Raw genomic sequence first — 51,825 nt, 5'->3', positions numbered from 1 at the left:
CGCTCCGCTTCGATGCGCGCCAGCTCCGCGAGCCGAGCCTCCTCCGCCAGCCGCTCCGCCTCCCGCCGCGCTTCCTCCTCCGCCCGAAGCCTCGCCTCCTCCGCCAGCCGTGCCTCTTCCAGCGCCCGGAGCCGAGCCTCTTCCGCCAGCCGCTCCGCCTCGATACGCGCCAGCTCCGCCAGCCGAGCCTCTTCCGCGAGCCGAGCCTCCTCCGCCAGCCGCTCCGCCTCCAGCCGCGCCAGCTCCGCGAGCCTCGCCTCCTCCGCGCGCCGCTCCGCCTCCTCGCGCCGGCGCGCCTCCTCGATGGCCCAGGCCTCCTCCTCCGCCTGCCGCAGCTCCTCCTCACGCCGCAGCCGCTCGCGCTCCTCCCACTCCTCCACCGACAGGGCCTCGATGCGGCCCTCGCGCTCCAGCACCCGCAGCAGCGCCTGCTGTGCCCCCGTCAGCGACTCCGGCCTCCGGAACGCCCCCAGCGTCTCCAGCAGGCCCCGCTCCGACGCATCCGCCAGCCACGGCTCGCACGCCGCCACCTCCGGGCAGCGGTAGACCCTCGCGGGCACGGGCTCACTGGGCGCCGGCTCCAGCGCCGCCCGCACCACCCGCACGCCCGCGATGGGCGCGAAATCCCCCGCCGCCTCCACCGACTCCGCCTCGAAGTCCGCGCTCTCCGCGAGCTCGCTCAGCCGCCGCACCTGCGCCAGCACCTGCTGCTCGTGCACCACCGCGGGCCGCAGCCCGCTGTCCTCCAGCAGCTCCTCGTCCGGCGCCGCCGCCCCACCCCGCGCCCACAGCGCGTCCAGGGCGTCCACGCCCAAGAGCCCGTTCTGGAAGAGCGCCTGCGCCGGCGTCTGGTAGCCGAAGCCCAGCTTCGCGCCCACCAGGTCGCCCTCGCGCAGCCACAGCGCGGACTCGCGTCCACCGGCGTGCAGCGTCAGCCGGCCGGTGGCTCGGGACTTGTGGGCGGCATACAGCGCTTCGGCGACCTGCGAGGCGGACATTCGGCCACGGAGTGTAGCCCGTCCCGCTCGCCCCTCAATTCGACGGCGGTGCCTGCCTGGCCGCTGTCCCCAGCTGCACCTGACGCAGCGCCTCGTAGGCGCCAATCCCCACCGACGTCGAAAGATTCAAGCTCCGGCGCTCCGGCAGCATCGGGATGGTCACCGGCGTCCCCGTCCCCCCCTCCATCACCTCCGGCAACAGCCCCGTCACCTCCGAGCCGAACACCAGGTGGTCCCCCGGCTCGAATCGCGCCGCGTACAGCGATGTCTCCGCCCGGGCGGAGAACAGCCACCGCCGGGCCTGGGGGTACTCCGCTACATAGGCGTCGTAGGTCGGGTACAGCTTCAGGAACACCTTGTCCCAGTAGTCCAGCCCCGCCCGCTTCAGGTTCCGGTCGTCGATGGAGAACCCCAGGGGCTCCACCAGGATGAGCCGGCACCCGGTCACCGCGCACAGCCGGGCCACGTTGCCGGTGTTGGGAGGAATCTGCGGGGAGACGAGGACCAGGTGCAGGGGGGACGCCAGGGGCTCAAGCATGGGATAGAACACCGGACATGCACTGGAGGGTGACCAACGAAACGCGGCAGCGGCTGCTCGCGGACCGCGCCGAACGCGCCGAGTCCTTCGTCCAGCGCTTCCAGGGGCTCATGGGCCGCGCCTCGCTGCCCATGGGGGGCGGGATGCACATCGCCCCCTGCAACTCCATCCACACCTTCTTCATGCGCATCCCCATCGACGTCGCCTTCCTGGACGCGGAAGGGCGTATCGTCAAGCAACTGTCCGCCATGCCTCCCTGGCGCACCTCGTCCATCTACTTCAAGGCCCGCTCCGTCCTGGAGCTGCCCGCCGGGGTCCTCCTGGCCAGCGGCACCCAGGAGGGCGACCGCCTGGTCTTCGCCCCGGGAGAAGCCCCGGGCGCCTAGGGGTTCGGGCGCCCGTGCCTTCCCCCCCACCCGCACCTGGAGGGGGGAATGCTGGGACAGACGAGAGGTTTTTGACCCCTTTTGGAGCGCTTTGTTAACGTCGCGCCCCGATTTTCACGCCTCTCCCCGGAAGAGTCCCTTCGCATGCGCATCGAGGTCGCCGGCAGCACCCACGTCGGGATGAAGCGGAACCACAACGAGGACAACTACCTCGTGCTCCCCGAGGAGAACCTCATGGTCGTGGCGGACGGCATGGGAGGCCATTCGTCCGGGGAGATCGCCAGCCGCATCGCGGTAGACGAGCTGGGTGAGTTCTTCCGCCTCACGTCCAAGGACCAGGACGCCACCTGGCCCTTCAAGATGGACAAGCAGCGCAACTACGACGAGAACCGCCTGGCCACCGGCATCAAGCTGGCGAACGCGCGCATCTTCGAGCGCGCCACGGTGGACACCAAGTACAAGGGCATGGGCACCACCATCGTGTCCGTGCACTTCGCGGAGAACGGCGTCTACGTGGGCCACGTGGGCGACAGCCGCGTGTACTTCTTCCGCGGCGGCATCCTCCAGCAGGTGACGGAGGACCACTCGCTGCTCAACGACTACCTCAAGGCGAAGAAGCTCACGCCGGAGGAGATTGAGAACTTCCCCCACAAGAACGTCATCGTCCGGGCGCTGGGGATGAAGGAGCAGGTGCAGGTGGACGTCACCCGCGTGGATCCGCTGGAGAACGACGTCTTCCTGCTGTGCTCGGACGGACTGAGCGGCATGATCACCGACGCGCAGATGCAGGACATCCTGTCGCGCACGCCGGAGCTGGAAAAGGCGTGCGGCCAGCTCATCGACCTGGCCAACGCGGCGGGCGGCAACGACAACGTCACCTGCGTGCTCGCGCGCTACCACGCCGCCTGAGGAACCCGTCCCCTCCGGACGCGTGAAGGCCCGTGCTCCCAAAAGGAGCGCGGGCCTTCGTCTTGAGGAGTCCCCATGTCCTGGCACCTACGAAGCCCGCAAGACAGCCACGGGCCATCACGTGCGCGCGGTGCTCCAGCCCGGAGCGCTGCTCTTCGTTCCGAAGGACGGCGTGCGCACGTTGCGCGTCCGGGTGGATGCCATCGACGCGGGCACGAAGGAGACGCTGCGCTCCACGCATCCGGCCCCCAAGTGGGGCGACGCGGAGACGCGGCGGACCGTCACGCTCGCGAAGCCGCTCACCACGAAGCTGGTGGAGGGCGTCCAGGAGCTGGGCCAGCCCGCGCCCGTGGGTCCGTCCTGCTGTCCTGGAACGACCGCGACAGCGGCATCACGGATGCCAAGGAGCAAGTCGTGGCGGAGCGCCAGGAGGATGGCACGGACGACGCCCCGAAGATCTCATGGGCCACGCCGGGCCAGAAGCTGCGCGTGACGTTCGGTCCCCGCCTCACGCTGGAAGCCACCTGGAGTCCAGATGGCTCCGGAGTGAAGGTCGCCGCCAGGCCGTGAGCCACGGACGCGGCGCCGATGCACCGCGAGAACAGCCAACCCCCACCGCGAAGCGCCGCCTCCAGCCACCGGACTTCGCCAGCAGCCCGACGCGGTCCAAACCCGTCCGACGGTCCAACAGGCTCCGGTGGCCGGAGCAGCGCCCCTCCTGGCCACGGTCTTCAAAAACCTGTCCGACTGTCCGACAGGTTTGTGCGGTGCACCGCCGCCGGGGGGAGGCCATGGGGCTCTCAGCTTCTCATCCATCGCGAGAGAGCCCCCGCCCGCGGGCTCAGCGCCCCGCGAGCGGCGCGGGCACCCGATGCGATCCCCACGCGAGCACTTCAGTGAGCGCCTCACCGGGGGACACCTGCGTCTCCTCGAATACGGCGCAGCGCTCCAGCTTCGCGCCCTGCCCCACCCGCGCCCCCGGGCCCACCGACACGCCCGGGCCCACGGTGGCTCCCGCGTCCACCACGCTGCCCGCGCCCACGTACGCGGGCCCACGCACCGTCCCCGCGACGCGGGCCTCCGGGTGCACCCAGGCTCCGTCCGCCCCGGCCTTCAGCCCGTGAAGCGGTGAGTCCTTCCCCAGCGCCTGCAACGGCACGCGCCCTTCGAGCACGTCCCGCACCGTGGCCAGGTAGCGCGACGGCATGCCCAGGTCGGACCAGTACGCATCCACCGCGTGCCCACGCACCTGGAGCCCCGCCTGCATCACCCGCACGTAGACCTCGCGGTTGATGTCCTCGGGACCTTCGGCCGTCATGAAGTCGAACACGCTGGGGGACATCACGTGCACGCCCGTGAAGTGCCACGGACGCAGGCCCTCTCCGCCCGGCCCGTAACCCGCGATACGGCGCACCTGCCCGCCCGCGTCCGCCTCCACCGCCGCGTACTTCTCCCCCTCCGGCATGGGCAAGAGCACCATCGTCGCCACCGCGCCGGACTCACGGTGCGCCGCGACCACGGGCTTCAGGTCCACCGGGAAGAGGATGTCCCCGTTGAACACGAGGAAGTCATCTCCGGAGAGGAAGTCCCGCAGGCCGCGGATGCCTCCGCCCGTGCCCTGGATGACGGGCTCGTGCACCACGTGCAGCGGCAGCCCCGCGCGCTCGCACTCCGCGCGGGCCACCGCCGCCATCGTGTCCGGCAGGTGGTGCGTGTTGATGCCCACCTCCGTCACGCCCGCCGCCTTCAACACCGCCAGGTGGTAGCGCAACAGCGGCTGCCCGAGGAACGGCATGGCCGGCTTCGGCCAGCGTTCCGTGAGCGGGCGCAGGCGCGTGCCCAGGCCCGCACAGAGGACCATCGCTTTCATGTCTTCAGGCCGCCAGCTCGGGCACGTACTTCGCAATCAGCTTCTGCAGCCCCGCCAGCTCCGGCCGGCGCGCGAACGCGGCCTTCACGTAGCGCAGCGACGCGGGGATGGAGACGAGGAAGCCCGGGTTGCCCTTCACGCGGTTGATGAACTCGAAGCGCCCCGCGTCCTTCAGCTTGCGCTGGATGGTCAGCAGGTCGAAGAACGCCTTGAACTCCTTCGCGTCGATCTTCTCCCCGCTCTCCTGCTCGAACGTGGCGATGTAGCGGTCCAGCATCGTCTCCACGAAGTCGCGGTCCAGCTCCACGTAGCTGTCGCGCAGCAGCGCCACCAGGTCGTACTGGCGCGGGCCCTGGAGCGCGTCCTGGAAGTCGATGACCACCAGCTCGCCCTCCTTCACCATGATGTTGCGGCTCTGGTAGTCGCGATGCGTGAAGCCTCGCGGCGCGGCGGCCAGCTGCTTCGCGATGTCCCGGAACGTGGCGTCCAGCTCCGCGCGCTCCGCGTCCGTGGGCAGCTTGCCGCTCCAGGCCTCCAGGCCCCACTCGCGGAAGTGATGCAGCTCCCAGTCGTACAGGTCCTCGTCGAAGGCGCGCGTGAAGGCCAGGCACTCCGGGTCGCGCTGCTTCTCCGCCTGCACGCGCAGCTTCGCCAGCAGGTCCACCGCGCGCGTGTAGAGCGCCTGGTTGTGGCGGCCGCCTTCCAGCGCGGACTCGAAGGTGATGTCGCTCAGGTCCTCCAGCACCATGATGCCCGCGGGCTCGTCGTAGCGGAGGATGCGCGGCACGCGCACGCCCAGGCGGTCCAGGTAGCGGTGCACGTTGACGAAGGGCAGCTCCTTCGGGGGCTCGCCCTTGGTGGCCTCCTCGCTCTTCTTCGTCGCGTCCGGCGGCATCACCATCAGCACCCAGCTCTCCGGGGGCGTGCCGACGCGGTAGTAGGAGCGGTTGCTCGCGTCGCCCTTCAACTTCTTGATGGGGGCATCGGGGACGGGACGGCCAATGGCCTGTCCCACCTGGTCGCGAAGGGCGGCCTCAAGTTCCATGGGGGGCGGGTGCTCCAGAGGGGGAAGGAAAAGACGCCCGCGAGTATCGGAGGCACGGCGCGGCGGGTCAAAGCCCTCGTGGGCCACGCGTCCGGCGGACGCCTGCCCTGTCGCCTACGCGACGAGGAACCTCAAGCCCTCCCTCCAGGAAGGCCTGCCCCCCGAGGGCCAGGGCAACGCATCCCCGTTCGCGGCATCCTGCGTCAGGAAGGGGCCCGCCTTCGGGCATGTTCCCCCTGACAGGGCGGAGCACATATAAGGCCCCGACCCTCACTTTTTTCGGGAAGCCACGCACGATGGACATCCAACAGAACATCCTCACCGCCATTGGCCACACGCCGCTGGTGAAGCTCAACAAGCTCGTCGGTCCGAACGACGCCACCGTGCTCGTGAAGTGCGAGTTCATGAACCCCGGCGCGTCCATCAAGGACCGCATGGCGCTCTACATCATCGAAAAGGCCGAGCGGGAGGGGCGGCTCAAGCCCGGCGGCACCATCGTGGAGAACACGTCCGGCAACACCGGCATGGGCGTGGCGCTGGCCGCGGCGGTGAAGGGCTACAAGTGCATCTTCACCATGCCGGACAAGATGTCCCTGGAGAAGATCAACCGCCTGAAGGCCATGGGCGCCCAGGTCGTCGTCACGCCGACGAACGTTCCGGCGGAGGACCCGCGCAGCTACTACGAGACGTCCAAGCGACTGGCCAAGGAGACGCCGGGCGCGTTCATGCTGAACCAGTACCACAACCCGGACAACATCGAGGCGCACTACCACACGACGGGTCCGGAGATCTTCCAGCAGACCGACGGGAAGATTGACTACTTCGTCTCCGGCCTGGGCACCGGCGGCACCATGAGCGGCGCCGGCAAGTTCCTCAAGGAGAAGATCCCCGGCCTGAAGAACGTCGGCGTGGATCCGGAAGGCTCCGTCTACGAGGGCTACTTCAAGACGGGCAAGCTCACCGAGCCGCACGTCTACAAGGTCGAGGGCATTGGCGAGGACATGCTCTGCGGCGCCATGGACTTCAAGGTCGTGGACGACGTGCGCCAGGTGGATGACCGCATGTGCTTCAACGCCGCGCGCCGCCTCGCGCGTGAAGAGGGCATCTTCGCGGGCGGCTCGTCCGGTGCGGCGGTGCACGTGGCGGTGCAGCTGGCGAAGGAGGTCGGCAAGGGGAAGACCATCGTGGTCGTCCTGCCAGACTCCGGCAGCAGCTACATCAGCAAGTTCCACTCCGACGAGTGGATGCGCGACAACGGCTTCATGCAGGAGAAGGGCGCCGGCACGGTGCGCGACATCATCGGCGCGAAGCCCCGCGACCTGAAGACGGCCAAGCGCGGTGACCGCGTGGACCACGTGGTGGAGACCATGCGCAGCAACGGCATCAGCCAGATGCCCGTGGTGTCCGACGACGGGCGCGCCGTGGGCATGGTGCACGAGTACGACCTGCTCAACGCCCTGGTCGCCAACAAGGTGAAGTTCCAGGACGCCATCGACCCCATCGTCGCCCCGCTCCAGGGCGCCGTGTCCGCCGACGCCAGCATCGACCGGCTGCGCGAAATCTTCGCGCGCGACAACGTGGCCGTGGTGAAGGACGGAGAGACCGTCGTCGCCATCGTCACGAAGATCGACCTCATCGATTACCTGCACCGCACCGCCGCTTAAGGCCGCGGGCGCAAGAGCCTGAAACACCGCGGGCCCGGAAGGAGGAGGACATCCTCCCTTCGGGCCCGTCGTGTATCGCGGCGGTGATGCGGGGTCCGTCAGAGTCCCGGCGGGTCCGGCTTCGTCAGGTCCAGGGCCACCATGTGGTAGCCGGGCCCCACGTGCATGAAGCCGAAGCGCTCCGCGCGGTTCTTGATGGCGTCCAGCTGCGAGTAGCCCAGGAGCAGCTTGAAGCCCTGGCGCCGGGCCTCGTCGCGGACGGCGGCGACGATGGCGTTGACCGCTTCGTTGCGGTCCTCCTTGGTCAGCCCGGGCGCGGCGATGATGCCTTCAATCAACGCCACCGAGCTGTCCGTGCGGTACAGGAAGCCCGCCGCCTTGTCCGGCACCACGAAGCCGTATTCCGGCAGGGCCTCCGGCGTCATCGTCTCATCCCACGGCTTGCGCCACAGGTTGAGCAGCTCGTGGTGGACCTTGGAGTCGAAGCGGACGGGCTTCATGGACTAGGAGACGAACGTCGACATGCGCTGCGCGGCGAGCTCGGCCGCGTTGTTCATGCCCAGGTTGGTGAGCGGGTTGCTCTTGTTGGACTTGAACAGGTCGCCGATGATGTCGGTGACCTTGTTCTTGCCCGTCGCCAGGTTCAGCGCGCCGGACAGCAGGCTGTTGCCGCCCGCGCCGTCCATCAGGCCGGAGTTGGCGAAGGTCCCCAGCGCGTTCTTGAGCACGCCGCCGCCCGGGATGAGGTCGGTGGCCGCACCCAGCAGCGACTGGAGGGGGTTCTTGCCCTGCATCAGGCCGCTGGCGAAGCCCATCGCCGCGCCCAGGAGCGGGTTCACCATCGTCACGAACGGCTTGACGATGTCCATCACCTTGCCGAGAGCCTTGCCGATGCCACCCATGGTCTGATCCTTTTCGTGGAGGGCCGCGCGGGCCCTCGAAGTGAGACTGACAGTGGGATTCTCGGAGGGACGCCGGAGAAGTTTCCGGTTCCGGGATTATCCGAGCCTCGCACTGAAAAGCCCCGGGATTCCGGGGCTTTGGCGGGGCGGCTCAGCCCCGGATGGGGCCCTTCTTGGCTTCCGCCGGATCCACGGCGGTACCGGGCTTGGGCGCCACGGTCTGGCCGGGCTTGCTGGCGGAGCCCAGCGCGGCGCTGTAGCGCTGCTCGTGGCTCTTGTCGCTGCTGAAGCCGTCGCGCTGCTGGGCGGGGCTGATGACGACCTCCCCGTCGATGATCTTCTGCAGGTGGGTGCCGATCTCCTCCACCGTGGCGATCTTCGGGTCGCGCGCCTTGAGCTCCTCGTCGGGGATGATCTCCAGCTGGGGCGGCTTGTCCGGGTGGATGGCGTAGTCGAGGATCTTCTCCACGTACTGCGCGACGGGGATCTTCAGCATCTCCGCCTGCTGCTGCACGTCGGCATCCGCCAGCAGCTCCGCGCGCACCACTTCCACGGGGCGCTTCAGCCGGCTGGGCGCCGGAGGAGGAACGACCTCATTGGGGTTGGACATGGGCTTCTCCTTTGGGCGTATTGGTAACCCAGGTCAGCCCTGGAACTCAAAGTGTGGGTTCCCCGGAACGGAAAAAGGCACGCACTCCATGGCCGCCACGATTCTCGAAGCCCGCGGTGTCGCGCCCTTCACCGTCCGGGTCCGCTTCAGTGACGGGATGGAGGGCGAGGCCAGCCTGGAGCCCTGCCTCTTCGACTGGGACCTGTCGCGCGTCCCGGACCTCACCCCGGAGCTGCTGCTCGGCGGCCGGCGCGAGGTCTGGAGGCCGGGGCTCACCGTGGGGAGCGCCCCCACCAACACCGTCGTGGTGGACCGGCCCGGCGTGGCGCCCCACCACGTGAAGGTGACCGTGGGCGGCGGCCACCACCCCTGCTACGTCGTGACGGTGGTGGAGGGCACCACGACCGCCGGGGGCACCACGTCTTCAACACCTGGCGAGACGTGGCGGGTCCCCATGCGGCAGCCCCTGCTGCTGGAGCTGGAGGACTGCACCGTGCAGGTGGACTGAACCGTCAGGGGGTCGGGGGGCGGCGGGCGAAGAGGGCGTTGGCCACCTCCGTCATCACCACCTCGCCATTCTGGTTCACGACCTCCAGGCGCAGCTTGAGCGCGCCGCGGTCCGGCTTGCTCGCGGAGGGCCTCGCCTCCAGCGTCTCGATGCGGATCCGCAGCGAGTCACCGGGGCGCACCGGCTTCTTCCAGCGCAGCTCGTCCAGGCCGGGCGAACCCATGCCGGCGGACTGGCCCAGCAGGCCCTCCACCATGAGCTTGTGGCAGATGGCGGCGGTGTGCCATCCGCTGGCGATGATGCCGCCGTAGATGCTCTTGCCGGCGGCGTCTTCGTCGATGTGGAAGGGCTGGGGGTCGAACTGGCGCGCGAACGCGATGATCTCCTCGCGCGTCACCACGTACGGCCCCCGCTCCATGATTTCGCCGACGGGGAAGTCCTCGAAGTAGCGCATGGTGTCCCTTCTGTGGGTGCCGGGCCCGCCGGCGGTTCATTCCGCCCTTCCCTACCCTCCGGCGGGCCTCGCGGCTACTGCGGAAGCGGCTCTTCCGGGTCGGCCACGGACTCCAGCGTGTCCGCGGGCGGCACGGGGCCGCGCTGCAACGGTTCGGCGCGGTCGTCCGTGGGGCCCGGGGGCGTGTCGTGCGCCTCCTCCGCCGCGGCTTCATCCGCCTCCAGCGCGCTGGCCTGGACACCTCGGGCCGAAGCCTTGGCCAGCGTCTTCCTGAGCGTCAGCGTGTCGCGCACGGTGTTGCCGGAGGTGATCAGCCGCGCGGTGAGCGTTCCACCGTCCACCGTCACGTCCAGGAAGCCGTAGGCCTGGTTGTCGCGCAGCGCGGTCCACGCGGGCTGGCTGGAGGGGAAGGCACGCAGCGTGGCGCCGCCGCTGCCCACCACCAGGTACGGGATGCCGCGCTGGGTGCTGGAGGCCACGTTGTCTCCGTACATGGGCTTGCTGCGCTCGTAGTCGTGGTCATGGCCGGTGAGCACCAGGTCCACGCCGTACTTCTCGAACAGCGGGCCGAACTGGCGGCGCATGGTGAGCTGCGAGCCGTGCTCACCGCTGGACCACGACGGGTGGTGGAAGAAGGCCACCGTCCACGGGCGCGTGTTCGCGGCCAGGTCCGACTCCGCCCACGCCTTCTGCGCCGCGAGCGTGCACCGGTCCGCGGACGCCAGGCCCACCGCGCAGTTGGAGTCCAGGGAGATGAAGTGCACCGGGCCCCAGTCGAACGAGTAGTAGCGCTCGGTGCCCTGCGGGTTGTTGGCCGGCAGGTACATGTTGTCCAGGTAGGGCTGCGCCTGGTTCGTCACGTACTCGTGGTTGCCGGGCGTGGCGAACATGGGCACTTCGCGCAGCAGCCCGGCCATGGGCTTGAAGAGGTGCTCCTGGAACTCCGCGTCCGTGCCGTCCGGGTACGCGTTGTCGCCCAGGGCCAGCAGCAACTCCGAGCGCCACTGCGGCGTGTTCATCACCGCCATCACCTTCGCCTGCATGCTGCCGCCGGTGCCGAAGTCGCCCATCGCGGTGAAGTGTGCCTTCGTGGCCGAGGACGTCGTGGACGTCTGGAACCCGCGCAGGCCCGTCTTGCTGCCGCAGGCCTCCACCACGTAGCTGTAGGTGCGGCCCGCGGACAGGCCATCCAGCTTCACCGCGTGGCGCGTGCCGGACACGCCCGCGCTGACGGAGGACGTGAGACTTGTGCCCTCGCCGTAGCGCACCGTGGGGTTGCAGCTGCTGGCGGTGCGGAAGGCCACGATGGCGGAGGTCTGCTTCACGCTCTGCAGGTACGGCAGGCGCGGCAGCACGGGGCCTGAATCAGAGGAAGACGGCGGCGCGGCGGCCGCGCACGCACGGGCCTCCGCGATGGAGTTCCAGTCGTTCACCGTGTTGCCATTGACGGTGATGCGCACGTAACGCGCGCTGCGCGAGGAGAACGCCACCGTCTGCGCGGACGTGTTGAGCGCGCTGTCACCCGAGTACGCCTGGGTGAAGGTGCCGCCGTCGGTGGACGTGGAGACGACGAAGTGGTTCTGGCGCTCGTTGCCCCGGTGCCACGCGATGGTGGTGCCCGTGAGCGTCTGCGCCGAGCCCAGGTCCATCTGGAGCCAGACGCCCGTCCCCTGCGCGCTCCAGCGCGTGGCGAGGTTGTCGTCCTGCGTGTTGCCGGGAACGTTGCCGTCGTCACCGCTGGCCGTCACCGCCTTGGTGACGAGCTGATTGCAGTTGGACGCGGAGAGCGACTCCGGCAGCGCGGCCGGAGGAACGTCGGAGTCAGTGGGAGAAGGCGGTGACTCGCAGCCAGTCGCGAGCCACGCGCCCAGGAGGCAGGTGGGACCAAGCAGTCGGTTACGCATCGCGCCGGAAACGTTGTGTCCCAACCAACATTCCCCCTGCCCCGGAGGGCAGGGCCGGCCGCCTGGAGCGCGAGCGAGCGCCGGGGACTACTTCACGCGGTCGAGCGCGTGCGCGAGGTCGTCGATGAGGTCCTGCGCGTCCTCGATGCCGACGGACAGGCGGATGAAGCCGTCCGCGATGCCCAGCTTCTCCCGCGTCTCCTTGGGGATGGAGGCGTGGGTCATGATGGCCGGGTGCTCGATGAGGGACTCGACGCCGCCCAGGGACTCGGCGCAGGCGAAGACCTTCACCGTCTTGAGGAAGGTGCGCGCCGCCTCCAGGCCGCCGTGGATGTCGAACGTCAGCATGCCGCCGAAGCCGGTCATCTGCTGCTTGGCGAGCGCGTGCTGCGGGTGCGTCTCCAGGCCCGGGTAGGTGACCTTCTTCACCTGCTTGTGCGTGGACAGGTACTGGGCCACCTTCATCGCGTTCTGCGCGTGGCGGTCCATGCGCACGTGCAGCGTCTTCACGCCGCGCAGCACGAGGAAGCTGTCGAAGGCGCCGGACACGCCGCCCACGGCGTTCTGCAGGAAGTACATCCGCTCCGCGATGTCGTCGCGGCTGGTGCAGACGAAGCCGCCCACCACGTCGCTGTGGCCGTTCAGGTACTTCGTCGTGGAGTGCGCCACGACGTCGAAGCCCAGGTCGAGGGGCTTCTGGAAGTACGGCGTCATGAACGTGTTGTCCGCGACGGAGATGATGCCGCGCTTCTTCGCGACCTCGGCGATGCGCGCCAGGTCGATGAGCTTGAGCATCGGGTTCGTCGGCGTCTCCACCCAGACCATCTTCGTCTTCGGGGTGATGGCCGCTTCGAAGTTCTCCGGCTTGGAGAGGTCCACGAAGGAGAAGTTCAGGCCGGAGCGCTTGAACACCTTGTCGAAGATGCGGAAGGTGCCGCCGTACACGTCGTCGGAGACGATGACGTGGTCACCGGCCTCCAGCATGTGCATCAGCATGTCCGTGCCGGCGAGGCCGGACGCGAACGCGGCGCCGTACTTCGCGCCTTCCAGCGCGGCCAGGCAGTCCTGCAGCGCCTTGCGCGTGGGGTTCTGCGTGCGGCTGTACTCGTAGCCCTTGTGCTCCCCCGGCCCGTCCTGGACGTAGGTGGAGGTCAGGTACACGGGCGTCATGATGGCGCCGGTGGTGGGATCCGGCTCCTGGCCGGCGTGGATGGCGAGCGTGTCGAAGCGCATGGCTTCGCGAACTAACACAGTCCCACCGGCCGTGCAGCGTCCCCCGAGGTCCTACTCGAACTGGCCGTGCCGGCCCGCGCCCTGGGCGAAGCGCGTGGCCCCGGGGATGGACTCCGACTGGAGCACCTTCACCCCGCCCTCGAATTCCTGGCGCATCGCGTCTTCGAAGGCCAGGTCGCCCTGGGCATAGGCGGAAGCCCGGTCCACGTTCATGCAGGCCTGCGGGAAGGCGGCGATTTGGGCGGCCAGGGCTTCCGCGGCGGCCCGGGCCTCACCCTTCGGCACCACGCGGTTGACCAGGCCCATGCCCAGCGCCTCGGAGGCGGGCACGGGGCGGCCGGTGAGGATGAGGTCCAACGCGCGCGACAGGCCAATCAGCCGGGGCAGTCGCACGGTGCCTCCGTCGATGAGGGGCACGCCCCAACGGCGGCAGAAGACGCCCAGCACCGCGTCATCCTCCGCCACGCGCAAATCGCACCACAGCGCCAGCTCCAGGCCGCCCGCCACCGCGTGCCCGCTGATGGCCGCCACCACGGGCTTGGACAGGCGCATGCGCGAAGGCCCCATGGGTCCGTCGCCGTCCGGCTCCAGACGCAGGAGGCGCCCCTCGGACACGGCCTTCAGGTCCGCGCCCGCGCAGAAGGTGCCCGCGTCGCCGTACAGCACACCCACGCGCGCGTCGGGGTCCGCGTCGAAGGCCCGGAAGGCGTCCGCCAGCTGCCGGGCCGTGCCAGCGTCCACCGCGTTGCGGACGTCCGGCCGGTGGAGGATGACGGTGGTGACGGGGCCGTTCTTCTCGACGCGCACGCTCATGGGCCGTGGTTTTCCCCCGCCCCCGGGGCGGCCTGCAATATGAGGGGAGCCATGGCGGACGAAGGCAACCAGGAGACGCAGGGCGCGGGCATGTTCGAGAACCGCCTGCGCAAGAACGCGAAGCGCCTGCGCAAGTGGGCTCGCGCGCAGGGGCTCACCGCCTTCCGCGTCTACGACCGGGACATCCCTGAGTACTCCTACGCCGTGGACCTCTACGGCGACCACGCCCACGTCGTGGAGTTCCCGCGCCGCAAGGCCCACGCGAAGGGCGCGAACGCGGATGCGGACCGCGCGGAAGTACTCGCCGCCGTCACCGCCGTGCTGGGCGTGCCGCCCGAGCGCACGTCCGTGAAGACACACACGCCCCAGCCCTGGGGCCGCTCGCAGTACGGCCGCGTGGGAGAGGGCAGCGAGCGGCTGGTGGTGGAGGAGCAGGGCCTCAAGTTCTGGGTGAACCTGGGCGACTACCTGGACACCGGCCTCTTCATGGACCACCGCAACACCCGCGCCCGCGTGCGCAGCGAGGCCAAGGGGAAGCACGTCCTCAACCTCTTCGCCTACACCGGCGCGTTCACCGTGTACGCGGCGGCGGGCGGCGCGGCGAGCAGCGTGAGCGTGGACCTGTCCAACACGTACCTGGACTGGGCGGAGGACAACCTGGTCCTCAACGGCCTCGCGGACCCGCGCCACGTGCTCATCCGCGCGGACGCGAAGGCGTGGCTGGAGGACCAGGCGAAGCACGGGGACGACAAGTACGACCTCATCGTCTGCGACCCGCCGTCGTTCTCCACGTCGAAGAAGATGTCGGGCACCTTCGACGTGCAGCGCGACCACGTGCGGATGCTGGAACACCTCCGGGCGCTCATGGCCCCCGGAGGCGTCCTCTACTTCTCCACCAACTTCCTGGGCTTCGAACTGAAGGACTCCGCGACCCGGGGCATGGCGCAGGTGGAGGAGATCACCCCCCGCTCCATCCCCGAGGACTTCCACCGCAAGGAGATCCACCGATGCTGGCGCATGGTGGCCCCCTCGCGGTGAGCTTCAGCCGCTGACGGCTACAGCCAGCAGACGTTGTCCTGGCAGCGCTCGCCGGACGGGCACTCGCAGTTGGCCTGGCAGACCTTGCCGGAGCCGTGGTTCACCGGCTTGCACTGGCCGCTGGTGCAGGCCTGTCCAGCCGGGCACTCGCAGTTGGCGCGGCACACGGTGCCGGACGTCCCCGCGTCGTTCGACGGCTGCGCCGGGGGCAGCTTGCACTTGCCGCTGGTGCAGACCTCACCGGATGGGCACTCGCAGTTCACCGTGCAGGAGATGTTGCTGCCCGAGCCCGCGTCCGGCACGGGCTGCTTGCAGTAGCCGCCGTTGCACACCTGGCCGGAGGGGCAGTCGCAGTTGGCGAGGCACGACTGGCCCGGGTCCGGCTGCGGCGACTTGCACTGGCCGCTGTTGCAGACCTGGCCGGCCGGGCACTCGCAGTTGGCCTTGCACTGGCCACCGGACGGAATGGGCAGGCAGTAGCCCACCTCGCACTTGGTGTCCGCCGAGCACTCCGTCGTGGAGGAGCACGACGCGCGGCACTGGCCGTTCACGCAGTCGCGGCCCGTGGGGCACTGGGCCTCCGTGGTGCACGCGTTCGGGTCCGTCGGCGGCTTCTGGCACAGGCCCTGGACGCACAAGCCGCCCGGGCCGCACTTGTCGTCCCGGTCGCACTGCTGACGGCACGCGCCGTTGATGCAGTAGTGGTCCGCGCCGCAGTCAGAGTTGACCCGGCAGACCGCGGTGCCGCCGTCGGAGCCCGCGTCCGGCTTGGTGCCGCCGTCCGTGCCCGCGTCCGGCTTCGTGCCGCCGTCCGTGCCCGCGTCCGGCTTCGTGCCGGCATCCGGCTTGGTGCCACCGTCCGTGGTGCCCGCGTCCGGCTTGGTGCCGGAAGAGGTACAGAAGTTGTCCTTGCAGCGGGCGCCCGCGCCACATTCCGAGTCGCGGTAGCACGACTGGGCGCACCAGCCGTTGATGCACATCTGCGTGCCGGGACACTCGCTGGAAAAGACGCAGTTCTGGGAGTTGGAGTCCAGGTCCCAGCAGCTACCCGAGTGACAGTATTGGTTCGAGCCGCAGTCGGACGTGGTGGAACAGCCGTAGCTGTAGTCGTAGTCGTCGTCGGGCCAGTAACCGCCGCCATTCGTCTCGAGGATACAACCCGACAACAGGCCTAACAGCGTAAGGAACGGCACGACCAATGTGCCGCGAAGCGTGATGTTCCTCATGAGTGGGGGCTCCAAAGGAATGGGATGGGTCCGGACCGGCCACCGGGGGGGTCATCCGATTTCGAGAGCCTTCGACGCAAGAGGGGGCCAGATTGATCAAATAATTTTGATCTTTTTTCGTCTCTCCGGAGACCCAGGGGCACGGAGGCAGTGTGCTCGTCTGGACCACCGATACAGACTGGAGGGCGTTCCTGGAGAAAGGGGACGTCCGGCGTCGCCCTGAAGGAGAAGCCCTGGTGTTCAGCCGAGGAGCGCGCACGTGGGCGTCCGCGGTCCCGCCGGAGTCCGGCGTGGGCGCGGTGGACGCGCGTGGGGCGGCTTCCGCTGACGAGGCCCGCCTGCGGCTCCTGGTCCAGCGGGTCCAGGAGGGGGACCTGGCCGCCTTCGAGCAGCTCTACGAGGCCACGAAGCTGGACGCGGCGCGCACCCTGCGCCACCTGGTGGGAAACCGCGTGGAGGTGGACGACCTCCTTCAGGAGACGTACCTGCGGCTGCTCACGGCGGTGAAGGGCTTCCGGGGGGAGTCCCGCTTCAAGACGTTCCTCTATCGGGTGTGCGCCAACGTGGCGCTCAGCCACCTGAGGTGGAAGCGGCGCCGGCCGGAGGACCCCTTCGCGGACCCGCCGGAGATGGTGGCGACGGGGGAGGACCCGGAGCGCGCCGCGGAGCGTCGTCAGGCCGCCCGGCTGGTGGAGGCGGCGCTCGAGAAGCTCAAGCCCAAGAAGCGCATCGTCTTCGTCTACGCCGAGCTGTGCGGCATGAGCCCGGACGAGATTGCCGTCGCCGTGGGAAGCTCTCCCAACACCGTGCGCAGCCGCCTGCACCACGCGAGATTGGAGTTCACCGAAGCCATGCAGCGTCTGGTCGTCGCCCGGCCGGTGGGAGGTTCCCATGGCCGGCCATGAGACACAGGCCCTGTGGGCGCTGGCCGCGGGGGAGCTGGATGCCGCCGGCAAGGCCCGGGTGGAGGCGCACGTGGCGGAGTGCGCCGCGTGCGCGGCGGAGTGGAAGCGCGTGGTGGAGGCCCGGGCGCTGCTGCACACGGCGCGCTCGGTGGAGCCCTCCGTGCGGTGGGAGGAGACGGGGGCGAAGCTGAAGGCCGCCGCGGCGAAGCGGATGGCGGTGCCCGAGCGGCGGTTCCTGTCGCCGTGGGCGATGACGCTCGCGGGGGCCTGCGCCGTCGCGCTGGTGGTGTGGCTGGGTGGGGCGCGCTGGAAGAATGCGGCGCAAGGGCCGGAGTCCCCGGTCGCGACCCGCCCGGGCGTTGGGGCTTCCGGCGAGCGGACCGTACCCGAGGACTTGAAGGCCACCGGGCAGCGTGGCGCCACGGAGGGAGCGGTCGCGTCGGGTGAGGGCTCCCCTTCGACGCCTGGGAAGCTGGAAGCGGTCGCGGCTCACTCGGAAGCTGAGTCCACCACGGAGGCGGAGCGTGTCACCGGCGCGGTGGTGCGGGAGGCCACGGGTGTGGAACATGCGCTGGCGGCCGGGATGCGGCTGCGCTCGGGCATGGCGGTGCGGACGCCTCCGAAGGCGTCGGCCGTGCTGCGGCTTCCGGATGAAAGCCGCGTGCGTCTGTCGGCGGGCTCGGACGTGGTGTTCGCCCGCGCCGAGTCGAAGGCGGTGCACCTGACCGTCCAGCAGGGACGGCTGTCCGTGAATGCCTCGCATGCGCAGCGCGATGCGTTCCTCGTGGAGTCCGCGGGCCTGCGGGTGTCCGTCGTGGGGACGGTCTTCTCCGTGGAGCGCACGGCGGCCGGGGCCGCGGTGGCGGTGCTCGAAGGACGCGTGCGAGTGGACGCGGAGGGTCAGCCTCCGCGCTTCGTGGACGCGGGCGAGCGCGTGGAGCTCGCGGGCACGGGTGAAACCTTGAAGCCTCGCGCGCTCTCCGCTGGAGACCGGCAGGCGTTCCGGGACCTGCGGGCCGCGGAGCCCGGCGTCGCGGTCGCGAGCGTCGTGCCCTCGAAGAAGGGCCCGTCACGCGTCGAGGTGAGTCCGTCCGTTGCCACCCGCGACACGCCCTCGGAGGCGCTCACGCAGGCTCCCGGCACTCCGCCCGTGGAGAACAACGCCGCGCCGTCGCAGGCCGTCGCCCTGAAAGCGCCCGGCGCCTCGGCGCCCGTGGAGAACAACACCGCGCCGTCGCAGGCCGTCGCCCTGAAAGCGCCCGGCGCCTCGGCGCCCGTGGAGAACAACACCGCGCCGTCGCAGGCCGTCGCCCAGAAGACGCCCGATGCTCCGGATCCCGAGGCGCCTCGCACCGCCGTCGCGCAGGCCCCTGCCGTGCCCTCGCCGGGGGAGGCCCTGGCCCAGACGCACGCTCCCAATACGGAGATTCCGCGGGCCGTGCCTCCGCGCGAGCCCACCCCGTCCGACGACTTCGCGCCCTACCCCGGCGCTTCGGCGGGCTCGCTCGCGTCCTCCGCGCCCACGCCGGGCGCCGTGCAGGCTCCCTCCATGGCTCAGGCCACGCCCGCGGAGCCGCGCAAGCGCAAGACGCTGGGGGGGCTCGTTCCGGGCGGACTGCTGTCGGATGACTCCGATGAGCGCTTCCTCGGCTACGCCAAGGTCCAGACGGCCAACACCACGTGCGGCCAGTTCCTCGTGGGCCTGGGGGAGATCGCCGCCGCCAGCCCTCGCACGAGCCACCGGGAACAGGCCCGCATCCTGCGCGGCCGCTGCTTCAACAGGCAGCACCTGCCCGCGGACGCGGAGGACGAGTTCCGCCAGTACCTCCGCGAGTTCCCCAACGGCCGCTACGCCACCGAGGCCCGCATCGCCCTGGGCATGTCCGCCGAACCCGAGCCCGGTGCCCCCGCGAAGGCCCCCGCGCCCATGCCGGCTCCCGCGCCCGTAACGCCGCGCTGGAACGGGTCGCCCCAGCGCGGGCCCGTCAGCCCCGGGGTTCCTCGTCGCTGGTGAACTCCGCGTCCACCTCGCCCCCTTCGCTCCGGGGGCGGCGGAAGGCCGTGGGGCCTTCTTCCGAGGGCGAGGACTCCACCTTCGCGGCCGTCTCCTGCGCGTCGAAGCGCCGGGCGTCCTGGAACGGGTCCACGCCCGGAACAGGCCCGACCTGCGTGAAGCGCACGGTGCCCGACCGCAGCGTCTGCTCCAGCGAGCGCCTCACCCGCGCCGTCACCACTCGGCGCACCGGCGGCACCATCAGCGAAAGCCCTATCACGTCGGAGATGAACCCCGGCGCGATGAGCAGCGCGCCGCCCACCATCACCAGCACGCCGTTGAGCAGGCCCTCCTCGGGCACGCCGCCACCGGCCATGGCCTCGCGCCAGTTGCGGAACACCTTCTCGCCCTGCCTCCGGGCGATGAGGCTTCCCAGCACGGCGGAGGCCGCCAGCAGCGCGAGCGTGGCCCCCAACCCGATGTGATGCCCCAGGGTGATCAGCAGGTACAGCTCCGCCAGGGGCAACAGGATGCAGACGATGACGAGGGCCTTGAGCACACTGGCACGTTAACGCCAGATTCACTCCGGCGCCCATTGCCCGCCGTACGCGCTGTGCGTTCCGCCCGCCAGGGTCCCCGGCGCCCCCCGGCTCACTCCCCGTTGAGCTTCGCCATCAGGAAGCTCATCACGAAGTAGAGGAGGGCGAAGCCGCCCACCGCGAAGAGCACCAGCCGCGACGGCAGCGACATGCGCTCGGATGGCAGGCCCAGGCTGTTCACGCGCTCGGCCCGGTCCATCGCCTCCGCCAGGCCGGGGGTGATCTCCATGGGCTTCGCGGTGCGCCGGTAGTGCTCCGTGCGCAGGTACTGCTCGACCACCCGCTCCGTGGAGGAGCCCGTGAGGACCTCTCCCAGCTGCGGGTCGAACAGCCGGAGCTGGGCCTTGTGGGCCAGCCCGGCGGCCTCCGTCAGGACCTCGCGGATGAGCTCCTCACCATCCACCAGCGGCACGCGCAGCTCCGCGCCCACCACCCGCTTGCCGTCGCGCAGGGGCAGCACCTCCACGGTGCCCACCCCCAGGTCCCACTCGCGCACGCCGTCCGGGCGGGCGGTCCCCGGGCGCGCCGCCAGCAGGGCGTCCACCCGTGCCATGTCGAAGGAGGCGCCTGGGGTCCGCGCCTGAAGGACCAACTCGTAACTCACGCGGGTTGCGAGTATACGCCGCCCGGTCGCCCCCGCCTCTTTCCCTCCGAGACGCCTCGATGAAGCCCACCTCTCCCCCCCGCTCCGGCCGGCCCGGCTCCCCTCCCCCCGGACGCGGCGGCAAGCCCGGCCCGCGTCCGGAGAAGCCCGGCCATCGCCCGGAGAAGCACGGACATCGCCCCGAGAAGCTCCGGCCGGACCGCACGTCGCCAGAGCTGGGCCCGGACGGCATCCCCCAGGTGATGCTCCTGCGCCGCGGCTCCGACCGCTGGCTCGCGGGCCCGCCGTGGATCTACCGCGCGGACCTCAACGGCGACCCCGGCCTCCAGGGCGGTGAGGTCGTGCGCGTGGTGGACGGCCGCGGCTGGTTCATGGGCAAGGCCTTCTATTCGAAGCAGTCCAAGATTTCGCTGCGCTGGCTCACCAACGACGACGTCGCGGTGGACGTGGACTTCTTCCGCCAGCGCCTCCAGTCCGCGGAAAGCCTGCGCAAGCTGGCGCTGCCCGGCGAGACGACGTACCGCCTGGTGCACGGCGAGGCGGACGGCCTGCCCGGGCTCGTGGTGGACCGCTACGGCGACTACCTGAGCGTGCAGTTCCTGGTCCCCGCCATGGAGCAGCGCAAGGCGCTCATCGCGGACCTGCTGGAGGAGCAGTTCCACCCGAAGGGCATCGTCAACCGCTCCGACGTGAGCGTGCGCCACCTGGAGGGCCTCCTCCCGGAGAAGGGCCTGCTGCGCGGCGCGCTGCCGCCGGGCCCCGTCTCCTTCGACGAGGGGCTGGTGCGCATGCGCGCGGACCTGCTGGAGGGCCAGAAGACGGGCGCGTTCCTGGACCAGCGCGAGAACCACGTGATGGCGGCGCAGTACGCCTTCGGCGATGCGCTGGACTGCTTCAGCTACGTGGGCGGGTTCGCGCTCCAGCTGGCCACGCGCGCGAAGCACGTCACGGCGGTGGAGATTTCGGAGTCCGCCTCCGCGCAGCTGCGCGACAACGCCCAGTCCAACAAGCTCTCCAACCTGGAGGTCGTGACGGCCAACGCGTTCGACTTCCTGCGCGACGCGGTGGACGAGGGCAAGCGCTACGACACCATCGTGATTGATCCGCCCTCCTTCGCGAAGAACAAGGACGCGATCCCGGCGGCGGTGCGCGGCTACAAGGAGCTCAACCTGCGCGCCTTCCAGCTCCTGCGCCCCGGCGGCATCCTGGTGACCGCGAGCTGCACGTACCACGTGGATGAGCAGGCCTTCGAGGAGATGCTCGCCTCCGCGGCGGCGGACGCGAAGCGCCGGGTGCAGATCATCGAGCGCCGCGGCGCCGGCCGCGACCACCCCGTCCTCCTCAACCTGCGCGAGACGCGCTACCTCAAATGTTTCGTCCTGCGCATGCTGTGAGATAGGGTAGGACCCATCCAAGGGGTCCATCGAGCGGACCCCGACGTGCGGGAACGGTTCAGTCATGGCACGCCGGGATTGGGACGACGCAGACGATGAGACCCCCGCGTCCGGGACGCGGGCGTTGGAGCGCGCCCTCCAGGAGACGCGCACCGTCTACCGCCAGGCGGACGAGGCGTACGCCCCGTATTCGTGTCCCGCGAGCGGCGAGTGCTGCCAGCTGGCCGTCACCAAGCGCCAGCCCTGGCTATGGCTCCCGGAGTGGGAGCTGCTCAAGCGCAGCAAGCCCCTTCCGCCCCCCCGCGCCGACGGCGCCTGCCCCTACCTGGACGCCGCGGGCCTGCGCTGCACCGTGTACGCGGACCGGCCGTTCGGGTGCCGCACGTTCTTCTGTCAGCGCATCCAGGGCCCCGCCCGGCAGCCGTCGGACGAGGTGTCCAAGCTCCTCCTGCGGTTGGAGCGGATTTCACAGCGCGTGATGCCGTCGCTGCGGGGACCACGTCCCCTCCTGGAATGGTATGCCGGGGTCAGTACCGCCCCGGCCCGGGAGGAACGATGACGTCCATGCTGCAGACGCGGTGGCGGAGCGCCCACCGGAGTCCCCCCGTGTCCGCGCGGTCCAAGCCCGTAGGTGCCCGAGCATGATTCCCCCACGCTGGCTGCTTGCGCCCCAGGAGTTCAAGGGCACCTTGAGCGCGTCCGAGGCCGCGGACGCCATGGCGGAGGGGCTGCGGCAGGCCTCGCTGGACGTGGTGCTGGACGTGGCGCCGCTCGCGGACGGAGGTCCGGGCACGCTGGACGCGCTGCTCGTGGGCATGCCGAAGGGCGAGCGCCGCAGGCTCACCGTGCGCGGCCCCATGGGCACGCCGGTGGACGCCTGCTGGGCGCGGCTGGATGACGGGCGCACCGCGGTGGTGGAGATGGCGCAGGCCTCGGGGCTCGCGCGGGTGCCGCCGGAGCAGCGGGATGCGCGGGCCGCGTGCACGTACGGCACGGGGCAGCTCCTGCGCGCGGCGCTGGACTCGGGGTGCGAGCGGCTCATCGTCGGCCTGGGCGGCAGCGCCACCACGGACGGCGGCAAGGGCGCGCTGGAGGCGCTGGGCTTCCGCTTCCTGGACACGGACGGGGCGCCGCTGCCGCCGGGGGGCGCGAGCCTCGCCAGGCTTTCGCGCGTGGACACGAGCGGCAAGCACCCACGCCTGGAGCAGGTGGAGCTGCTCATCGCCACGGACGTGACGACGCCGCTGTTGGGCGCGGACGGCTCCGCGCGCCTCTTCGGTCCGCAGAAGGGCGCGGACGCGGCGGCGGTGGAGGAGCTGGAGGCGGCGCTGGCCACGTTCTGCCGAATCGTGGACGAGGACGCCGCGAACCTCCCCGGCGCGGGCGCGGCCGGAGGCCTGGGCTACGGGCTCGCGGCGCTCGGAGGCGGGAAGCTCACGTCCGGGTATGACCTGGTGGCGCGGGCGCTGGGGATGGAGCGGCGCGTGCTGCTCGCGGACCTGGTGCTCACGGGCGAGGGGCGCTTCGACCGGCAGACGTCCATGGGCAAGGGCCCCGTGGCGCTCGCGAGGCTGGCGCGCGCGCAGGGCACGCACGTGGTGCTCTTCGCGGGCGTCGTGCAGCGGGATAACGGACCGGAGCTGTCCCTCTTCCGCGAGGTGGTGGAGCTGAACGGACAGGCCCGCCCCGGCGCCACCGCCAGGGAGACGCTGCGCGACGCCACCGCGAAGTGGGCGCTCGCGCACCTGGGCCGGTAGCGGCAGCGCGGCGCGTCCCTACGGAATCGGATCCGTCGTCCGCACCACCTGCATCCCGGCGGCCTTGAAGCCCGCCAGCGCTTCCTTCGCCACGCGCGGGAAGTCCAGCGCCGCGGGCAGCGGCTCCAGCGGAGGCGCGGGCACGGGGCTCATCGCGTCCTCCAGGATGTAGATGTTCCCCAGCTTCGAGCGGTCCGTGCGTTCCAGGAACTGCTGCAGGTCGCGCAGCGTGGACAGCACGCAGTGCGAGCTGGCCTGACCGAAGACGTACACGCGGTCGAACGACAGCAGGTGCTCCATCAGCCGCGCGTTGAACTCGCCCACGCGCTGGCCCTTCACCTCCGTCACCTCCGGCGCCATCACGGAGTAGTTCTCCGTCAGCGGGTGCTCGCCCTTCAATTCGAAGTGCGTGGGCGTGTCCCGCACCAGCGCATGGAAGAGGCTCGCCTCGTACATCGCGGGCACCAGCGCGTGGCTCTGCCCACCCAACAGCGCGTGGTACGGCCAGATGGTCAGCACGTACCGGCCGCTCGCCTCCAGCCCCTCGCAGTACGCCAGGCTCTCCTCCGGGTAGCGCGTCGCCCGCCAGCGGCCCTCCCGCACGTCCTTCGCGGTGATGACCGTCATGGGCGCGGGCGGACGCCCTTCCGCGTCCCTCCACCACCCTGGATGGAAGATTTGGAAGGCCCGGTGCGTGTCCAGCGAGAAGACGAGCCCCGTCAGCCGGTCCAGGTGCGTGTACAGCCAGCGCAGCGTGCGCTGCGTGTCCTCCACCGCGCCCGGGACGAAGAGGCTCGCGCCCGGCGTGCAGAAGGCCACCTGCGCGTCGATGCCGAACGCCGCGATGCGGAAGCGGTCCTCGCGGGCCGGACGCACGCGGTGCTCGGCGGCGTAGCGGTGGGCCTCCTGGGATACCTCCGCCACGCGCTCCAGGTAGAGCTGGCCGACACGTGCGTCGTCGTGGAACCGGGGAAGCGGCAGCGGCATGACGTGCTCTCCAGGCCCATCAGCGCCGCCGCGCCCATGGCGTCAGCGGCCCTGCGGGAAGTGGCGCCGGGTGAGGGACTCCACCAGCGCCTGCGTGGTGGCAGTGTACCCGATGCGCTGCTCCTCCTGCGTCAGGCCTTCGGTCCCCACCAGCGACGGCGTGGACGGGGCCGACTCCATCAGCGGGAAGTAGCCCTGGGGCGTCGCCTCCCCCGCCTGCCCCACCAGCCCCAGCGGCCCCGTGCCCGTGCGGCGGCGGAAGACGATGGGCGTCCCGGGCACGCTCTGCTTGCCCTCCGCCAGCTCGTTGCCGAACTTCATCACCGGCGTCGCGCCCGAGCACGACAGCTTGTAGATGGCCGCCACCCGGTCGCGCGTCAGCGCATGGGACATGGTGCGCGCCACGATGTGGCCGCCGTAGCCGTAGAACTGCGTCGTCGGCTCCCAGCCCACCTGCTTGCGCAGCTCCTCGAACTCGCGCGTCATCTGCGCGTCCAGGCCGTCCTCCAGGATGATGACCGGCTTGATGCCCAGGTCGCGCGCGCGTGTCACCGCGTACAGGTACTGGAGCTTCTTGTTCCCGGAGTCGAACCGGATGGAGTCCCCGCCCTGCGGCTCCTCCGAGATGAGCTTGAACGCCGCGGGGATGCCCGACGTCAGCGTGTCGAAGGTGTCCAAGAGGTAGCTGGAGCGCTGCGGCCGGCGCTCGTGCATCGCGCGGTAGGCCGCGTCGTCGGAGCCGTAGCGCTGCACGTGCTCGTGGCCCATGGTGCCCACGGGAATCATGCCCAGCACCCGCGCGCCCTCCACGTTGCTCGTGCGCTGCACGCCCGCGTCCTGGCACGCGCGCAGGGCCAGCTCGTGCTGCTCCAGACAGGTCGCCGCGCGCAGGCCCACCTCGAAGATGCGCGAGGGGTCCTCGACGACGTCCACCAGCTCCTGCACCTGCGCCCGCACCCGCCGCACGTAGCCTTCCGGGTCCACCTGGATGGACATGGCCCGCACGCCCACCTGGTCCAGCGTCTCCAGGGCGATGCGCTTCTCCTCCTCGCACGTCACCGTGGCCAGCGTCCGGGCCAGGGCCTCGCGGTCCTGCAGCGCCTGAGTGGCCACCTGGACGCGGTAGTTGAGCTGCAACAGCATCGGCTCCAGCCAGGACACCAGCGCGGAGGGGCCCGTGATGGTGAGGATGGGCTCGCGCGGCAGGAACAGCGCGCCCCGCGGAATGGCTCGCACGGACAGCTGCGCCTTGCGCAGGATGGCCGCCTTGAAGCCCACGCCCATCTCGTAGTCGTGGCGGGCGAGGAACGCGTAGTCGTCCGGCTGCGGCTCCGGCAGCAGGTTCTTCACCCAGGCCGCCAGGTCCAGCGGCATCACCTGGGGCCCGCCCTTGCGGTGCGAGTAGTAGAACGTTTCCTTCCGCAGGGGCCAGCCGGCCTCCGCCATGCTGAACTTGTAGCCATCCGTGGCGAGCAGTGACTGGGGCATCGGGAAACGACTCCTTATCGTTGACCCCGAGACTATGCGTGCCCCCCACCCCGTACCTAGGACCAAGGGCTCCGACGGATGCGGGAAACCACGGGTGACCCGTCACCTGTCTTTCCTCCTGCAACCGACACATTGGGGAATACGCTGGATGAGACAGGTGCGGTTAAGCTGTCACGACCCACAACGAAGCCAGGTGCCCATGCCCGCAGAGAACGAGACGCAGAAGGTCGAAGCGGTACTGCGCGAACATGCGATGAGCTACCCCGGCGCCCACGAGGACTTCCCCTGGGGCCACCGCGCGATGAAGGTCAATGACAAGACCTTCCTCTTCATGACCGTCGACGGCGAGAAGCTGAACCTCTCCGCCAAGCTGCCCGACTCGAAGGACGCCGCCCTCACGCTGCCCTTCACCGAGCCCACCGAGTACGGCCTGGGAAAGAGCGGCTGGGTGACCGCCCACTTCGACGAGGCCTCGCAGGTGCCGGTGCCCGTCATCAAGGCGTGGATCGACGAGAGCTACCGCGCCATCGCGCCGAAGAAGCTCGTGGACCAGTTGCCCGCCCGGGGCACCGCCGTCCCCGGCCCCGCCGCGAAGCCGGCCAAGAAGGCCGCCGCGGGCAAGAAGCCCTCCGTGCGCCGGGCCGTGGCCCCGGCGAAGAAGGCCGCGAAGAAGGTCGTGGGCAAGGTGAAGGCCGTGGCCAAGAAGGCCGCCGCCCGCGTGAAGACCGCGGCGAAGAAGGCCACCAAGAAGGTGGCGAAGACGGCCTCCGCCGCCAAGGCCAAGACGGCGCGCAAGGCCGCCGCTCCGGCCCGGGGCAAGCGCGCCGCCACCTCCGCGCCCAAGCGCGCCCGCCGCTCGTAGGCAGGCCCCACACGCGACGAGAAGGGGGCCCTTCGGGGCCCTGCCCTTCCCGCGCGGTGGGACTTCAGGAAGCGGCTACTTCTTGCTCCGGCCCATGGGGCCCTTGGCCGCCGCCTTCGCCACGGCCGTCTTGCGGCGAGCGGCCGGCGCGGACTTCTTCGCGGGCTTCGCCTCCGGCTCCACGAAGAGCTTGTCGTAGTCGCGCATGCTGCGGCGGATGACCTCCAGCGCCTCCTGCCGGTCGTAGACCTCCGCGATCTCCACGCTGCGCTTTCCCTCGCCCGGGATCTGCTTGTAGGTGAGGAAGTAGTGCTTCAGGCGGTCCAGCAGCGGGCGCGGCAGCTGCGCGATGTACTGGAGCTCGCCGTACACGAGGTCCGACTCCAGCACCGCGATGATCTTGTCGTCGGCCTCATTGCCGTCGACCATGCGGAAGCCGCCCACGGGCACCGCGTGCACCAGCAGGTTGCCGTTGGAGACGACCTTCTCCGTCAGCACGCAGATGTCGATGGGGTCCCCGTCGCCGAGGATGTCCTTGTGGCCGGTGCGCTCCGCGCAGCGCTTCGCCACCTGCTCGCCGCAGTACGTGCGCGGGATGAAGCCGTAGAGCGTGGGGCACTGGCTGCTGAAGCGCTGCGGCCGGTCCAGCATCAGGATGCCGGACTCCTTGTCCATCTCGTACTTCACGGCGTCCGTGGGGACGATCTCGATGTACGCGGTGACGACTTCAGGGGCCTCCGGCCCGGGCGCGATGCCGTGCCAGGGGTGGGCCTGCGACTGGGCCTGGGTGCTCTTCTTCATGAAATGTCTCCCGAGCGCTGGCGCGCCTCGGCGTACAGCCCCGCCACCGCTTCTTCCAGGCGGCGGGTAAGGGTATCCCGGTCAGCCAACGTCAGCCCTTCGGTGGGCACGGGCTTGCCCACCACCAACGCGACCCGCTGGCCCCACTGGATGGCCCGCCCGCCCTTGGGGAGGATGAGCCGCGTGCCGGAGACGGCCATGGGGACGACGGGGACCTGCGCCTGGATGGCCAGCGTGGCGGCGCCCTTCTTGAAGGGCCTCAGCTCGCCATCCGGGCTGCGCGTGCCTTCCGCGTAGAAGAGCACGCTGACCCGCTCGCGCAGCGCCGTCACGGCCTCCTGGAGCCGGGCCCGGTCATCCGCGCCGCCGGTGCGCTGCACGGGGATGTTGCCCGCGACGCGCATGGCCCGGCCGAACACGGGCACCTTGAAGAGCTCCGCCTTGGCGACGTAGCGCGTGTGCTTGTCGATGTGCGCGAAGTTCACCATCGCGTCGAAGTGCGACTGGTGGTTGCTCACGAAGACGACGTTGCCGTCCTTCGGGATGTTCTCCAGGCCGAAGGCTTCGTGCCGCACGCCCGCGGCCGCCAGCGCCGAGCGCCCCCAGGCCCCCAGCACCTTGTCCGCCGCCGGGTGCTGCTCCAACCCGGACAGCAGCGTCACCGTCGCGGACGTCACGCCCGTGAGGCCCACCGTGGCCGTGCCAGCGAACAGCGTCTGGAGCACCTTGAGCATCAGACGAACCCGTGGGCGGGGAACAGGAGGACGTCCTCGATGCGCTGGACCCCGAGCAGCAGCATCAGGATTCGGTCGAGCCCCACGGCGATGCCCGCGGACGGCGGCATGCGGCCCACCGCCTCCAGGAAGCGCTCGTCCAGGGGATACACGGCGCGGCCCAGCTTGCGGCGCAGCTCCTGCTCCTCCACCAGCCGCGCGCGCTGCTCCACCGCGTCCGTCAATTCAGAGAAGCCGTTCGCCAGCTCCAGCCCCTTCGCGTACAGCTCCACCCGCTCCGCCACGCGGCCGTCGCCGGGCTTCAGCCGGGACAGCGCCGCCATGGACGCGGGGTACTCGATGAGGAAGGTGGGCCGCTCGTGGCCGAGCCCCCGCTCCACCCGCTCCAGGAAGAGGTGGAAGAAGACGTCGTCGAAGGACGTGGAGTTCCCGGTGTGCACGCCCACGGCGTCCGCGGCCCGCTTGAGCGACGCGCCGTCCGGGTGCACGTGGATGTCCACGCCCGTGGCGCGCAGCACCGCGTCCCGCACCGTCACGCGCTCGTATGGCGTGCGCGTGAAGAAGGCGGGGTCCGCGACAGGGTCACCCTCCTTCGCGTCCGCCGCCACCCGGCCCGCCGCCGCCAGCGCGCCCTCCAGGTCGTCCATGATGGCGTGGTAGTCCGCGTGCGGCCGGTAGAACTCCAGCAGCGTGAACTCCGGGTTGTGCGTCTGGGATACCTCGCCGTTCCGGAACACCTTGCATATCTGGAACAGCGGCCCCGCGCCCTGCGCGAGCAGGCGCTTCATCGCGTACTCGGGGCTGGTGTGCAGGTAGAGCGTGCGCGCCTTGCCCAGGTCCGTCTCCGGGACGAAGGGCGTCTCGAAGGCGGAGATGTACGGCTCCATGCCGGGCGTGGGCACGAGCAGCGGCGTCTCCACTTCCAGGTAACCCTGGCCAGCGAAGAACTGTCGCAGGGCGGAGTAGAGGCCCTGGCGTCCCCGGGCCGCTCGCCATGGGTTTACGTTGGGCATCGGCGGGTCGGAAGTAACATGGGCGGCCCATGTCCCCAAGGATTCCGTCCCTCCTCGCCGCCGCCATGTGTTTGCTGAGCGCCTGTCACAAGGCGCCACCCCCGGTGGTGGTCCCCCCTCCCAGCGAGGAAGAACTGCTGACCGGAGAGGTGAACGCCCTGTCCACGGAGGCCGCGCTCCTCCTGGAGGAGCAGCACCGGCTCGTCTGGGACTTCTGGACGGAGGGCAAGGCGGTGGACATCGCCGCCACCTACAGCGGCAAGCAGGCGCTCTTCAGCCTGGAGAACCTGCGGCGCATCGACCGGCTGCGACACCTGACCAAGGACCCGCGCGAGCTGCGCGCCCTCACCGCGCTCCACGGTCACTTCGCCGGTGAGTTCCTGTCGCACGAGCTGGCCGAGCACAACGACGCCTCCGCCAACCTGGAGGCGTCCCTCAAGCTGAACGTGGACGGGCGCGAGGTGAGCTACCACGACCTGGAGCGGCTGCTCGCCAACGAGAAGAGCGCCCTCCGGCGCAAGGCGCTCTACGCGGCGGCCACGCCCGCGCTCACGCGCCTCAACCAGACGCTCCTGCGCCGCGAGTCACGCACCCGCGAGCTGGTGCAGCAGATGGGCTTCGAGTCCTACGAGGCCTTCGGCAGCGAGCTGCGGCAGGCGGACCTGGAGCGGCTGGCGCAGCTGGCGGAGGAAGTGCTCCAGGCCACCCAGGAACCGTACCGGCTGGTGATGGAGCGGCTCTCCCAGCGCGAGCTGGGGCTGCCCTTCGCGCAAATCACGCGCGCGGACATCCCGCGCCTGTTCCGCTCGCGCGAGGTGGAGGACGCGTTCCCCAAGGGCGAGTCGCTGGCGAAGGCCCAGGCCACGGTGGCGGGGCTGGGCATCGACCTGAACGCGCTGCCCAACGTGAAGGTGGACGCGCGCGACCTGCCGCGGAAGAACCCGCGTCCGCTGGCCCTGGCGGTGAAGGTGCCGTCCGACGTGAGGCTGTCCTTCAAGCCGGGCACGGGCGTGCTGCACCAGGGCCGCGTGCTGCATGAAGTGGGGCACCTCCTGCACACGGCCTTCACCCAGGAGGCCCGCTTCGAGCTGGCGCGGCTGGGCAACCCCACCGTGGGCGAGGCGTACTCCGCGCTCTTCGAGGACCTGCTGGAGGACCCGGTGTGGCTGGAGGAGAACGCGGGCGTGCTGGGAGATGCGGACAAGCGCGCCCAGTACCTGGCGGCCTCCAGCGCGCACAAGCTGTACCTCATCCGCCACGCTGCGGGCCGGCTGCTCTACCAGCTGGAGCTGCACCGCCGCACGGACGTGGATCCGCGCGAGCTGTACCGCGCGCTGATGGCGCGCACGGGCGCCATGCCGATGACGGCGGACGACGTGGAGCGATACCTCGTGGACCAGGAGGACTTCTACCAGTCCGCCGACAGCTTCCGGGCGTGGTTCCTGGCGGGGCAGCTCCAGGGTCAGCTGAAGGCGCGCTTTGGCCCGGCGTGGTGGCACGCGCCGGAGGCGGGCGCGTTCCTCAAGGAGCTCTGGGCCCGGGGCACCGCGCCCTCCGCGCGCGAAGTGACGCAGGCGATTGGTGAGAACGGGCTCGCGCCGGACGTGCTGCTCTTGCGGCTGAGCACCACGCTCCAGGTGCCCATGAAGCTGGACCTGCGCCGGTTGGACGACACGCCCGCGCAGCCGTCCCCACCGCCGGCGCCGCCTCCGGTGCCCCAGATGCCCCGGGCCCAGGCCACGTCGCTGGCCTCGTAGGCACACGCCTCCACGCCCCACCGGGCCCTTCCCGTCCCCGCCGGTTGCACGTAGGGTCCAGGGCCATGGTGTCCGTGAAACAGCTCCGTCCCTTCGCGGGAGCCTCGCTGGAGTCCTTCCGGTCCGCGTCCGGCGCTATCGCCCTCATCCAGCAGCCCGTGGACGCCGCCTTCAAGGCCGTGGTGGCCCCGGGCATGGTGGGCATGCGCACGGTGGGGATGGCGCACCGCTCGCGCATGGAGGAGCGGCTGCTCGCGATGCTGCGCGACTTCGACAACCTGGAGGTGCACTTCCTCCAGCCCAACCAGGACGGCGAGGAGTTCACCGTGGGCCGCACCGACGCGTGCGACCTCGTGGTGCCGGACCCCTCCGTCTCCCAGCACCACGCCACCCTGCGCTGGAACGCGGGCACCGGGGACTTCTCCGTGCGCGACGCCCAGTCCATGAACGGCACCTTCATCAACGGCGCGCCCCTGGGCTTCAAGGCCCAGGTGATGCTCCACGACGGCGCCACGCTGGCCTTCGGCGACGTGCAGTTCCTCTACCTGCGCGCGGAGACGCTGCACGAACAGCTGCGCCTCGCCGTGCCCGGCACGCCCGCCCCCTGAAACGCGCGAAGGCCCCGCCTCCACACAGGGAGACAGGGCCCTCGTTCAAGTCAGCGCGGACAGCCGCGGGACTACAGCAGCTTCATCAGCTCCGCGCGCTTGGCGGCGTACTCCTCGTCGGAGAGCACGCCCGCGTCCTTCAGCTCCTTGATCTCCTTGAGCCGCTGCGCCGGGCTGCGCGTGTCCGCGGGAGGAGCCGCCTGCGCGGGCTCCGCGGGGCGCTGCTGCTGCTGCTGCTGGTTGGCGAACATCTGCGCCATGCCGAACCCCATGCCCATGCCCATGCCCTGCATGGCGCCGTCGGAGCCGCCACCACCCTTGGCCATGCCCTCGGACGCGCCGAGCATCGCCTGCCCTTGCGCGTACTGCTGGAAGCCGCCCGCCAGCCGCGAGTACGCGACGTCCTTGGACAGCTTCTTCAGGGTGACTTCGTCCTCGGGCTTGATGCTGACGACGAAGTTGCCCATGCGGACGATGGTGAGGCCGTAGGAGTCCACGTGCGGCTTCAGGCCGGCGAGAATCTCCTGCTCCATCTCCTCCACGTAGGCGCCGCTCGTCACGTCCAGCAGCGGCCACTTCTTCTTCACCAGCAGCTCGGCGGTGCGGTCGCGCGTCACCTTGAGCACCTGGCCCTTGAACCAGCCCAGGAACTCCTCGTTGGAGGCGCGGCCCATGCCGACCAGGCCCACCACCAGCTTCTCCGGCTCCGTCACGCGGATGGAGAAGTCGCCGTACACCATGGTGCCGATGCCCAGGCCCGTCTCCGGGTCGCGCACGTCGCCAATGGGGCCGCCGAACTTCACGCCCGTGTGCTCACGGTTGGAGACGAAGAAGATCTCCGCCATGAACATGTTGCCGCCGGTGAAGCCCTCCAGCAGGCGCGACAGGAACGGGATGTTGTTGGTGTCCAGCGTGTGGCGGCCGGGCCCCAGCTTCCCCTCCACCTTGCCGTCCTTGACGAACAGCGCCACCTCATCCGCGTCCACGGTGAGCTGCGTCTTCATCCGGACGTTCTTCTCCGGATACTTGTAGACGATCTCACCCTTCGCGCTGTCCGCGCGGGCGATGAAGTTCCGCTGCGCCTCGCCCTTGATGCTGTCGAAGATCCCCATGTCTGTTTCAGCGCCTCCGTGGCCGCGTGGGCGGCAGGTCTTCAAAGCTTCGTATCCCCAACCCCTAAATGCGGGGCCGCCGGCGCGAAAGCGCCACCGCGCTTCACCCGGCATCCTGCCCGGAACATAACAGCTTCACGGGCGCCTGCCCGTCCGCCCGGCCCCCTGGCAGTCCACTCTCCAACCCGCCAGTGACTCAACCCCAGCGGCTGACCAGACGTTCCCGGTCCAGGAACCGGATGCTGGCCGCCAGCAGGATGAAGTCCAGCACCAGCACCACCGCGCCCTGGATGGCGTAGTACTCCACGCCCGCCTTGAGCACGCCGGCCACCTGGCCTCCCACCAGCCCCACCAGCGGCAGCACCACCAGCGCGGACAGCTGCTGCGCCATGCGCGCCTCGCTCACCCGGGCGGAGATGAGCACCGCGACGCCGTTGCCGAAGAAGGCGAACAGCGGCGCGAGCACGAACACCCCGAAGCCCCACAGCGCATTGGGCATCAGCGGCGCGCCCACCAGCGGCCACGCCACCCAGTCCACGCCCACGCAGAACAGCGCGAAGGCGACCCAGGTCAGCACCACCGCGGGCACCAGCGCGGCCAGGCACTTGCCCGCCACCAGCTCCGCCGCGGACACGGGCGACGCGAGCAGCGGCTCCAGCGTGCGGCGCTCCTTCTCCCCCGCCACGCTCTGGGACGCGATGAGGATGGGGATGAAGACGGGCATCACCAGGAACATGCCGAACCAGTCGGTGAGCGACTTGTCGATGAGGAAGCGCGCCGCGCTCGCGCCCAGGGGCAGCGTGGGGTCGTAGAAGAGCGCCACCGTGCGCAGGTCCGCGTGGTCCGGCTGGCGCACGTACGTCCACACCACGCCAATGGGCACCGTCACCATCACCAGCGGCAGCACCGCCATGGACACGAGCAGGCCCACGTTCTTGCGCAGGTCCAGCGAGTCCTTCCAGAACACCGCCAACGCGCGTCGCGGCCGGAAGGCCATGCTCACGTCTCCTCTTCCCGCAGCAGCTCCAGGTACACCTCTTCCAACGGCCGCTGCGCGGGCACCACGCTGTGCACGCGAGCCCCCGCCGCCACCAGGCGCGCCACCACGTCCGGCGCCCGCGCCTCATCCGCCAGCATCACCCGCAGGCGCCCGCCCTCCACCAGCACGTTGGGCCGGAAGGGCAGCGCCGCCAGCGCGGGAAGGAAGGCCTCCGCATTGCCCTCCACGCGCACGTCCAGCGACTGGCCCGCGCGGCGCAATTCGCGCACCGGGCCCAGCGCCAGCAGGCGGCGGCGCACCACGGCCACGCGCTCGCACAGCCGCTCCACCTCCGCCAGGTTGTGCGAGCACAGCACGATGGTGCGCCCCTCGGAGGCCAGCTCCGCCACCGCGTCGCGCACGGTGCGCGCGGACTCCGGGTCCAGGCCGCTGGTGGGCTCATCCAGGAAGATGACGCGCGGGTCGTGCACCAGCGTGCGCACGATGGCCAGCTTCTGGCGCATGCCCTTGCTGAAGCCGCCGCACGGGTCGTCCTCGCGGCCGCCCAGCCCGAAGCGCTCCAGGTAGTGCTTCGCCCGGGGCCACGCGACGGACTCGTCCATCTCATGCAGCTTCATGAAGAAGCGCAGGTTCTCCCGCGCGGTGAGCCGGTCGTAGAGCCCGGGCTGTTCGGTGAGCAGCCCCACCACCTTGCGCAGCGACTCGCCGTCGTGCGTGACGGAGTGGCCCCACACCTCCGCGTCGCCGCTGGAGGGCCTGAGCAGCCCCGTCAGCATGCGCACCGTCGTCGTCTTGCCCGCGCCGTTGGGGCCCAGCAGGCCGAACACCTCGCCGGGCCGCACGTCGAAGGTGAGGTCCTCCACGGCGGTGCGCTCGCCGAAGCGCTTCGCCAGTCCGCGGACGCGCAGGCCTCCCCTCGCAGGGGGCTCCGCGAGCGGGGGCGGGACGAGGATGCTCACTCGATGGTCACCAGGACGAACTTGTTGTTGATGTCCCGGTCGATGAGGGTGACGTTCTTGTCGGAGCCCACCGCGTTGCGCAGCAGGTTCACGCGGTTGTGCTCCACCAGCGCCCACTCGCGGCCGGGCCGCGCCGCGTACTGGCGCATGCGCGTGTTGGCGTCGTTGGCGCGGAACTGCTCCACCGTGTTGCGCGAGTAGAACGTCTCACCGCGCCAGTTCATCATGTACGCGGCGATGGGCTCGCCCGCCTTGCGCTGGTTGTAGTAGCGCCAGAACAGGTCGCGCTGCGTCCAGTGGTGGGACAGGTCCACCCAGTGGCCCCAGTTGAACCAGAGCGCGAACGCCGCGGCCAGGCCCCAGAAGGTGCTGAACAAGAGCACGCGCGAGCGCTGCAGCGCGGCCACCGCCGCCAGCACGCCGGCCACGCCGAACGCGAAGCCCATGCCCACCTTCACGTTGATGGTGCCGGACAGGGCCTTGAACAGCGCGTCCGACGCGGGCGGTCCCTTGAAGCCGCGCACCGCCAGCGCCACGCCCACCAGCGCCAGTCCGAAGCCCACTGCCTGGAGCACCGTGCGCCCCGGCGCCTCCTCCGGCCGCGACGCCTGCCAGATGAGGAAGCCCGCGACGGCCAGCAGCGCCACGCCCCACAGCCCCATCGCGGACACCTGCCCCTGCGAAGCCACCGCGGCCAGCGTGGCCCCGCCGGTGAGCAGCAGGCCCAGCGCGATGGCACGCCCGGCGGCCGGGCGCTCCAGCTTCGCCTTGGAGGAGAACGCGTCGAAGGCCAGGTACACGCCGAAGGCCAGCAGCACCAGCGTCACCAGGTCGCCCATCCACAGCGGGCGCGAGGAGAAGAACGCGATGGGCTTGGTGACCAGGTCCTGCGGATAGGGCCGGTCGTAGTTGTAGACGAACAGGTCGGTGAAGTCCTTGGGGTTCTCCGCCAGGTCCTTGCCCACCAGGATGAAGAGAATCAGGCCGAAGATGAGGCTCACCGCGTGCTCGGAGATGCCGTCCCTCCACAGCCGGTCCACGAACAGCGCGATGAGGATGGCCAGGCCCGGCAGCACCGGGAACACGTAGTGGTGGAACTTCGTCGCGCTGGAGGCCAGCAGGTAGAACGCGAACGCCACCCACAGCACGGCGATGAGCGCCAGGTGGTCCGCCTTGTCCCGCGAGCGCAGCTTGAGGCGCGACACGACCGCGAACGCACCGGGCAGGAGCGCCACCCACGGGAAGATGGCGAAGCCGCCCTGTTCGATGAAGTAGGTGAACGACCCGCCCGGCGTGGTGGTGTGCACGCCCGCGGTGAGGCGGTTCAAGTGGTCGTGGATGAAGAAGCGGTACCAGAACAGCTTGCCCTCGTCGTCCACGCCGTTGAAGAGCACCAGCGTCAGGTACCAGGGCACCGCCACCGCCGCGAACACGAGGATGCCCGTGCCCAGCTTCATCCGGTACATCTGCGCCCACAGCACGGGCATGGTCCGCGTGCCCGCGCGCACCTGGGCGCGGACCTCGCCGCGGGTGAGCCAGCGCAGGTGCTCCTCCAGGCTCTCGCGGTTCCACGGGATGACGCCAGCGACCGCGTACAGCACCAGGATGACCGCGGGCAGGCCCACGCCCAACAGGCCCTTGGCCAGCGAGGCCAGGCCCGCGAAGACGTAGAACGCGTACCACCAGGCGGCGCGGTGCTTCGTGGTGTCATCCAACTGCCCGATGATCGCGCACGCCATGGCGCACACGAAGGTGGTGACGAAGGGCGTGTCGGTGACGGTCTGCCGGGTGAGCAGGAAGTACAGCGGCATGGTGGCCAGCACGAAGCCCGTGGCCAGGCCCGCGCGCATGTTCACCACGCGCGCCACCGCCAGCGACAGGAGCGCCACGGCCGTGATGCTCAGGAGCGCGAAGGGCATGCGCATGCCCCACTCCGTGTAGAGCCCCATGGCGCCGTCGCCGCGGAGCGCGCCGACGAGGTTCATCCCCAGCGCCTGCATCCACATGGTGAGCGGCGGCTTGGAGAAGAACCACGCGTTCTCCCAGAAGGGATAGACGTAGTCGCCGCGCTGGATCATCTCCCGGCCCACCTCGCCGTAGTGCGTCTCCCAGGGGTCCCACAGGCCGACCGCGCCCAGGTAGGGCACGAAGAGCAGCGCCGCGAAGCCCGCGGTCGCCAGGACCACGCGCGCGCTGAAGGACAGGGCCAGCCACCGCCGCCCCCATGAAGACGTCAGGGTGTCATCACCGAGGATGGCCTGGGTGAAGGTGGATTCCCCCTGCGAGTTCTTTTCGCCGTCGCTTGCCACGCGCGCGTGCTCCTTCGTCGTCCGGGACGGGCCACCGTGCACCCCATGGGGCCGGGGGGCTTATATCCCCACCACCCCCGCCGGTCGACCGACCTGGAAGGGAGTGCGTCGTTCTCGCGCCAGCGCACGCGCTGCCGCGTGCACAGGGGCTGTGCAGGCGCCTGCACAGCCGCACGGGCAAGTCCGCGAAAGGCCGTCCTCCAGCCAGGGGCACGGGCCTTGTAATGCCCCCCCATCACCAAGCCTGACCGCGTGGCCGGAACGCGAAGGGCCGCTCAATCTCAAGAGGAGCAGTGATGCTGGTTTCAGCGGTGACCCTGGGATGTGCCTTCCTGCTGGGGCAGGTGGAGGCGCCGGAGGGGACGGAGCCCCAGGCTCCGGTCGAAGCTCCGGTCGAAGAGACGGTGGAGGCAACGCCCCCCGCGGCGCCGGAGCCGTGGGACTTCCAGATGGCCGTTCCAAACGCGTCGTCTCCCCAGCAGCCCTATGGTGGGCAGGTGCGGTGCCTCGCCCTGCCGCCCACGCCCGCCGTGCCTTCCGGAGCGTGGCGTGCCCACTGCGACGACGTGAAGCGGGAGTGCCTGGTGTCGCCCGCCCATGAGCTGGACGTGGAGGGCCACGAGAAGGACCAGCCCCTGCAGCGGGTGGACGGGTGCGTGCCGAACCTGATGCCCATGGAGACGGCGCGCCAGTATCGCATGGTGCCCGCCATCGCGGAGGCGCCGCCGGGCTGGTACCGCGACGAGCGCGGGCGGGTGCTCCAGTACAACTTCGACCTGCACCGGCGCGTCTACGTGGGCGGGGCCTGGGCGCCGCGCTGGGTGCGCGAGACGGACCGCCTGGAGGAACGCGTGCGGGTGGACTTCGGCGTGGACCTGGAGTGGCCAGGAGACTCGGACCGGCTGCACCGGATGACGCTGCTGGACACAGAACTGTACCTGGGGGACGCGCCCTCCTACGAGGCCACGCTCCTGCGCTACGACTTCCGCAGCCAGAATGACGCGCCGCTCTTCCGGGTGACGACCTTCTACGGCCGCCCCCGGCGCTTCGACATCTACGCCAACCTCGGCTTCTGGATGGAGGTGCTCCACGGCGAACAGGCGCGCCGCGAGGACGTGCACGCGGACTTCCTCTCCGTGGTCGCGACAAACGTGACGCTGGACCTGTGGCACTCGAGCGACCTCGTATCCTACGTGCGCCTGCGGGCCGGTCCCGCCCTGGAGCGCGACCGGACGAACGGCTTCTTCACGCTCGTTCCCGCGGCGGCGCTGGAGGGGGACCTCACGCTGGACCGGGACGGCTTCCACCACGTGCGCTTCGGCGCGGAGGCCCAGAAGGTGCTGTTCGCGGAAGCCGTGGAGGGCCGCCCCCTGCGTCCGGAGCGGCTGCGGCTGCGCGCGAGCTATGAGGTCATCGCCCTGGCCATCAACGACCAGCCCGTGAGCCTGACGCTGGACGGGCGCGGGACGTGGCGTGACGACGTGGCGAACGCGCCCGCCGGCTGGGAGTGGTCCGCTCAGGCGGGCCTGCGCTTCTCCATGTGGGCCCCGGCCAGAAGGTCCGCGCCGTCGTCCTCTCCCGGGAAGGGCTAGGTCCGGGATGGTGGCGCTCGCGCTGGCATTGCTCCTGGGCACCACGCCCGGCCTGTCCTGTCAGGGCCAGACAGCGACCGGGGAGACGTTCCCCACCTGCTTCGACCCCGGCACCGGCTGGGTGCTGGGCACCGCGCTGCGTGTGCAGGACGACGCGGAGGCCCTCGCCGTGCGCACGGGGTTCCTCGTCCGCACGGTGCGCTCGAGCGGCAGCAAGGCGGACTCGCTGTGGATCGACTCTCACCGGCTGCTCATGACGGAGGCGTGGGGCGGCGAGCAGAAGGGGCTGACCTTCACCGCGTACGACGGACTGCTGCGCAGGCACGTGGAGGAAGGCTCCCTCCTCGTCACCATCGGCCGGCCCCGGAACATCCCCTTCCCGTTCGACGTCGCCCTCGCCCTGCGCGCGGCGCACCTGGAGCGGCGCGTCTGGGAGGGCCCGGGCTGGACGCTGGAGACGGGCCGCGTGGGACTGCTGCTGGATCCGCTCCGCACGAACACGGAGTGGGGCTGGCTGGCCGTGGGCCCCGCCGCGAGCCATGCCCTGCGACACTCACCGGAGGGCACCCGGAACGAGGCGTCCCCCTTCACGTCCCTGCTGCTCGACGCGGGCTGGGAGACGCGGGATGGCAGGTGGGCCCTGCGCGCGACGGGGCTCGCGGGCTGGAGCTTCGACTTCGACGGCGGCGCCCACTTCCGGGCGAGGGGCGAGGTCGCGCTGGAGCACGTGCTCCTCGCGGTCAACGACGCGCCGGTCTTCGCGCGGCTCACCGCCACGGGAGTGCTGAACGACGCGGGCCTCTTCCGGCGCGACGAGGGGATGCTGGGCGCGGGGCTCGCGGTGCGACCGTTCGGCGAGCGCTGAACTCCCGCGTCACCGCCTCTGGGGAGCCGGCCCCGGCGCCTCGACCGCCGCCTTCAAGGCGCCCTCGGCCGCGCGCAGGCGCGCATTCCGAGGGTCCACGCGACGGGCCTCTTCCAGGCGCAGCAGGGCTTCGGCCGTATCCCCCTGCGCCAGCGCGCAGCGCACGCCCGCCTCCAGCGCGCCGGTGTCGGACGGCCCATACACCCGCGCCTCCGCCGCGGAGTGACAGCCCGCCTCCACCTGCCCGGATTCAAAGTACGCACGGGCCAGCTCCACGCGCGTGTCCACCTGCGTCGGCGCCAGCCGCACCGCCGACGCCAGGGGCTCCACCGCATCCGCCGGCAGCCCCCACCGCCGCAGCGCATGCCCCAGCTCCCGCAGCGGCCCCGCCACGCCCGGCACCAGCAGCGCCCGGGCCCGGGCGACCCGCAGGCTCGCGGGTTCCTCGAAGCGCACGTCCGCCGTCATCCGCTCCACCACCCGCGCGTACGCCGGGTAGGCCTGTGGCCAGGTGAAGACGAGCCGGTACACCCACTCCCCACGTGGCACGAACCACGCCACCAGGTGCGTCCGCCCCCCCACCCCGTCCAGCTCCGCGCGGATCCGCTGCGCGGGACGGCCTCCCAGCGACGCGGGCTCGACGGCGCCCGCGGACACCGTGCGCCCCTCCGGCCCCGCCCGCCCCGGCACCAGCGACGCGTCCAGGAAGTGCCGGGCCTGCACCGAGCCGTCCCCGGGCTCACCCGCCTCGATGGCCTCCGCCGTGAGCGTGGCCCGCCCCAGGCCCTTCAGGCCATTGGAGAAGGCCCGCCGCTCCTGGCCGTCCTCCTCGCGGCGCCAGCCGTCCGGCAGCGACACCGCCACCCCGAAGCCGTCGTCGTGCTCCACCCGCCACCGCGACCGCTCCGCCACCACCACCGCCGCGCCCAGCCCCGCGAGCCCCACCAGCGCCACCGCCCGGAAGCCCCCCGGCCCCCACGCCCGCGAGCGCAAGAGGACACCCACGAGCAGCCCCGCCATCAGCCCCCCCATGTGCCCGGCGTTGTCCACGCCCACGCTCGTCCAGCCGAGCCACAGGAAGACGAGCACCGTGGGCAGCGCGTTCTCCCCGGAGAACCACCCGAGCCGCGCCTTTCCGGCCCCGGTCCGGGCGCGCCGCCCCAGCACCAGCAGCGCCCCCACGCACCCGAACACCCACCCGGACGCGCCCACGCTCACCGTTGGAGACCACCAGAGCGAGCCCGCCATCGTCGCCAGCCCGGACACGGCGAGCAGCGCCACGTAGTCCCACCACCGGCACGAGCGCTCCACCGCCGTGCCCACCCCCGCGAACACCAGCAGGTTGAGGCCCAGGTGCAGGGCGTCCCGGTGCAGGAGGTTGGCCGTCAGGAGCCGCCAGCCCTGCTCCGCGTCCGTCACCAGGGGGCCGGACTTGGCCCCCCAGTGGAGCAGCGCATCCACTCCGGGTGGGCCTCCGGACGCCACCAAGGTGTACAGAATGGCCTGCGCCGCGATCAGCGCTATCGTGAGCCCCGGTATCCTGCCCTCCCCACCCTTTCCGGCCAATCGACCGATGGACAACAGTGCCTTCCTGCCCCTGGGATGGGCGAAAAACCCTGTTGTTCTCGGGGGATACATGGCTTGTCTCGGCAAAGGGCATTCTGCTATAGCTGTACTCGGACCGGACCCGTGCTGAAGCTCATCATCGAAGACGACGAGGGGCGCAAGACCGTTGTTCCCTTCGTGCGCGACGAAATCACCATTGGCCGTCAGGAGGGGAACACCATCCGCCTGACTGAGCGAAACGTGTCACGTCGACACGCCCGGCTCGTGCGCCTCAATGGACACGTCGTGCTCGAAGACCTGGGGAGCTACAACGGCACCCGGATCAACGGAGAGCGCGTCGCAGGCCAGCTCCCTCTCAAGGAGGGCGACCTCATCCAGATCGGCGACTACGATCTGGCGTTGCAGGTCGAGGGCGCGGCCAACGCCGGCGCTCCTACTGGCGCCATCACCGCCAAGGTGCCCGCCTCCCGCCGGCCGGAGCCGGAGCCCGAGGAGGAGGACGACGACGAGGTCGCCGGAGGTCCCCGTCCCCGCGACACCATGGTGGATGGTGAGGACGAGGCGGAGGACGACGACTCGGGCGACGAGCACGAGCACACGCCCGTGTCCGCGGATGCGCGCCGCAACGCCACGTCCATCATCCGCATGGACCAGATGGAGGCGGACCGGCCCCGGCGCGTGGAGCGCGTGCCCGAGGACGAGCAGCCCCGGCTGGTGGTGCTCGGCCCCGCCGAATTCAAGGGCCAGGAGTACGACTGCAACCGCACGGAGCTGCGGATCGGCCGCACGTCGGAGAACGACGTGGCCCTGGACCACCGCTCGCTGTCCCGCACGCACGCGAAGGTCGTGCGCGAGGAGACCGGCGAGTGGCGCGTCATCGACATGCAGTCGGCCAACGGGATGACGGTCAACGGCGAGAGCTACGCCCAGGCGACGCTCTCTCACGGTGACATCATCGAGATGGGCCACGTGAAGCTGCGCTTCGTGGGGCCCGGCTCGCTGGAAGACGACATCGCCGCGCAGGGCCGCACCGGCTCCAAGAAGATGTGGGTCGCCGCGGTCATCGCGTTCCTGTCCATTGGCGCGGGCGCGGCGATCTTCGTGGTGAAGGGCCAGGACCTGCTGCCCAAGCCGCCGGACACCACGCCCCCCGTGGTCGCCGCGGATCCGCAGTCCATCCCGGAGCCGCCGCCGCAGACGAAGCCCCCGGAGACGAAGCCCCCGGAGACCGTGGCCGCGAACCCGCCCGCGACGCCTGAGAAGGCGCCCGAACCTCCGGCGGATCAGGCCTTCCTGGATGCGCTACAGGGGGGCAAGTTGAACATCGCCGCCACCGCGCTCGATTCGCTCCGCAAGACCAAGGCGCTTCCGGCCACGACCCTGGAGGCGCATCAGGCACGGCTGGACAAGGAAAAGAAGGCGGACAGCGCCATCCAAGCGACCCGCAAGGCCCTCAAGGCCAAGGAGGTCGATGGCGCGGTCAAGAGCTTCAGCGCCATCCCCGAGGACACGGTCTTCGCGGAGGCCCGCAGGGAGCTGAGCGACCAGTTGGAAGCCGCGCAGGCGCAGGCCGCGCAGACCACCCCTGTGACGGAGCCCCCTCCTTCGGATGCGCAGGGAGCGACTACCGCCGCCAAGAAGCCGGCTGGGCAGCCCACGTCCGAGTACATGCAGCGAATGAAATCGGCGGAGGGGGTTGCCAAGAACATCGAGGAGATCCAGGCCAAGGTCCGCGCCCTGATCAAGGATCAGGAGCTGGATAGGGCGCTGGTGATTGCCAAGGACTGCGCCTTGATGGCGCCAGACATCCCTGAGTGCCACCTGATGCTGGGCTTCACGTATGCGAAGCGCAATGAAACCGAGATGAGCGTGCGGCACTACGGGCAGTTCCTCTCCCTCACGGATGAGGGTTATCCCAAGCGCGACCTGGTGATCAAAGCCCTGGGCAAGCTCACCGAGACGCCGCCCCCGACGCAAAATCCCCCCACCTCACGTGATGGCAAGTAGATCCCCGCAGCACTTCCCTCAACCCTGCAGCGAGGAGACGCTGTGCAGATTCGCATCCTGGTAGTTGATGACGAGCAGGACAACTGCGACTACCTCAAGCTCGTGCTGACCCGTGAAGGCTACGAGGTCGTCACCACCACGGACCCCACGCAGACGGTGGACATCCTCCGTGGCTCCGACTTCCATCTCGTCATCCTCGACATGATGATGCCGCAGATGTCCGGCACCGAAGTGCTGGAGCTGATCCGCAAGTACGACACGGACATCGCGGTCATCGTCGCCACGGCCTACCCCACCGTGGACACGGCCGTCGCGTCGCTCAAGGCGCAGGCGTCCGACTATGTGAAGAAGCCCATGGAGCCGGAGCAGTTCACGGCCGCCGTGCGCAACGCGCTGCAGAAGAAGGGTCTGTCCCAGGACCCGGAAGCGGACCTGCACCGCGCCATCGGCCGCACCATCCGCGACGCGCGCAAGACGCAGGAGCTCACGCTCAAGCAGCTGGCCCGCCGCACCGGACTGTCCGTGTCCCTGCTGTCCCAGATTGAACGCGCGGAGTCCTCCGCGTCCATCTCGTCGCTCTACAAGATCGCCTCCGCGCTGCAGCTGCGCATGGGCGAGCTGTTCGGCGACACCTAGCGGCCGGAGAACCGGGGCGCGCGCTTCTCCAAGAAGGCCGCGCGCCCCTCCTTCGCGTCCTCGCTGCCAAACGCCTCGCCGCGCACCTGACGCAGGTGCGCGACGTCCTCCGGGGACAACCCGGAGCGCGCCAGCAGCCCGAACGCCTCCTTCATCCCCGACACCGCCTTCGGAGCCCCCGCGGCCAGCGTCGCGCACAGCGCCAGCGCGCGTCCTTCCGCGTCCTCGGGGCACTCATCCAACAGGCCCCACGCGAGCGCCTCCGCCGCCGGCAGCCGGCGCGCGGTGAGGAACAGCTGCTTGGCGCGCGACAGCCCCACCAGCCGCACAGCCCGCGACAGGCCCTCCGGCGAGTACACGATGCCCAGCCGGGCCGGAGGCATGAGGAAGAACGCGTCGGAAGCCCCCACGCGGAAGTCGCAGGAGGCCGCCAGGTCGAAGCCCGCGCCCACCGCGCCGCCCTGCACCAGGGCCACCGACGGCGCCGGGTGCCGCTCCAGCTTCAGCAGGCACGCCACCAGCGGGTCATCCGGCAGCCGCCCGTCCGCGCCCGGCGGCCCCAGGTGCGTCAAGTCGTAGCCCGCGCAGAAGTGGCCGCCCTGGCCGCGCACCAGCAGCGCTCGCACGTGGGTGGCAGGCTCCAGCGCCGCGTCCATCCGGGCCAGCAACGCGTCATTCAGCGCGTTGCGCCGCGACGGGTTGGAGACGGTGAGCACCCGGACACCGCCCTCGCGATCCTCCACCTCCAGCGTGGGCTCCATCCTGCGCGTCGCTCCCGTCTCCTTGCGTGAAGCCCGTGGCTACTCAAGCACCACGAGGACGTCACCCTCGTTGACCGCCTGCGCTTCCTTGCAGCGGATCTCCTTCACCGTGCCGCCCTCTTCGGCCTCCACGGGCATCTCCATCTTCATGGACTCGAGGATGACGAGCGTGGTGCCGGCCTCCACCTTGTCGCCCACCTTCACTTCGATCTTCCACACCGTGCCCGTGATGTGCGCCGCAACGTCCGCCATGAACCGTCCCTCCTCGGGTGGGAAACGAGCGCGGGGGGTCTCCCCGCCGCCCTTTAAGGCTTCGCGTGATGATCCAGGAAGTGCGTGTCCAGCTCGCCGGCGCTGAAGGCAGGGTCCTTCAGGATGCGCAGGTGGAGCGGGATGTTCGTCTTGATGCCTTCGATGCGGAAGGACTCCAGGGCCTTCACCGCGCGGGCAATGGCCTCGTCGCGCGTGGCGCCGCTGATGATGAGCTTGGCGATCATCGGGTCGTAGTTCGGCGTCACCACGTCCCCTTCCGCGTAGCCGGAGTCCAGGCGCACGCCCTCGCCCGTGGGCGGCTGGAACACCTTCAGGGGGCCGGGGGACGGGAAGTACTTCACCGGGTCCTCCGCGTAGATGCGGAACTCCAGCGCCGCCCCTTTGCGCTTCACGTCCTCCTGCTTCACCGTCAGCTTCTCACCCGCGGCGATGCGCAGCTGCCAGCCGATGAGGTCCAGGCCGGTGGTCAGCTCCGTCACCGGGTGCTCCACCTGGAGCCGGGCGTTCATCTCGATGAAGTACACCTGCCCGTCGGAGTACAGGAACTCCACCGTGCCCGCGTTGGCGTAGCCGAACGCCTTCGCCGCCTTCACGGCCGCCGTGAAGAGCGTGTCCGCCAGCGCCGCGTTCCGTCCGTTGGCGAACAGCACCGACGGGGCCTCCTCCACCACCTTCTGGTGCCGGCGCTGGATGGAGCACTCGCGCTCCAGGCCGTGGATGAGGTGGCCGTGGGTGTCGCCCAGAATCTGGACCTCGATGTGGCGGGGCGCCGGGAAGTAGCGCTCCAGGTACACGCCCTCGCGGCCGAAGGCGGCCTTCGCGCGGTCCGTGCACTGGCGGTACACCTTCTCCAGCTCCGCGGGGGTGTTCGCCGCCGCCATGCCAATGCCGCCACCGCCGCTGGCGGCCTTGCACAGCACCGGGTAGCCGATGCGCTCCGCGGCCTCCAGGGCGCTCTGCACGTCCGGCAGCACGCCGTCGCTGCCCGGCACCACCGGCACGCCCGCGGCGGACACCAGCTTGCGCGCCTGGCTCTTGTCCTTCATCCGCGCCATGGCCTCCGGCGGCGGACCCACGAAGACCATGCCCGCGTCCGCGCACGCCTGGGCGAACTCGCCGTTCTCCGACAGGAAGCCGTAGCCCGGGTGCACCGCCTGGGCGCCCGTCTTCTTCGCGGCCTCCAGGATGGCAGGGATGCTCAGGTAGCTGTCCTTCGCGGGCGCGGGGCCGATGCGCACGGCCTCGTCCGCTTCCTTCACGAAGGGCAGGTTCACGTCCGCGTCCGAGTGCACCGCCACCGTCTTCACGCCCATGCCCCGGGCCACCGCCCCGATGCGACGCGCGATTTCACCCCGGTTGGCGATGAGCAGCTTCTGGAACATGGCAGGCACCCTGGCGTTGCGAAGGGCGGCCAAACTAACCCCCACCCCCCTGACTGACAAGCGTCCGGGCGGTCGCGCAACAGGTCCGTACAGTCCCGTAAATTTGCGGGCTTGCGAGCCCCTGGCGTACCTTGCCCGACGTGAATCCTCCCTCGACAGGAACGCACAGCGTCGTGGACCTGCATGGTGCCCGTCGCGCCCGCCGTCTGGACTTGTACCGGAACCGGCTCAACCAGCGGCAGCAGGACACCCGCGCCAATCTGGTGACGCTCTACGAGGGCGGCACCCTCTTCACGCCCGATGGCACCCAGCAGGGCCGCTCCCTGCTCAAGGCCCTGCAGTTGCTGCAGCGCGCCGGCACCCGCCTGGAGGAGCTGTCCGGCGACGGGCTGCTTCCCGCCCCCAGCGCGTCGGAGCGCATCGACGCGCTCTACGACGAGGTGGACGGACTGTTCACCAAATGCGACCGCCTCACCGGCAGGGGCACGGCGAGCGTCGCCCGCCTCCCCCGCTAGTGTCCCCGCCGCTGCCTGACTACGGCAGCTCCGTCTGGCCCTGACGGCGCAGGAACGTGGGGATGTCGAACTGATCCTCGTCCAGGGGCAGCGCCGCGTCCTTCACCACGGCCGTGCGCGCGCTCTGCATGGACGACTTGGGCGACTCCACGGTGGACATGGCCGGACGCGGAGTGCCCTTCGTGGGCACCAGGCTGGCCACCTCCTCGCGCGACGAGGACAGCACGGAAGGCTGCGTGGAGGGACGGCCCACCAGCGGCACCTGCACCACCTGAGCCATGGGGCGCACCTTGGGCGCGTCCCGGTGCACGAAGCCCGTGGCGATGATGGTGATCTTCACCTCGTCCTGGATCTGCTCGTCGATGAGCGACCCGAAGATGATCTCCGCCTCGCCGTCCGCCGCGTCGTGCACCAGCGTCAGCGCCTCGTTGACCTCCTGCAGGGTCATGTCGCGGCCGCCGGTGATGTTGATGAGCAGGCCCGTGGCGCCGTCGATGGAGACGTCCTCCAGCAGCGGGCTGGAGATGGCCTGCTGCATGGCGGTGACGGCGCGGCGGTCGCCACAGGCGTGGCCCGTGCCCATGAGCGCCAGGCCCTTGTCGCTCATGATGGTCTTCACGTCCGCGAAGTCCACGTTGATGTAGCCGTGGTACTGGATGAGGTCGCTGATGCCCTGCACGGCGTTGAGCAGGACCTCGTCGGCGCGCTTGAAGGTCTCCAAGAGCGGCATGGGCTCATTGGAGAGCGACAGCAGGCGCTGGTTGGGGATGGTGATGAGCGTGTCCACCGCGGCCTTGAGCTCCACGATGCCCTGCTCGGCCTGCTTGCGGCGCTTGTTGCCTTCGAAGAGGAAGGGCTTGGTGACGACACCCACCGTGAGGCAGCCCAGGCTCTTGGCGATGTCCGCGATGATGGGCGCGGCGCCCGTGCCGGTGCCACCGCCCATGCCCGCGGTGACGAAGACCATGTCGGCGCCTTCCAGCACCGCGGCGATCTGATCGCGCGACTCCAGGGCGGCCTCGCGGCCCATCTCCGGATTGGCGCCGGCGCCCAGGCCCTTGGTGAGCGCCTGGCCCAGCTGCAGCCGGGTGGGCGCCTTGCTCGCGGCGAGCGCCTGGACATCGGTGTTGGCGGCGATGAAGTCGACGCGATCCAGCTTCGACAGAATCATCGTGTTGACCGCGTTGCATCCCGCCCCGCCCGCGCCCACGACACGAATCTTCGCGGCCTGCTTGTTCTGCTCGAACTGGTCCATGTCGTCCTCGTGGCGGAAGCACCGCGGCGCCGTCCGCGGAAACACCCACCCTCAACAATCATCAGGAAGTCGGGCGCTTTGGCAAGTATTCCGCTACCAGCCTGTAGCGCCCTGCTGCGCGGCCGAGTCCTGACGCCCACTTACGCGAATGGCATCAGCGGCCATGCGGACATCGCGCGGATGTAAACACCCTCTTGACTCGCGTCCGGTGACTCGCCGTGACCAGTTGTACGCGCCTTCCGCGCACGCATGACGTGACAGGACGGGGCGTGGATGACGAAAAGGCCCGGCTCCCTCGGGGGGAACCGGGCCTTGCGTGTTTCATTCCTGAAGTGCAGCGCTACGGGGCGGGCTTCTCCACTTCCACCTTGGCCATCCGCGTGATGTTGAACTCCACGCGGCGGTTGTTCTCACGGCCCGCGGCCGTCTTGTTGGTGTCCACCGGCTTCGACTCACCGAAGCCCTCGGACTCCAGGCGCTCGCCCGCGATGCCCTCGTTGACGAGGAACGTCTTCACGCTGGCGGCGCGACGCTTGGACAGGTCCAGGTTGGCGGCGTCGTTGCCCTGGCTGTCCGTGTGGCCCTCGACGCGCAAGAGCTCCACCTGCGGGTTGGCGCGCAGCACGGCGGCCACCTGCTTCAGGATGGGGAACGAGCGCGGCAGGATGACGTCCTTGTTCGTGGCGAAGTAGACCTTCTCCAGGATGAGGATGCGCTCGCCCTCGACGAGCACCTTCACCTTGCCCTTGTCGGGGCAGCCGTCCTCGTCATCCACGCCGTTGATGGTCTCCGGCTCCAGCGGGCACTTGTCCGCCGTGTCGGGGATGCCGTCCTTGTCGTTGTCCGGATCCGGGCAGCCGTCCTCGTCCTGGAAGCCGTCGAAGTCCTCGGGCGCGTTGGGGCACTTGTCGTCCGGGTCCATCAGGCCGTCGCCGTCGGTGTCCACCGGCGCGGGCGGAGGCGGCACGGGCTTCGTGTCCGGGCAGCCGTCATCGTCATCGAAGCCGTTCACCGTCTCCGGCTCGTTGGGGCACTGGTCGGCCGTGTCCAGGATGCCGTCGCCGTCGTTGTCCGGATCCGCGCAGCCGTCCTGGTCCTGGAAGCCGTCGAAGTCCTCGGGGCCTTCCGGGCACACGGGCTTCGGAGGCGCCGGGGCGCGCTCCGGGGTGCTGTAGGCCACGGACGCGAGCACGCGGAAGGTCGGCGTGCCGTAGCCGTGCGTGAGGCCCGGGCCCGCGCCCACCTGCGCGGACAGACCGGTAGGCGCGCGGTACTTCAGGGCCGCGAGCAGCTCCAGGGGACGCTCCTCCTCGTTCTGCTGCTTGAAGCCCATCGAGCCCACCAGCGAGGCCTGGGCGGCCAGCGGCAGGTCACCCAGCGGAACCTCCGCGCCCACCCCGTACGCCAGCGCGCTGCCGACGTTCAGGTTGCGCAGCTGCTGCGACTCGCGGATGTCCACGCCCACGTTGGCGAGCACGCGGAAGCGCTTGCCGTACTCCGCCACCACGCGCGGGTTGACGGACACACCGGACCCGCCGAGGAAGTTCGACGCACCACCGGTGGGCAGCGAGATGGGCAGCACCACGGACACGCCGTAGTCATCGCCATCCAGCAGCCGCGCCTTCGGGATGAGGCGCAGGTCGCCGATGCCGCCCCCGCTCACCCCATTGGCGAAGGAGGAGTCCACGGCCGGCGAGTTCTCCGAGCCCTGAATGGTGATGGGCAGCACGACGCCGATTTCGAACCGGTCGAAGAGGCCGACGGCGCCCATCAGGTCGAAGCCCACCTGGCTCTTCACCAGGGAGGTGACGTACGTGTCCGAGCGGGGGTCGAAGAAGTTGAGCGGCTTGTCGGCGTAGTTGACCGACAGCCCCACGTTCCACCCCAGGTGCCGCTGCACCTTCGCGCCGTGCACCGCGAGCACGTCCGCGACGCCCGGGCCCGGCTTGTACTGCTGCACGTCGATGGCCTGCGACACGGCGGTGGCCTGCGCGTGGGCAGGGGTGCCCATGCCCACGACCAGCGCCATGACGAACACGGCCAGCGCCCCACCCGCGCGCGCCAGGAGGTCCCCGGCGCGGCGGAAGCGGCGGCCCACCAGGGGCAGCGCCAGCAGCATCAGCGCGAAGGGCGCCAGCGAACCGGAGCCGCCCGTGCTGCAGCCGTGGCCCACGACCAGGAAGTCGTCGTTGGCGTCGAGCGGATCGGAGCCGCCCTTCACTTCCGTGCCGTCATCGATGCCGCCCTGGTCGGTGTCCTTCATGTTCGGATCCGTCTCCGTGGCGTCACGGCGGCCGTCGTGGTTGGCGTCCTCCTCGCCGTCCTTCAGGCCGTCGCCGTCCGTGTCCGGGTTCTTCGGGTCCGTCTTCGTCGTCGGATCCGCGTCCGGCTTGAAGTTCGGGGACGTCTTGTCGGTGCCCGCCGGAGCGGTCTCCGCGGTGACACCCATCTCCGTGCCGTCGTTGATGCCGTCGTTGTCGCTGTCCGGGTCGAGCGCGTCGATGACGCCGTCGCCGTCCGTGTCCGTCAGTCCGTCGATGCCGTCCGGCACGCCGTCGTCGTCGGAGTCGGAGTCGAACGGATCCGTCCTGTGCTCCAGCTCCGTGGCGTTGTCGATGCCGTCGCCGTCCGCGTCCTGGTCATCCGCCGGGTTGAGCGGGTCGGACTCCTGCACGTCCACGCGGCCGTTGTGGTTCCTGTCCTCGATGCCGTCGAACACGCCGCCGTTGTCGGTGTCGGGGTCGAGCGGGTTCGTCTTGGTGTCGGGGTCCTGGTCCGCCTTGAACTTCGTCGGGTCGGTGTCCGTGCCCTGCGGCTGGGTGAGGCCCAACTCCAGGCCGTCCGTCAGGCCGTCGTCGTCCGTGTCGATGTCGTTCGGATCCGTCTCGGTCGGGTCCTTGAGGCCGTCGTGGTTGGCGTCCTCGTTGCCGTCGGTGAGACCGTCGTCATCCGTGTCGTCGTCCAGCGGGTTCGTCTTCGTCGACGGGTCCTTGTCCGCCACGAACCTGGTCGAGTCGGTGTCGTCGCCCTGCGGCTGGGTGAGGCCCAGCTCCACGCCGTCGGTCAGGCCGTCGCCGTCGGTGTCCGGGTTGTTCGGATCCGTCTCGTCGGCGTCGACGACGCCGTCGTGGTCCTTGTCCTCGTTGCCGTCGAGGATGCCGTCGTCATCCGAATCGTCGTCCAGCGGATCCGTGCCGCCCACCTTGACCTCGATGCCGTCGGGGATGCCGTCGCCGTCGGTGTCCGGGTTGTTCGGGTCGGTGCCCGCGAGGACTTCTTCGGCGTCCGTCAGGCCGTCGTTGTCCGTATCCACCGTCCCCGCCTGGTTGACGGTGAAGGTGGTGGTCGCGGTCGTGCTGTTCGTGCCCGCGCCGTTCGTGGACACCGCGGTGACGGTGTACGTGCCGTCCGCCAGCGGGCCGGGCAGCGCCTGGCTCCAGTTGCCGGAGGCGTTCACCGCGATGGGGCCGTAGATCGTGCCCTGGAACAGCACCGTCACGGACGTGGCGTTCGCGGACGTGCCCGACACCGTCACGTTGGGGACCACCACCGTGGCGCCGTTGGCCGGGACGGTGATGGCCACCGTCGGGGCGGCCGTGTTCACCGTGAAGGTGGAGGTCGCGGGCGTGCTGGTGTTGCCCACCGCGTCCACCGCCACCGCCGTCACCGTGTACGTGCCGTTTGCCAGCGGGCCGGGCAGCGCCTGGCTCCAGTTACCCGAGCCATCCACGGGGATGGGGCCGTAGTCCGTGCCCTGGAAGGACACGGTCACGCTCGTCGCACCGCCCGCGGTCGTACCGGTAACCGTCACGTTGGCGCCCACCGTGGAGCTGTTGGCCGGCGTGGTGATGGTCACCGTCGGCGCGGTCAGGTCCACCGTGAAGGTGGTGCTGTCCGGCGTGCTGGTGTTGCCCGCCGCGTCCGTGGCCACCGCGGTCACGGTGATGGAGCCCTCCGGCAGGGACACCGGCAACTGGTAGCTCCAGTTACCCG

48 protein-coding genes and 1 pseudogene are annotated in these 51,825 nt (G+C 70.3%); 19 read left to right on the top strand and 30 right to left on the bottom strand.

The window, feature by feature from the left end:
- Together D7X30_RS32515 and D7X30_RS32510 are read right to left on the bottom strand one after the other, a co-directional pair.
- Positions 1-998 (bottom strand): annotated as a pseudogene (locus tag D7X30_RS32515) (DUF4388 domain-containing protein); the annotation flags it as partial.
- 34 nt (positions 999-1,032) lie between these two features.
- Positions 1,033-1,536: a tRNA (cytidine(34)-2'-O)-methyltransferase gene (locus D7X30_RS32510; RefSeq protein WP_014398831.1), complete on the bottom strand. Its 504-nt coding sequence runs from the start codon at positions 1,534-1,536 to the stop codon at positions 1,033-1,035.
- 17 nt (positions 1,537-1,553) lie between these two features.
- Between D7X30_RS32510 and D7X30_RS32505 the strand changes: the two genes are divergently transcribed.
- Positions 1,554-1,922, top strand: coding sequence for a DUF192 domain-containing protein (locus D7X30_RS32505; RefSeq protein ID WP_120566851.1), 369 nt, complete (start codon positions 1,554-1,556; stop codon positions 1,920-1,922).
- A 144-nt stretch (positions 1,923-2,066) separates the two neighbouring features.
- The gene (locus tag D7X30_RS32500; protein ID WP_120566850.1) at positions 2,067-2,831 is read left to right on the top strand and encodes a Stp1/IreP family PP2C-type Ser/Thr phosphatase; all 765 of its coding nucleotides are present in this window, start codon (positions 2,067-2,069) and stop codon (positions 2,829-2,831) included.
- 117 nt (positions 2,832-2,948) lie between these two features.
- Here the strand turns inward: D7X30_RS32500 and D7X30_RS32495 are convergent, their stop codons facing one another.
- A complete protein-coding gene (locus tag D7X30_RS32495) occupies positions 2,949-3,242 on the bottom strand; it encodes a hypothetical protein (protein ID WP_120566849.1) in 294 nt (97 codons plus the stop codon).
- 3 nt (positions 3,243-3,245) lie between these two features.
- Here D7X30_RS32495 and D7X30_RS42070 point away from each other — a divergent pair, with 3 nt between their 5' ends.
- On the top strand, positions 3,246-3,401 hold the full coding sequence (locus tag D7X30_RS42070; protein WP_158619424.1) for a hypothetical protein: 156 nt from the start codon (positions 3,246-3,248) through the stop codon (positions 3,399-3,401).
- Positions 3,402-3,672: 271 nt separating this feature from the next.
- Here D7X30_RS42070 and D7X30_RS32490 read toward each other — a convergent pair whose 3' ends face one another.
- On the bottom strand, positions 3,673-4,701 hold the full coding sequence (locus D7X30_RS32490) for an NDP-sugar synthase (RefSeq protein ID WP_120566848.1): 1,029 nt from the start codon (positions 4,699-4,701) through the stop codon (positions 3,673-3,675).
- A 4-nt stretch (positions 4,702-4,705) separates the two neighbouring features.
- Entirely contained in the window at positions 4,706-5,746 is a 1,041-nt protein-coding gene (locus D7X30_RS32485; RefSeq protein ID WP_120566847.1) for an aminoglycoside phosphotransferase family protein, read from the bottom strand.
- A gap of 296 nt (positions 5,747-6,042) precedes the next feature.
- Here D7X30_RS32485 and D7X30_RS32480 point away from each other — a divergent pair, with 296 nt between their 5' ends.
- Positions 6,043-7,410, top strand: a complete 1,368-nt coding sequence (locus D7X30_RS32480; protein ID WP_120566846.1) for a pyridoxal-phosphate dependent enzyme — start codon at positions 6,043-6,045, stop codon at positions 7,408-7,410.
- Positions 7,411-7,508: 98 nt separating this feature from the next.
- Here D7X30_RS32480 and D7X30_RS32475 read toward each other — a convergent pair whose 3' ends face one another.
- From D7X30_RS32475 to D7X30_RS32465, 3 genes are all read right to left on the bottom strand, one after another.
- Positions 7,509-7,910, bottom strand: coding sequence for a hypothetical protein (locus D7X30_RS32475; RefSeq protein WP_120566845.1), 402 nt, complete (start codon positions 7,908-7,910; stop codon positions 7,509-7,511).
- A gap of 3 nt (positions 7,911-7,913) precedes the next feature.
- Positions 7,914-8,312 carry a hypothetical protein gene (locus tag D7X30_RS32470; RefSeq protein ID WP_120566844.1) on the bottom strand — a complete coding sequence of 133 codons (399 nt, stop codon included), beginning with the start codon at positions 8,310-8,312 and terminating at the stop codon, positions 7,914-7,916.
- Between the two features lie 151 nt (positions 8,313-8,463).
- The gene (locus D7X30_RS32465; protein WP_120566843.1) at positions 8,464-8,922 is read right to left on the bottom strand and encodes a hypothetical protein; all 459 of its coding nucleotides are present in this window, start codon (positions 8,920-8,922) and stop codon (positions 8,464-8,466) included.
- A gap of 88 nt (positions 8,923-9,010) precedes the next feature.
- On the opposite strand from D7X30_RS32465, the gene D7X30_RS32460 reads away from it, so the two are divergent.
- Entirely contained in the window at positions 9,011-9,430 is a 420-nt protein-coding gene (locus D7X30_RS32460; RefSeq protein WP_120566842.1) for a hypothetical protein, read from the top strand.
- Positions 9,431-9,434: 4 nt separating this feature from the next.
- Here D7X30_RS32460 and D7X30_RS32455 read toward each other — a convergent pair whose 3' ends face one another.
- The 4 genes from D7X30_RS32455 to D7X30_RS32440 all read right to left on the bottom strand — a co-directional run bounded on the left by D7X30_RS32455 (position 9,435) and on the right by D7X30_RS32440 (position 13,834).
- Complete coding sequence (locus tag D7X30_RS32455) at positions 9,435-9,884, bottom strand: MaoC family dehydratase (protein WP_120566841.1); 450 nt, start codon at positions 9,882-9,884, stop codon at positions 9,435-9,437.
- Between the two features lie 74 nt (positions 9,885-9,958).
- The gene (locus D7X30_RS32450) at positions 9,959-11,788 is read right to left on the bottom strand and encodes a discoidin domain-containing protein (RefSeq protein WP_120566840.1); all 1,830 of its coding nucleotides are present in this window, start codon (positions 11,786-11,788) and stop codon (positions 9,959-9,961) included.
- An 87-nt stretch (positions 11,789-11,875) separates the two neighbouring features.
- Positions 11,876-13,021, bottom strand: coding sequence for a cystathionine gamma-synthase (locus D7X30_RS32445; protein ID WP_120566839.1), 1,146 nt, complete (start codon positions 13,019-13,021; stop codon positions 11,876-11,878).
- A 51-nt stretch (positions 13,022-13,072) separates the two neighbouring features.
- Positions 13,073-13,834 (bottom strand): crotonase/enoyl-CoA hydratase family protein, encoded by a 762-nt coding sequence (locus D7X30_RS32440; protein ID WP_120566838.1) that lies wholly within the window; start codon positions 13,832-13,834, stop codon positions 13,073-13,075.
- A gap of 51 nt (positions 13,835-13,885) precedes the next feature.
- Here D7X30_RS32440 and D7X30_RS32435 point away from each other — a divergent pair, with 51 nt between their 5' ends.
- Complete coding sequence (locus D7X30_RS32435; RefSeq protein WP_120566837.1) at positions 13,886-14,872, top strand: class I SAM-dependent methyltransferase; 987 nt, start codon at positions 13,886-13,888, stop codon at positions 14,870-14,872.
- A 17-nt stretch (positions 14,873-14,889) separates the two neighbouring features.
- On the opposite strand, the gene D7X30_RS32430 is transcribed toward D7X30_RS32435, so the two are convergent.
- The gene (locus D7X30_RS32430) at positions 14,890-16,098 is read right to left on the bottom strand and encodes a Dickkopf N-terminal cysteine-rich domain-containing protein (RefSeq protein WP_120566836.1); all 1,209 of its coding nucleotides are present in this window, start codon (positions 16,096-16,098) and stop codon (positions 14,890-14,892) included.
- 236 nt (positions 16,099-16,334) lie between these two features.
- On the opposite strand from D7X30_RS32430, the gene D7X30_RS32425 reads away from it, so the two are divergent.
- Both D7X30_RS32425 and D7X30_RS32420 read left to right on the top strand, forming a co-directional pair.
- The gene (locus tag D7X30_RS32425) at positions 16,335-17,003 is read left to right on the top strand and encodes an RNA polymerase sigma factor (protein WP_120566835.1); all 669 of its coding nucleotides are present in this window, start codon (positions 16,335-16,337) and stop codon (positions 17,001-17,003) included.
- Positions 16,990-19,017 (top strand): FecR domain-containing protein, encoded by a 2,028-nt coding sequence (locus D7X30_RS32420; protein ID WP_120566834.1) that lies wholly within the window; start codon positions 16,990-16,992, stop codon positions 19,015-19,017. Before D7X30_RS32425 ends, D7X30_RS32420 begins: the two co-directional genes overlap by 14 nt.
- Here D7X30_RS32420 and D7X30_RS32415 read toward each other — a convergent pair.
- Positions 18,989-19,555, bottom strand: a complete 567-nt coding sequence (locus D7X30_RS32415) for an FxsA family protein (protein ID WP_120566833.1) — start codon at positions 19,553-19,555, stop codon at positions 18,989-18,991. The two genes, D7X30_RS32420 and D7X30_RS32415, sit on opposite strands and share 29 nt — an antisense overlap.
- A 92-nt stretch (positions 19,556-19,647) precedes the next feature.
- Entirely contained in the window at positions 19,648-20,148 is a 501-nt protein-coding gene (locus D7X30_RS32410; protein WP_147443372.1) for a hypothetical protein, read from the bottom strand.
- Between the two features lie 110 nt (positions 20,149-20,258).
- Between D7X30_RS32410 and D7X30_RS32405 the strand changes: the two genes are divergently transcribed.
- The 3 genes from D7X30_RS32405 (at position 20,259) to D7X30_RS32395 (ending at position 23,350) form a co-directional block, all read left to right on the top strand.
- The gene (locus D7X30_RS32405) at positions 20,259-21,593 is read left to right on the top strand and encodes a class I SAM-dependent rRNA methyltransferase (RefSeq protein WP_199724612.1); all 1,335 of its coding nucleotides are present in this window, start codon (positions 20,259-20,261) and stop codon (positions 21,591-21,593) included.
- Between the two features lie 64 nt (positions 21,594-21,657).
- On the top strand, positions 21,658-22,152 hold the full coding sequence (locus D7X30_RS32400; RefSeq protein WP_120566831.1) for a YkgJ family cysteine cluster protein: 495 nt from the start codon (positions 21,658-21,660) through the stop codon (positions 22,150-22,152).
- Positions 22,153-22,234: 82 nt separating this feature from the next.
- Positions 22,235-23,350 (top strand): glycerate kinase, encoded by a 1,116-nt coding sequence (locus tag D7X30_RS32395; RefSeq protein ID WP_120566830.1) that lies wholly within the window; start codon positions 22,235-22,237, stop codon positions 23,348-23,350.
- An 18-nt stretch (positions 23,351-23,368) separates the two neighbouring features.
- On the opposite strand, the gene D7X30_RS32390 is transcribed toward D7X30_RS32395, so the two are convergent.
- On the bottom strand, positions 23,369-24,337 hold the full coding sequence (locus D7X30_RS32390) for a nicotinamidase (RefSeq protein WP_120566829.1): 969 nt from the start codon (positions 24,335-24,337) through the stop codon (positions 23,369-23,371).
- 42 nt (positions 24,338-24,379) lie between these two features.
- On the bottom strand, positions 24,380-25,825 hold the full coding sequence (locus tag D7X30_RS32385) for a nicotinate phosphoribosyltransferase (protein WP_120566828.1): 1,446 nt from the start codon (positions 25,823-25,825) through the stop codon (positions 24,380-24,382).
- Between the two features lie 199 nt (positions 25,826-26,024).
- Between D7X30_RS32385 and D7X30_RS32380 the strand changes: the two genes are divergently transcribed.
- Entirely contained in the window at positions 26,025-26,687 is a 663-nt protein-coding gene (locus D7X30_RS32380) for an MmcQ/YjbR family DNA-binding protein (protein WP_120566827.1), read from the top strand.
- A 75-nt stretch (positions 26,688-26,762) separates the two neighbouring features.
- On the opposite strand, the gene D7X30_RS32375 is transcribed toward D7X30_RS32380, so the two are convergent.
- Genes D7X30_RS32375 through epmA form a run of 3 tightly spaced genes read right to left on the bottom strand, consistent with a single transcriptional unit; the run spans position 26,763 to position 29,235 of the window.
- Positions 26,763-27,488 (bottom strand): inorganic pyrophosphatase, encoded by a 726-nt coding sequence (locus D7X30_RS32375; protein ID WP_120566826.1) that lies wholly within the window; start codon positions 27,486-27,488, stop codon positions 26,763-26,765.
- On the bottom strand, positions 27,485-28,222 hold the full coding sequence (locus D7X30_RS32370) for a 1-acyl-sn-glycerol-3-phosphate acyltransferase (protein ID WP_233591911.1): 738 nt from the start codon (positions 28,220-28,222) through the stop codon (positions 27,485-27,487). The genes D7X30_RS32375 and D7X30_RS32370 overlap by 4 nt, the downstream gene beginning before the upstream one ends.
- A complete protein-coding gene (gene epmA, locus D7X30_RS32365) occupies positions 28,222-29,235 on the bottom strand; it encodes an EF-P lysine aminoacylase EpmA (protein WP_120566824.1) in 1,014 nt (337 codons plus the stop codon). The genes D7X30_RS32370 and epmA overlap by 1 nt, the downstream gene beginning before the upstream one ends.
- Before the next feature lie 104 nt (positions 29,236-29,339).
- Here epmA and D7X30_RS32360 point away from each other — a divergent pair, with 104 nt between their 5' ends.
- Both D7X30_RS32360 and D7X30_RS32355 read left to right on the top strand, forming a co-directional pair.
- Positions 29,340-30,992 carry a chromosome segregation protein SMC gene (locus D7X30_RS32360; protein ID WP_370039676.1) on the top strand — a complete coding sequence of 551 codons (1,653 nt, stop codon included), beginning with the start codon at positions 29,340-29,342 and terminating at the stop codon, positions 30,990-30,992.
- Between the two features lie 65 nt (positions 30,993-31,057).
- Entirely contained in the window at positions 31,058-31,600 is a 543-nt protein-coding gene (locus D7X30_RS32355; RefSeq protein ID WP_120566822.1) for an FHA domain-containing protein, read from the top strand.
- Between the two features lie 71 nt (positions 31,601-31,671).
- On the opposite strand, the gene D7X30_RS32350 is transcribed toward D7X30_RS32355, so the two are convergent.
- From D7X30_RS32350 to D7X30_RS32335, 4 genes are all read right to left on the bottom strand, one after another.
- Complete coding sequence (locus tag D7X30_RS32350) at positions 31,672-32,712, bottom strand: SPFH domain-containing protein (RefSeq protein WP_120566821.1); 1,041 nt, start codon at positions 32,710-32,712, stop codon at positions 31,672-31,674.
- A gap of 196 nt (positions 32,713-32,908) precedes the next feature.
- Positions 32,909-33,709: an ABC transporter permease subunit gene (locus D7X30_RS32345; protein ID WP_120566820.1), complete on the bottom strand. Its 801-nt coding sequence runs from the start codon at positions 33,707-33,709 to the stop codon at positions 32,909-32,911.
- 2 nt (positions 33,710-33,711) lie between these two features.
- Complete coding sequence (locus D7X30_RS32340) at positions 33,712-34,671, bottom strand: ABC transporter ATP-binding protein (RefSeq protein WP_120566819.1); 960 nt, start codon at positions 34,669-34,671, stop codon at positions 33,712-33,714.
- Positions 34,668-36,980: a glycosyltransferase family 39 protein gene (locus D7X30_RS32335; RefSeq protein ID WP_120566868.1), complete on the bottom strand. Its 2,313-nt coding sequence runs from the start codon at positions 36,978-36,980 to the stop codon at positions 34,668-34,670. Before D7X30_RS32335 ends, D7X30_RS32340 begins: the two co-directional genes overlap by 4 nt.
- A 296-nt stretch (positions 36,981-37,276) precedes the next feature.
- Here D7X30_RS32335 and D7X30_RS32330 point away from each other — a divergent pair, with 296 nt between their 5' ends.
- Positions 37,277-38,572 (top strand): hypothetical protein, encoded by a 1,296-nt coding sequence (locus D7X30_RS32330; protein ID WP_120566818.1) that lies wholly within the window; start codon positions 37,277-37,279, stop codon positions 38,570-38,572.
- Positions 38,573-38,579: 7 nt separating this feature from the next.
- A complete protein-coding gene (locus tag D7X30_RS32325) occupies positions 38,580-39,437 on the top strand; it encodes a hypothetical protein (RefSeq protein ID WP_120566817.1) in 858 nt (285 codons plus the stop codon).
- A gap of 9 nt (positions 39,438-39,446) precedes the next feature.
- Here D7X30_RS32325 and D7X30_RS32320 read toward each other — a convergent pair whose 3' ends face one another.
- A complete protein-coding gene (locus D7X30_RS32320) occupies positions 39,447-40,898 on the bottom strand; it encodes a rhomboid family intramembrane serine protease (protein ID WP_233591909.1) in 1,452 nt (483 codons plus the stop codon).
- Positions 40,899-41,126: 228 nt separating this feature from the next.
- Between D7X30_RS32320 and D7X30_RS32315 the strand changes: the two genes are divergently transcribed.
- Positions 41,127-43,010 (top strand): FHA domain-containing protein, encoded by a 1,884-nt coding sequence (locus tag D7X30_RS32315; RefSeq protein ID WP_120566815.1) that lies wholly within the window; start codon positions 41,127-41,129, stop codon positions 43,008-43,010.
- A 42-nt stretch (positions 43,011-43,052) separates the two neighbouring features.
- On the top strand, positions 43,053-43,646 hold the full coding sequence (locus D7X30_RS32310; protein WP_014398871.1) for a response regulator: 594 nt from the start codon (positions 43,053-43,055) through the stop codon (positions 43,644-43,646).
- On the opposite strand, the gene D7X30_RS32305 is transcribed toward D7X30_RS32310, so the two are convergent.
- From D7X30_RS32305 to D7X30_RS32295, 3 genes are read right to left on the bottom strand one after another with little or no spacing between them, the layout of a single operon-like run.
- On the bottom strand, positions 43,643-44,407 hold the full coding sequence (locus tag D7X30_RS32305; RefSeq protein ID WP_120566814.1) for an enoyl-CoA hydratase/isomerase family protein: 765 nt from the start codon (positions 44,405-44,407) through the stop codon (positions 43,643-43,645). The genes D7X30_RS32310 and D7X30_RS32305 overlap by 4 nt on opposite strands.
- Positions 44,408-44,446: 39 nt before the next feature.
- Entirely contained in the window at positions 44,447-44,659 is a 213-nt protein-coding gene (locus D7X30_RS32300; RefSeq protein ID WP_120566813.1) for an acetyl-CoA carboxylase biotin carboxyl carrier protein subunit, read from the bottom strand.
- Positions 44,660-44,712: 53 nt separating this feature from the next.
- Positions 44,713-46,062 carry an acetyl/propionyl/methylcrotonyl-CoA carboxylase subunit alpha gene (locus tag D7X30_RS32295; RefSeq protein WP_120566812.1) on the bottom strand — a complete coding sequence of 450 codons (1,350 nt, stop codon included), beginning with the start codon at positions 46,060-46,062 and terminating at the stop codon, positions 44,713-44,715.
- Between the two features lie 173 nt (positions 46,063-46,235).
- Between D7X30_RS32295 and D7X30_RS32290 the strand changes: the two genes are divergently transcribed.
- Positions 46,236-46,577 carry a hypothetical protein gene (locus D7X30_RS32290; protein WP_233591908.1) on the top strand — a complete coding sequence of 114 codons (342 nt, stop codon included), beginning with the start codon at positions 46,236-46,238 and terminating at the stop codon, positions 46,575-46,577.
- A 19-nt stretch (positions 46,578-46,596) separates the two neighbouring features.
- Here the strand turns inward: D7X30_RS32290 and ftsZ are convergent, their stop codons facing one another.
- Together ftsZ and D7X30_RS32280 are read right to left on the bottom strand one after the other, a co-directional pair.
- Positions 46,597-47,832 carry a cell division protein FtsZ gene (gene ftsZ / locus D7X30_RS32285; protein ID WP_120566867.1) on the bottom strand — a complete coding sequence of 412 codons (1,236 nt, stop codon included), beginning with the start codon at positions 47,830-47,832 and terminating at the stop codon, positions 46,597-46,599.
- Between the two features lie 340 nt (positions 47,833-48,172).
- On the bottom strand, positions 48,173-51,825 hold a 3,653-nt coding region (locus D7X30_RS32280; protein WP_147443374.1), incomplete at its 5' end, for an Ig-like domain-containing protein.

This window comes from Corallococcus sp. AB011P, from assembly GCF_003611605.1.
GTDB classification, from domain to species: Bacteria; Myxococcota; Myxococcia; order Myxococcales; family Myxococcaceae; genus Corallococcus; species Corallococcus coralloides.
Note: the sequence above shows the minus strand (reverse complement) of the source record. Positions and strands in the feature narration are given on the sequence as shown.

What these genes read in the sequence shown, in the direction of transcription:
- D7X30_RS32510 (WP_014398831.1), bottom strand. Translation starts at nt 1,536, where the DNA reads ATGCTTGAGCCCCTGGCGTCCCCCCTGCACCTGGTCCTCGTCTCCCCG.
- D7X30_RS32505 (WP_120566851.1), top strand. Translation starts at nt 1,554, where the DNA reads ATGCACTGGAGGGTGACCAACGAAACGCGGCAGCGGCTGCTCGCGGAC.
- D7X30_RS32500 (WP_120566850.1), top strand. Translation starts at nt 2,067, where the DNA reads ATGCGCATCGAGGTCGCCGGCAGCACCCACGTCGGGATGAAGCGGAAC.
- D7X30_RS32490 (WP_120566848.1), bottom strand. Translation starts at nt 4,701, where the DNA reads ATGAAAGCGATGGTCCTCTGTGCGGGCCTGGGCACGCGCCTGCGCCCG.
- D7X30_RS32485 (WP_120566847.1), bottom strand. Translation starts at nt 5,746, where the DNA reads ATGGAACTTGAGGCCGCCCTTCGCGACCAGGTGGGACAGGCCATTGGC.
- D7X30_RS32480 (WP_120566846.1), top strand. Translation starts at nt 6,043, where the DNA reads ATGGACATCCAACAGAACATCCTCACCGCCATTGGCCACACGCCGCTG.
- D7X30_RS32475 (WP_120566845.1), bottom strand. Translation starts at nt 7,910, where the DNA reads ATGAAGCCCGTCCGCTTCGACTCCAAGGTCCACCACGAGCTGCTCAAC.
- D7X30_RS32470 (WP_120566844.1), bottom strand. Translation starts at nt 8,312, where the DNA reads ATGGGTGGCATCGGCAAGGCTCTCGGCAAGGTGATGGACATCGTCAAG.
- D7X30_RS32465 (WP_120566843.1), bottom strand. Translation starts at nt 8,922, where the DNA reads ATGTCCAACCCCAATGAGGTCGTTCCTCCTCCGGCGCCCAGCCGGCTG.
- D7X30_RS32460 (WP_120566842.1), top strand. Translation starts at nt 9,011, where the DNA reads ATGGCCGCCACGATTCTCGAAGCCCGCGGTGTCGCGCCCTTCACCGTC.
- D7X30_RS32455 (WP_120566841.1), bottom strand. Translation starts at nt 9,884, where the DNA reads ATGCGCTACTTCGAGGACTTCCCCGTCGGCGAAATCATGGAGCGGGGG.
- D7X30_RS32450 (WP_120566840.1), bottom strand. Translation starts at nt 11,788, where the DNA reads ATGCGTAACCGACTGCTTGGTCCCACCTGCCTCCTGGGCGCGTGGCTC.
- D7X30_RS32445 (WP_120566839.1), bottom strand. Translation starts at nt 13,021, where the DNA reads ATGCGCTTCGACACGCTCGCCATCCACGCCGGCCAGGAGCCGGATCCC.
- D7X30_RS32440 (WP_120566838.1), bottom strand. Translation starts at nt 13,834, where the DNA reads ATGAGCGTGCGCGTCGAGAAGAACGGCCCCGTCACCACCGTCATCCTC.
- D7X30_RS32435 (WP_120566837.1), top strand. Translation starts at nt 13,886, where the DNA reads ATGGCGGACGAAGGCAACCAGGAGACGCAGGGCGCGGGCATGTTCGAG.
- D7X30_RS32430 (WP_120566836.1), bottom strand. Translation starts at nt 16,098, where the DNA reads ATGAGGAACATCACGCTTCGCGGCACATTGGTCGTGCCGTTCCTTACG.
- D7X30_RS32420 (WP_120566834.1), top strand. Translation starts at nt 16,990, where the DNA reads ATGGCCGGCCATGAGACACAGGCCCTGTGGGCGCTGGCCGCGGGGGAG.
- D7X30_RS32410 (WP_147443372.1), bottom strand. Translation starts at nt 20,148, where the DNA reads ATGGCACGGGTGGACGCCCTGCTGGCGGCGCGCCCGGGGACCGCCCGC.
- D7X30_RS32405 (WP_199724612.1), top strand. Translation starts at nt 20,259, where the DNA reads ATGAAGCCCACCTCTCCCCCCCGCTCCGGCCGGCCCGGCTCCCCTCCC.
- D7X30_RS32400 (WP_120566831.1), top strand. Translation starts at nt 21,658, where the DNA reads ATGGCACGCCGGGATTGGGACGACGCAGACGATGAGACCCCCGCGTCC.
- D7X30_RS32395 (WP_120566830.1), top strand. Translation starts at nt 22,235, where the DNA reads ATGATTCCCCCACGCTGGCTGCTTGCGCCCCAGGAGTTCAAGGGCACC.
- D7X30_RS32390 (WP_120566829.1), bottom strand. Translation starts at nt 24,337, where the DNA reads ATGCCGCTGCCGCTTCCCCGGTTCCACGACGACGCACGTGTCGGCCAG.
- D7X30_RS32385 (WP_120566828.1), bottom strand. Translation starts at nt 25,825, where the DNA reads ATGCCCCAGTCACTGCTCGCCACGGATGGCTACAAGTTCAGCATGGCG.
- D7X30_RS32380 (WP_120566827.1), top strand. Translation starts at nt 26,025, where the DNA reads ATGCCCGCAGAGAACGAGACGCAGAAGGTCGAAGCGGTACTGCGCGAA.
- D7X30_RS32375 (WP_120566826.1), bottom strand. Translation starts at nt 27,488, where the DNA reads ATGAAGAAGAGCACCCAGGCCCAGTCGCAGGCCCACCCCTGGCACGGC.
- D7X30_RS32370 (WP_233591911.1), bottom strand. Translation starts at nt 28,222, where the DNA reads ATGCTCAAGGTGCTCCAGACGCTGTTCGCTGGCACGGCCACGGTGGGC.
- epmA (WP_120566824.1), bottom strand. Translation starts at nt 29,235, where the DNA reads ATGCCCAACGTAAACCCATGGCGAGCGGCCCGGGGACGCCAGGGCCTC.
- D7X30_RS32355 (WP_120566822.1), top strand. Translation starts at nt 31,058, where the DNA reads ATGGTGTCCGTGAAACAGCTCCGTCCCTTCGCGGGAGCCTCGCTGGAG.
- D7X30_RS32350 (WP_120566821.1), bottom strand. Translation starts at nt 32,712, where the DNA reads ATGGGGATCTTCGACAGCATCAAGGGCGAGGCGCAGCGGAACTTCATC.
- D7X30_RS32345 (WP_120566820.1), bottom strand. Translation starts at nt 33,709, where the DNA reads ATGGCCTTCCGGCCGCGACGCGCGTTGGCGGTGTTCTGGAAGGACTCG.
- D7X30_RS32330 (WP_120566818.1), top strand. Translation starts at nt 37,277, where the DNA reads ATGCTGGTTTCAGCGGTGACCCTGGGATGTGCCTTCCTGCTGGGGCAG.
- D7X30_RS32325 (WP_120566817.1), top strand. Translation starts at nt 38,580, where the DNA reads ATGGTGGCGCTCGCGCTGGCATTGCTCCTGGGCACCACGCCCGGCCTG.
- D7X30_RS32305 (WP_120566814.1), bottom strand. Translation starts at nt 44,407, where the DNA reads ATGGAGCCCACGCTGGAGGTGGAGGATCGCGAGGGCGGTGTCCGGGTG.
- D7X30_RS32300 (WP_120566813.1), bottom strand. Translation starts at nt 44,659, where the DNA reads ATGGCGGACGTTGCGGCGCACATCACGGGCACGGTGTGGAAGATCGAA.
- D7X30_RS32295 (WP_120566812.1), bottom strand. Translation starts at nt 46,062, where the DNA reads ATGTTCCAGAAGCTGCTCATCGCCAACCGGGGTGAAATCGCGCGTCGC.
- ftsZ (WP_120566867.1), bottom strand. Translation starts at nt 47,832, where the DNA reads ATGGACCAGTTCGAGCAGAACAAGCAGGCCGCGAAGATTCGTGTCGTG.